This is a genomic window from Vibrio sp. 10N.261.55.C5, from assembly GCF_041470505.1.
Taxonomy (GTDB): domain Bacteria; phylum Pseudomonadota; class Gammaproteobacteria; order Enterobacterales; family Vibrionaceae; genus Vibrio; species Vibrio crassostreae_C.
Genome location: NZ_JBFRMS010000012.1, coordinates 18,342 through 76,012, shown reverse-complemented (window position 1 = coordinate 76,012; position 57,671 = coordinate 18,342). Strand labels below are relative to the sequence as shown.

Below are 57,671 nucleotides of genomic sequence, written 5' to 3'. Positions count from 1 at the left end.
GTTAAGTTTTTAAGCCTCGATTTTCGAGGCTTTTTTGTATCTGGCACATTATGCCAAGTCCGAGCCCAAATCCAAGCCTAAACCTAGGCTCTATAATCTCAATTCCAATTCGATATACGGCTTAACTGATTAGTGTTGTCTCGTGTCAGAGCTTCGAATCAGCAAGCACTAAATTAGGGCGTTAGCTAGGTAGATCAAGAGAGCAAAGCCTTGATTTTTTCCCTAAAATACAGCAATGAATAGAGCTTCATCACGAAATGGCAATCAATTGTTAAGAGTATTTAATTATTAATACTTAGGTATTTATCAATACGCATTGCCTTGGTGAATATCCAAACTCCTTTGAAATCGACACTATTCAATCATCTCCTACGTAGTTCTACTTAATCCTTTGGTCTAATACGTAACTTTGTTAACGCCATGCGTGCGTGCTCTCCCTGATATCTTGTTGCCTCATCACGGTGCACTCTTATGTTGAATCATAAAAAATGCTCATAGAAAGAGTGTTAACCCAACAAAGGACGTGAACATGAGTCTCATTTCTAACTCCCTCACACGAGTTTTTAAAAACGTTGCAGTAACTGCTGCGGCTTGTTTAGCTTTGGTCGCTACTGGTGCTACAGCCGCTGATAAGGTTTACCGTTTAAAACTTGCGGAAACTTGGGGACCAAACTTCCCAGTTTTCGGTGATGCAACCAAAAACATGGCGGCGATGGCTGAGAAGATGTCGAATGGTCGACTGCAAATCAGAATCGATTCAGCAAACAAACACAAAGCACCTCTTGGCGTTTTTGACATGGTTAAGTCTGGTCAATACGACATGGGTCACTCAGGCTCTTACTACTGGAAAGGTAAAGTTCCAAACACTCTTTACTTCACTTCTATGCCTTTCGGTATGACGCCAGCAGAACAATACGCGTGGTTCTATCACGGTGGTGGTATGGAGTTAATGGAGCAGGTTTACTCTCCACATAACTTGATGTCTTTCCCTGGTGGTAACACGGATATCCAGATGGGGGGTTGGTTTCAAAAAGAGATCAACAGCGTTGAAGATCTACAAGGTCTGAAAATGCGAATCCCGGGCTTTGCAGGCGAGATTCTTGCTGAGCTAGGTGCTAAACCGACGAACATTGCCCCAGGTGAACTTTACACGTCTCTAGAGCGTCGCACGATTGATGCACTAGAGTGGGTAGGTCCATCGCTGGATTTACGAATGGGCTTCCACAAAATCGCGCCTTACTACTACACAGGTTGGCACGAGCCGGGTTCAGAGCTTCAATTCCTAGTGAACAAGCGTACATGGAACAAGCTGCCTGAAGACCTACAAGAAATCTTACGTGTTGCAATGCGTACTGCGGCTTACGACATGTACACACAAGCAACGCACGAAAGTGGTAAGAACTGGGTTTCAATGAAGACAGAATACCCAGATGTACAAGTGAAAGATTTCCCACCAGAGGTTATGTCTGCTCTGAAAGAAGCGAACGATCGCCTACTGGCTGCACATGCTGAGAAAGATGAGCTAGCAAAAGAGATTCAAGCTTCACAAGCAAGCTACCTAGAGCAAGTACGTTCATGGACGGATATTTCCCACAGAGCTTACCTAAATAGCCAAGCGAAATAATCGACAGTTGTTGAACTGAATCTAAATGAACCCGAAGCTTTTCTTATTGAATATTTGAGAGTGAATAAGCCGAGGGTTCATTTAAAACATAATAACTAAGCAGGATAAATCCTGTATTACGCTCAAGAACCCTTTCTACGTCGTGCCTATTGCTAGCTATAAACTGAATCGTTTTTAGTTGGGTTAGCTGTACTGCAAGATGTCTTTTCAAATTCCATGGAGTCGGGAATGCGAAGTCTAATTTATATTGAACGCCTGTTTAATCGTATCGGTGACGCACTGGGATGGCTTTCCAGTATGTTGTTTATTTTACTTATCGCCAACGTCGTGTATGACGTTGTCATGAGATATGCCTTCAACGATGTCTCTATCGCCTTCCAAGAGATGGAATGGCACCTTTTCTCCGCCGTTTTCCTACTCGGTGTTCCTTATGCCATCAAGGCTGGTGGCCATGTTCGAGTTGACGTGTTCTATGAGCAACTGAGCTTTAAAGCACAAGCGATTATTGACCTGCTTGGCACGCTTATCTTTCTACTTCCGTTTTGCCTGCTGGTGGCTTGGTTTGGTATCGATGTTGCCAAAGAGAGTTATGAACTGGGTGAAACCTCAGGCGATCCCGGTGGCCTGCCGTATCGCTGGATCATCAAAGCTATGATCCCGCTGTCATTCTTTTTGATGGCACTCAGTGGCGTAGGTTTGATCCTGCATTCACTGAATAAGATTTTTAATCCGCATCTTATCCATGCAAACAATATTCATACAAAAAACAAGTAGAGGCTGAACATGATTGGAATAGTAATGTTTTTCGTAGCCTTGTTTGCGCTTTTACTTGGCTTCCCAGTGGCGTTTACCTTTGGTGGTATCGCGTTAATCTTTGGTGTTTGGGCTGAGGGCATTGAAATGTTTGCCTTCATGCCATATCGAATTCAATCCATTATGGAAAACACGGTTCTGATGGCCGTTCCATTGTTTGTTTTTATGGGGCTCGTTCTACAAAAGACCAAGCTTGCTGAGCAGTTGCTTGAGTCTATGGGGCGACTGTTTGGCGGCGTTCGTGGTGGTATCGCGATTTCAACCGTATTAGTAGGTTCACTACTTGCGGCTTCTACTGGCGTGGTTGGTGCTTCTGTTGTTGCTATGGGACTTATCTCCCTACCTGTAATGCTCAAGTACAATTACGACAAAGGCTTAGCCTGCGGCACTATTTGTGCGTCTGGTACGCTAGGGCAGATCATTCCACCCTCCATCGTATTGATTCTATTGGGTGATGTTCTAGGTGTTCCTGTAGGCGACTTGTTCCAAGCGGCGATTTGGCCAGGCGTGATGCTGGTCGGCGCGTACATCGTTTATATCTTGATATACGCAAAGCTACACCCTGAAGCGGCTCAACCTATTGAACGTGATGACTCCATCAGCCGTAAGCAGGAAGTGTTTAATGCACTGAAAGCGATTCTTCCGCCTCTAGCGTTAATCATTGTTGTACTGGGCTCTATCTTCGCAGGTGTTGCTACGCCAACAGAATCAGCCGCATTAGGTGGCGCGGGTGCGATGATACTTGCACTGCTTTACGGTCAATTTAGTTGGTCGATGGTGTACGAGGCGTCGAAAGAGACGGTGAAAGTAACGGCGATGGTATTTGCTATCTTGTTGGGTGCAACGGCATTCTCAATGGCGTTTACCTACACTGGTGGCGACTATCTGGTTGAAGAGTGGATGCTACAACTGCCAGGTGAAAAATGGGGCTTCCTGATCATTACCATGCTGGTGATTCTGATTCTGGGTTTCTTCATCGACTTCGTAGAGATCTGTTTCATCATCGTGCCGATCATTGCGCCAGTTGCTGAACTGATGGGCATCAACATGACATGGTTCGCTATCCTTATTGCGATGAACCTACAAACTTCCTTCTTAACGCCGCCATTTGGTTTTAGTTTGTTCTATTTAAAAGGCGTAGCACCTAAAGGCGTGACGACTAAGGACATCTACCGAGGTGTGATGCCGTTCATTCTGATTCAAATCCTCGTACTTGGATCACTTCTCGCTTTCCCATCTTTCTATGGAATGTGAGTGAAGCCAAGAATGTGAATGATATGTTTCAACGGCTATCGATAAATTGCTAAAGTAAAACGGCTTATTGATGTTCAGTAAGCCGTTTTTTGTGAGGGAAAGGAATGCCTCTAAAAGCCAAGCTGATTTTGCTGACGTTGCTCCCGTTGCTGCTGGTAACGGCGAGTATTAGTTGGATCTCGCTGCACCAGACTAAGACGTTAGGCGCTAAAGAAGTCGAGATCTTTAGAGACAGCCTAATCAAGTCGCGTGAAAACGCCCTCAAAGACACGGTTGATCTCGCGTTCGACGCCATAGAACACGTCTATAACGATCCAAATATCCAAGAAGCCCAAGCCAAAAAAAAAGTTCGAACCATATTATCTAAACTTAGATATGGCTCTGATGGGTACTTCTTCGCATACGATCGCCACGGGACCAACTTGGTTCATCCAATTCAGCCAGAATTGATAGGCCAAAACCTACTCCAACTGCAAGATGAAGATGGCGATTTTCTGATAGAGGCTCTGTTAAGAGAAGCGCAAACCGGAGGCGGGTTTCACCAGTATTTGTGGCAAAAGCCTTCGACGGGTGAGGTGGTGTCTAAGCTGAGCTACGCCGCTTGGTTAGAGCGTTGGGACTGGATGATTGGCACCGGCTTGTATATTGAAGACGTACACCAAGAAGTGGCTTCGATGCAGGCTGCGATTAACAACAATATTGAAACCACGTTCTTTTCGATTGTGGTGATTTTGAGCGTAACGGTCGCGGTCATCATCGTGCTGACCTTGGCTATTAACATGCATGAACATCGGATTGCTGATAACAACCTAAAGGAACTGGCGCATAAGACGGTGATGTTCCAAGAAGACGAGAAGAAGCATCTAGCGCGTGAGTTGCATGATGGTATTAACCAATTATTAGTGTCGAGTCGTTGCCATTTGGAACTGCTCGGTAATAAGCTACAAAATGAAGACCTTAAAGCACATTTGAATAAGTCGCAGCATTCACTGATGCGAGCGATCGAAGAAGTGAGGCACATCTCGCATCAACTTCGTCCAAGTTCATTGGATGACATAGGCTTAGAAGCGGCATTGTCTTCATTACTGTTAGATTTTCAGGCGCACTCGGGCATAGAAGTCGAGACCATGTTTGCTACTCAACCTGGTAAGTTAAAATCAGAGGCGGCGACGACCCTATATCGAGTCGTGCAAGAGTCGCTGAATAATATAGAAAAACATGCACAAGCGACCAAAGTAACGGTTATCGCTCAGCAAATTGGTAATGTGTTGCAACTACTGATTCAAGATAACGGTGTCGGTTTCAACACCTATAAAGCGATGGAAAAACGAGGGATCGGGCTGCGTAACATGAGAGAGCGAGTGGAGTTCATCGGTGGTGACTTTGAATTGATGAGTGAGATTGGCCTCGGAACGGAAATTACAGTGTTACTGACACTAGAGGGATTAATGAATGAGTGAAGTTATTCGAGTTGTGATTGCTGATGATCACCAAGTGGTACTGGATGGCTTTATGGCGAGATTGGAACTCGAGCCAGATATTAGCGTGATAGGTACGGCCAGCAATGGACTAGAAGCGGTAGAGGTCGTTAAGTCTCTGCGCCCTGATGTGGTGTTGATGGATATCAGCATGCCTATCATGAATGGCATTGATGCCACCCATCTGATTAAAGAAGAAGACCCAGAAGCCAAGGTCCTGATGCTGACCATGCATAACAACCGTGAATACATTATGAAGGTGATGCAGTCGGGTGCTGTCGGTTACATGTTGAAAGAGATTTCGGCTGAAAAAATGGTACAGGCAATCAAAACGGTCAATCAAGGATCGACCTATTTCTGTGAAAAAGTCACGCAGAATTTGTTTACTCAGCCGATTACTCCCACGCCATCTGTCAAGAATCCATTGAGCAGACGTGAAGAGGCTGTGCTGAAATTAGTCGCAAAAGGGGAGAGCAGTAAAGAGGTCGCAAAGGCGCTGAATATCAGCTATCGAACGGTAGAAACCCATAGGCAAAATATTAAGCATAAGCTCGATATTCACTCTACGGCAGAGCTTGCTAAATATGCGGTCAGCTCCGGGCTTGTGGACTGATCTTACGCTAAATAACGTTAAATGTGTAATTTACGCCTCCTTTATGGAGGTTTTTTTAGTATTTTTGCGACAGGTTGATATTCTTCTTTTCGAAATTTAAGCGCCGAATGCAATGTTGCAAACTGTGCGCTGCAAATTAGAGAGGAAGCATGGAGCCTGTAAAAGATAGGTATAGTATTGAAAATACCGATTATACAGTAGGACAAGATAACGTTCAGAAATGGGGTTTTGATGTTCATAACCCAGTATTTGGAATCAGTGCAGGGGCGATCATTATCTTCCTGTTGGCACTTCTAGTCGCAGACCCTGAAACCGCAAAAGCGGCGCTTGATGGAATCAAATGGAAAGTCATTGGTAACTTCGATGGTTTCTTCATGTGGGCAGCAAACATCTTCGTAATTTTCTGTTTTGCCCTCATTGTCTCCCCGTATGGCAAGATACGTATTGGTGGCAATGATGCCAAAGCAGAGCACTCAAACCTATCTTGGATGTCGATGTTATTCGCCGCAGGAATGGGTATTGGCTTAATGTTCTGGGGTGTTGCTGAGCCAGTAGCTTATTTCACTGGCTGGTATGAAACACCACTAGGTGTTGAAGCTTACTCTCCTGAAGCGGCGAAGTTGGCTCTTGGTGCAACCATCTACAACTGGGGTCTGCACGGTTGGGCGATTTACGCGGTTGTTGCTCTAGCGCTTGCCTTCTTCACCTTCAATAAAGGTTTACCTCTATCAATCCGCTCTATTTTCTACCCTATCTTGGGTGATAGAACTTGGGGTTGGTTTGGTCATATTGTTGATATCGTCGCTGTGCTTGCAACGCTATTTGGCCTTGCAACTTCATTGGGCTTAGGTGCTCAACAAGCGACCAGTGGTATTAACCATGTATTTGGTACCGATGGCGGTATTGGCATGCAGCTGATTGTTATCGCTGTGGTTACTTTCTTAGCGACAATGTCCGTGGTTCGTGGCATCAACGGCGGCGTAAAAGTGCTAAGTAACGTGAATATGCTGGTGGCTTTAGGCTTGCTGATCTTTGTTACGATTGCAGGTGGCATGGCGGGTATTAAAGCAATCCCAACCGCGCTAATGGGCTACATTGAAAACTTCATTCCCTTAAGCAATCCTCACGGTCGTGATGACGAAACGTGGATGCAAGGTTGGACGGTATTCTACTGGGCGTGGTGGATGTCTTGGTCACCATTCGTAGGCATGTTCATCGCTCGTATCTCTAAAGGTCGAACGATTCGTGAATTCATCGTTGCTGTATTGTTCATCCCAACGACAGTAATCATCATCTGGATGGCTATTTTCGGTGGCATCGCGATTGATCAAGTGGCGAACAAGGTGGGCGAGATTGGTGTGAATGGTCTGCAAGATATTACACTTTCTCTTTTCCATACTTACGATGCTCTGCCAATGAGCTCTGTGCTTTCAGTGGTATCGATTGGTTTGATTATGGTGTTCTTTATCACCTCTTCTGATTCAGGCTCATTGGTTATCGATAGCATTACCTCTGGCGGTAAAGTGGATGCACCGGTTCCACAACGTGTATTTTGGGCGTTGATGGGCGGCGCGATTGCAGCGGTTCTACTATGGGTTGGTGGTACGGAATCTATTCAAGCACTGCAAGCTGGAACGGTATCGATGGCGCTACCATTTGCCTTCATATTATTGCTTATGTGCCTAAGCTTATTGCTAGGTTTACGAACTGAAAATCAATTGGTTAAGCACCAAAATGCTTTGAGTTAAAAGTATTTTTGATAAAAAGGTCGACAGGGTCGACCTTTTTTTCGTCATAAACTTGAGTAATTACGTGAATGTTGTTTGAAATTCCATCGAACCGATTCTAGTTTACTGAAAACAACAAGTTAACCTGCTAAACTTCAGACATCCAAGTATTTGAATTATTGTGACAACAGCTTGTACTACTTGGATCGTAGGTTCGAGTTTGTAATTAAGTCGCAGGTAAGTAAGGAATACGAGGTCAATAGACCCTAATAGAATTCCGTAGAGAGGGATGATGACTAAAGGTATAGATAAATACAGTATCGACAGTACGGATTACACTGTCGGTCAAGATAACGTCCAAAAATGGGGTTTTGATGTTCATAACCCAGTATTTGGTATTAGTGCGGGACTTATCGCTTTGTTCCTGATCGGTGTTCTTATTACAGATACCGCTTCAGCAAAGGCTGCGCTAGATGGCGTTAAAGGCCAGATTATCAATTCGTTTGATTGGCTTTTCATCTGGTCGGGTAATATTTTCGTAATTTTCTGCTTAGGTTTGATTGTTTCTCCGTACGGCAAAATCCGCCTTGGTGGTGTTGATGCGACGGCAGATTACTCATTCTTCTCTTGGCTATCGATGCTGTTTGCCGCAGGTATGGGTATCGGCTTGATGTTCTGGAGTGTGGCAGAGCCAGCGGCTTACTTCACGGGTTGGTTTGAAACTCCGTTAGGTGTTGAACCAAACACACCAGAAGCTGCAAAACTGGCATTGGGCGCAACCATGTATCACTGGGGTCTACACCCTTGGGCGATTTATGGCGTAGTAGCACTGTCACTTGCGTTTTTCTCTTACAACAAGGGATTGCCTCTTTCTATCCGTTCTATCTTTTACCCAATTTTAGGTGATAGAGCTTGGGGCTGGGCAGGTCACATTGTTGATATTCTTGCTGTACTTGCAACGCTATTTGGTCTGGCGACATCGTTAGGTCTTGGTGCACAACAAGCGGCAAGTGGTATTCAGCATGTATTCGGCATTGAAGCGGGCTTAGGTCTGCAAGTTATTGTGATTACAGCGGTGACTTTATTGGCGGTAGTATCAGTACTTCGTGGTATTGATGGTGGCGTTAAAGTTATCAGTAACATCAACATGTTGGTGGCTTTCCTACTGCTTATCTTAGTGGCTCTAATCGGCTACGCGGTGACTTTAGGTTCTATCCCAACGACATTGGTGGCATACATTGAAAACATCATTCCGTTGAGTAACCCTCACGGTCGTGAAGATGAAACGTGGATGCACGGTTGGACTGTATTCTACTGGGCTTGGTGGATCTCATGGTCTCCATTCGTAGGTATGTTTATCGCACGTGTTTCTAAAGGTCGTACCGTTCGTGAGTTCATCACAGCAGTACTGATTGTACCGACGACAGTGACTATCATTTGGATGTCAGTATTCGGTGGCATGGCGATTGACCAAATCGTGAATAACGTTGGTATTCTTGGTCAAGACGGCCTAACAGATGTATCACTAGCAATGTTCCAAATGTTTGATGCACTGCCGTTCGGGACTCTGCTTTCAATCATTGCGGTTGTATTGGTTCTAGTATTCTTCATTACATCGTCTGACTCAGGCTCTCTAGTAATCGACAGCATCACCGCGGGTGGTAAAGTTGATACGCCTGTGCCTCAACGTGTGTTCTGGGCGTTCCTTGAAGGTGCGATTGCTGTGGCTCTATTGTGGGTTGGTGGTACTGAAGCAGTACAAGCTCTACAAGCGGGTGCAATCTCGACGGCATTACCATTTACCATCATTCTATTACTGATGTGTGTGAGCTTGCTAATGGGTATGCGTACAGAAAAACGCTAGGCTTTTTAAGCTGAAATCTACTGCAATTTATACGCAGTAGAACGGTAAATAATATGAAGGCAGAAGAGGAAACTCTTCTGCCTTTTTTGTTTCCTCTTTACCGTGTTTTCTTGTCTCTTTTAAGCATGTGAAGTGCGATAAAAATGTTAATAACCGTAGAGACAACACCGCCTTAAATTTGGCGATAAGCCAAGGATTTGACATTACTTAAGCTTATGGTTTGCTTAAAATTATATTCCAATATTAAATTGTGAAATCGCTCGAATTTAATACTAATATTGGGTAGTATGCGCGAGATTTCCCACCACTCGTGAAACTTTGACATGAAACTAACACTAAAGCAGAAGTTGATAGGCGCTAGCCTATCTGCTGTTGTCGTTATGGCTACAGCGTTGACTTGGCTGTCAGCAAACCAATTATTTGAACAGACTCGTAATGGCGTATACCTACGAGCTGAAAGCGTATCTGAAGCAGCATCTGAAGGTATTAAAAACTGGATTGATATCCGTACTGATATCGCATCAGCATTTAATGACTTTTCACGAGAGGATGATGTTGTTCCTTTCCTTAGACAAGCTCGTGTAGCGGGTGGCTTTGACGATATCTTTTTAGGTACTCCAGAAGGTGGAATGTACCGTTCACATCCTGAACGTAATCGTGCAGATTACGATCCTCGTCAACGTCCTTGGTACCAAGAAGCAAACGCTGCAGGTAAGCAAATCATTACTACGGCTTACCAAGATGCAATCACCAAAGCACTTCTAGTAACGATCGCAGAACCTGTTCGCCACAATGGCCAACTTGTTGGTGTTGTTGGTGCAGACGTACTGATCGACCAGTTGGTTAACGATGTAATCAGCCTTGATGTTGGTGACAACGCTTACGCAATGCTAATTGATGCCTCTGACGGCACATTCCTAGCACACCCAGATTCAGCACTAAGCTTGAAGCCGGTAAGCCAGCTTTCAAACGATATCTCTATGCCTATCATCGAAAACGCAGTGCGTACGGGTAGCATCGAGATCATCAAAGAGCGCGGCGCAGACAAGCTGCTTTACTTCACGAAGGTGCCTAACACTAACTGGATCTTCGCGGTTCAGATGGACAAAGCAACAGAAGAAGCGAACCACTCAACGCTACTTACTCAGCTGATCATCACTGCTGTCGTTATTACGCTCATCGTAATCGTACTCGTGTCTTGGTTAGTAAGCTTCCTATTCCGCGACCTAAACCGCGTTTCAGCAGCACTTGAAGAAATTGCTTCAGGTGAGGGCGATCTTACTCAACGCCTTGAGCCTAAGAGCGACGACGAAATTGGTCAGCTTGCAGCAAACTTCAACCGCTTTGTGGGTAACATGCACACCATGGTGATCAAGCTAAGCGAAGTATCTGCTGCGCTAGGCAACCAAGCACGTCAAACGGCTTCTCAAGCTGAAGAACGTAGTGCTCGTATCCAAATGCAACAAGACGAGATCAACATGGTAGCAACAGCCGTTAACGAAATGGCTGCAGCAACACAAGAGATCGCAGGTAACGCAGACCACACTGCACAGAATTCATCTGAAGCGGTTGGCGCGTGTGAGCACGGTACTGGTCAAGTAACACAGACTCAAAGCTCTATCCAAAACCTTGCTCAAGAAGTTCAAATCGCAACTAACGTGATTCTCGAGCTTGAAGAGCACGGCAACAGCATCAACGCTATCTTGTCTAACATTCAAGGTATTGCAGAACAAACGAACCTACTTGCACTTAACGCCGCTATTGAAGCAGCACGTGCCGGTGAGCAAGGTCGTGGTTTCGCAGTAGTAGCGGATGAAGTTCGAGTTCTGAGCCAACGTACACACGGTTCAACGCAAGAAATTCAACAAACGATTGAGTTGCTGCAAGGTACAACAGGCAAAGCGGTTAACATCATGAACGATAGCCGTACACTTGCTGAAACCAGTGTTGATGACGCGAACTCAGCGGCTGCAAGCCTAACGCAAATCCATGCTGCTGTTGAACGCATCAGTGACATGGCAACACAGATTGCTTCTGCTGCAGAAGAGCAAGCGTCAGTAACGTCTGAGATTACTCGTAACACTGAAGGAATCCGTGACGTATCTAACGAGCTAGCAGACGAAGCACACCAAGCTGCAGAGCAAGCTGCGCAGCTTTCTGAACTGTCTCACGAGCTAGAAAGCGAAATCAGCCGCTTCAAGCTGTAATCGAAGCCAATATAACAAAGCCCTGACTTAGGTTGGGGCTTTGATGTATCTGTACCATCTAGACTAACGAGTTATTTAAACTCAAACTTGCCCTTCATGATTGCCCAGTGGCCCGGGAATGAACATAGGAAAGAGTAGTCGCCACCGGCTGTCATTTTCTCTGTGCTGAAAGTGATTGAGGTTGACTCGCCACCACCGATAACACGAGTGAAGGCGTAAATGCGGCTGTCGTCAGGTTTTACGTAGTTATTGTCGATACCTGCCGACATACCATCGATGCCTACTGCTTGTAGCGACGCAGTGTCTGTTATAACGACGTTGTGACCCATTGATTGGGCTGGCATAGAACCAGTATGGTTTAGCGTCAGCTTCGCTTCTTTACAGCTCGCTGGAACGCTTAATGTGTCAGTTGAAAATTTCATTTGATCACTAGCATCAATCGATACTTCACATTCCGAGCTCGCTTGAGCGGTAAAGCTAGCACCTACAAGCGCTATCGTTGTTGCGATTAATCGTAAAGACATACACTGTTCTCCATTATTTTAGGGGGAGGTTATTCCATGAGATTGATCAATACGTATTATCCTAGAAAGATGATCATAGTAATGTGCTACGACTTGAATTATGCGCAACTCGTTACTTATAAATGGTAAGTTTTTGTAGGAAAGGGCAAAACTAATCAGCGCATGAACAACCGTTTAGGGGGGAATGGTTGCTCGATACTAGAATTACAGACAACAAAAAGCCCGAGTATGAACTCGGGCTTTGAATGGTTTTCTTTATAACTTATGAAGGAGCTAGATTGCCTGACGAAGTTGGAAGTAACGTCCTTCTTCGTTTAACAGCTTCTCGTGAGAGCCGTTTTCAACAATCTCGCCTTGTTCAATCAGAACGATAGAATCCATCGACTCTAGACCAATCAAACGGTGTGTAATGAAGATAACCGTCTTGCCTTCGAAGTGTTTCTCGAACAGCGTCATGATGCTTTGCTCTGTTTGCTTATCTAAGCCTTCTGTTGGCTCATCGAGAAGCAGGATAGGGGCATCATGAAGGATTGCACGTGCAATACCAATACGGCGCTTCTCACCACCAGACAGTTGACGACCACCGTCACCCAACCAGCTATCAAGCGCGTTATTCTCCAGCAGCTTTTCTAGACCAACATCTTTTAGGATATTCGCTAAGTGATCATCGGTCGCTTCTGGTCTTGCAATCAACAAGTTGTCACGCAAAGTACCATTTAGAATGTCGACACGTTGGCTTACCACACTGATTGATTCACGAAGCTGTGATTCATTCCACTGCGTCAGTTCAATGCCCGCGATTGAGATGTAACCCTTCTTAGGATCCCAGTAGCGAGTCAGAAGCTGAATCAGAGTCGATTTACCAGAACCCGTTTGACCCACAATCGCAACCTTGTGCGTGGCAGGGATCGTTAGGTCGACAGCGTTCAGAACACTGCGCTCAGAGTCAGGGTAGTTGAACGTCACGTTTGAGAACGTAATATCCAGTGGCTTGTTGATGTCGAGCTTCTCTTCAGCGAACTGAACTTCAGGCTCCGACAAAATAACTTCGTTCAAGCGACGAGCTGAAGACAAAGTTTGACCTAAATGCTGGAATGCACCTACAATTGGCATTAATAGCTCGAAGCTTGCCATGGTTGCGAATGCCATTAGCGCGATGAACGGGTCTGGTGCATTACCACCCACGCCGTCAGCCGCAAGCCAAAGCATAAGAACCAGCGTCAAACCGTTGAACAGCATTAGCGCTGCTGAAGCCATACCGGTTAGGTTAGCGTTCACAAACTGATTCGCCATCAGCTTGCGTTGCGTTTCTAGAATTGCATTGCGGTAACGCTCTTCAGCACCGAACAGAGTTAGCTCGCTGTAGCCTTCAATCCAATCTAGCGTTGTCACACGAAGATCCGCTTTGTTCTGTGTCAGCTCACCACCGTTACGTTTACCCAATTTGTAGAACAAGATTGGCCAAACCAACAGCATGATCAGAAGGATAGAACCTAAGATTAAACCTAGTGAGCTATCGAACCACATTAAGAACAGAGTCAGGAAGAAAATCCCGAACACACCCACCGTCACAGGGCTTACTAAGCGCAAGTACACGTGATCCATCGCGTCGACATCAGCAACCAAGCGGTTCAGAAGATCAGCATCACGAAGGTTTGAAATACGACCTGGGATCAGCGGAGCCAGCTTCTTGAAGAAGAAGATACGCAGATCAGTTAACAATTTGAATGTTGCATTGTGGCTGACAACACGTTCACCCCAACGACCCGCAGTACGGCTCATTGCCAAACCACGTACACCACCACCCGGTAGCATGTAGTTGAAGGTTTCACGTGCAATCGTAAGGCCAGCAACCGCAGAAGCTGAAATGAACCAGCCTGATAGCGTTAACAAGCCAATAGAAGCCGACAGAGTAGCAAAAGCCAATAGCATGCCTAGCGATAGGCCAAACCAATGCTTTTTATAGAGTTTCAGGTAAGGCAGTAAATCACGCATCTAAATTACCCTTATTATCTTGTTGAGCTAAGTTCGCGTTCAGCATCTCTTCAAACAAACCACCCGCAGTCGAAAGCTGAGAGTAATGACCTTGTTCAACCAGACCACCATCGCGCATAACCAGAATGTTATCGACCGATTGAAGCGGGGCAAGTTGATGCGTCACAAGTAGGGCAGTGCGGCTTTCGATATTGCTATTGATGCCTTTCATTACCAACTGTTCGCTACGAGTATCTAAGCTGGCAGTGGGTTCATCGAGCAACCAGAACTGACCGTCTTGAATCATTGCGCGAGCTAGAGCCAAACGCTGAGATTGACCCACAGACAGACCGCCAGAGCGATCAGAAATCATGTAATCCAAGCCGTGCTCATTTACGAATTCGTTAGCAAAAGACTGCTCAAGTGCATTCTCGACAACTTGGTCAGTGATATCGTGCTTACCTAGAGTAACGTTGTCACGAATTGTGCCGTGCAGTAGCAACGGGTTTTGACCAACCCAACTAATCGTTTTACGCCAAGAGGCTAAGTCTAGGTCACGCAGTTCAATGCCATTGATTTTCAAGCTTCCTTCATAAGGCATGAAACCAAGAATGGCGTTGATCAAACTTGTTTTACCCGCACCACTTGGACCAACTAACGCAGTCGATTGGCGAGTATTCAGTGCAAACGAGATAGGGCCAACCAGTTGAACACCTTCAGGGCTTAACACTTTGAGATCTTGAGCTTCAATATTGATGCCTTGAGCCGGATCAAGCTGAGTGTCGCCTGATTTAACCTTAGTGATGTCGGTTTCTAGGAACTCGACAATACTTTCAGCTGCGCCAACCGCTTGTTGCTTCGCGTGGTAGAAAGTACCTAAATCACGCAGAGGTTGGTAAAACTCTGGCGCCAAGATAAGGATAAACAAACCTGCGAATAGCGTAATGCCAACGCCGTAGTGGCCGAAGTTAAGCTCGCCGATGTAAGTGAAACCAAAGTAAACCGCCGTCATCGCAATCGAGATAGACGTGAAGAACTCAAGTACTGCAGACGACAAGAAAGCGATCTTCAATACATCCATGGTGCGCGTTCTGAACACCTCAGATGCACCTTTCAATACTTCTGTTTCAGCGTTTGTGCGGTCAAATAGACGGATGGTTGTCATTGACTGCAAACGGTCGTAAAAGTGACCAGAAAGACGTTGCAGTGCTTTGAAGTTTTTACGGTTTGCATCGGCTGCTTTCATGCCAACCAATGCCATGAACATCGGCACCAGTGGCGCAGTCAGCAAGAAGATAAGGCCAGCTGCCCAGTTTACAGGGAATACCACGACCAAAATAATGAATGGAATCATTACCGACAAAGACATCTGAGGTAAGTAACGAGAGAAGAAGTCCTGCATGTCTTCTACTTGTTCTAGCAACAGGGTTGCCCACGTACCGGCAGGTTTGCCTTTGATATAAGCAGGGCCTAACTCACGTAACTTATCAAGGATGAGTTGCCTGATGTAAACACGGATCTGTTCACCACAGCGATAACCTGCGATCTCACGTCCCCATGTACAGCCAGCACGGCCAACGACCGATAATGCCAAGCCTGCGAAATGACCAACCAGTTCAGATTTATCGACATTCTCGATGATCAGCTGGTGAAGAATAGAGGCGAGAAGAGCTGCTTGAGCAATTAAAAACACGCTTGAAAGTACGCCAAGGCTAATCGCAATCATAAGCCAGCGTTTCGCTAACTTACTCTGTTGCTTAAGCCACTTATTCAAGCTGCGTTGTTTTTTCTTATCCATTATGAAGGCTTAATGATAATTATTATTTGTTGAGGGCGGCTAGTATACAAAAGAAAGCCCAGTGGATATACCACTGGGCTTTAGGGATTTACAACAAAATGTGATGACGCCCTGCATCTACTGAGGCGAGAGCACCGATAATCAAATCTGCAATCTCAGATTTACTTATCGTTAAGGCCATCTAGGAAGCGTTCAGCATCCAGTGCAGCCATACAACCTGTACCAGCAGAAGTGATTGCTTGGCGGTAGTTGTGGTCCATTACGTCACCTGCAGCGAATACGCCAGGGATGCTTGTCTGTGTCGCGTTACCTTCAAGGCCAGACTGAACGATGATGTAGTCATCTTTCATATCCACTTGGCCTTTGAAGATTTCAGTGTTTGGTTGGTGACCGATAGCAATGAATGCGCCCATTACTTCGATATCTTCTGTTTTATCAGACTGAGTATCTTTAATACGAACGCCAGTCACGCCCATGTCGTCGCCTATAACTTCGTCTAGCGTGCGATCAGTGTGAAGAACAATGTTGCCGTTCTCTACTTTGTCCATTAAACGTTTCACTAGGATCTTTTCAGCACGGAACGTGTCACGGCGGTGAACTAGATGAACTTCAGACGCGATGTTAGACAGGTAAAGTGCTTCTTCAACCGCCGTGTTACCACCACCAACAACCGCTACTTTCTGGTTGCGGTAGAAGAAACCATCACACGTTGCACAAGCAGAAACGCCGCGGCCTTTGAATGCTTCTTCAGAATCTAAACCTAGGTACTTAGCTGATGCACCTGTTGAGATGATCAACGCATCACACGTGTACTCGCCAGAATCGCCTTTAAGACGGAAAGGGCGGTTTGAAAGGTCGACTTCGTTAATGTGGTCGAACAGGATTTCTGTTTCAAAGCGCTCTGCGTGCTCTTTCATGCGATCCATTAGAGCTGGACCCGTTAAACCTTCAGCATCACCCGGCCAGTTTTCCACTTCTGTTGTGGTTGTAAGCTGACCACCTTGCTGCATACCAGTAACCAGAACTGGGTTTAGGTTTGCACGAGCAGCGTAAACTGCAGCTGTATAGCCAGCAGGGCCAGAACCAAGAATCAATAAATTACAGTGCTTTACGTCGCTCATGAGGACTCCGAAATTGAAATTGTTTTTATTTATAATCGCTTAGGATTGTATGGAAAATATGGAGGCAATAAAAGTGTAAACAAGGGCTGAAGTGTAATTAATCATTATACGTTAGAACATAACCGAACTAAATGATGGTCTTGTAATCCTGTGTCTTAGATCAATAGCGATAAGTCAAGGAAAGTGCTCTTGCAAACAGCTATGCATATTGCTCACTTTTAGGGCCTTCTTGATCATGGTGTTTCTATAGCAGTATTTACTTTTTTGCGTATACATTGATGAGTAGAAAAACAAGAGAACCTGAATCCTATGTTTTATTTTAAAAAGTTTGCGTTAAAAGACGCTGCAAGAATTCATCAAAATTAGCGTGCAGATAAGCGACCACAAGACGCACTTTTAGTATGAACGGCATGATTACAAACAGGTGTAATGTTGGTTAATACTTGAACTATTGAGTGTTTCTTAGTTGTTATTTTTTTGTATGTGTTATTATTGATATTTATATATTGCGCGGAATCATTTGAACTCTATGCAGATTCTAATCCTTTTTATCAATGTGTTTATTGTGTGCCTGAATTCGGTTTTTGCTTCTCCGCTGCAGGTCAGCGGGGAACAATCTGTGTTAGCTAATGAAGCTGTAAGATGGTATGAAATGCCTTTGTTATCTGATCCAGTCGATTTTCCCATATTAAAAAAACACATTGAATCCTCTCCAAGGATTGAAACGATATTTGGTGGTGAAGGGGCGTTTGGGTTGAGAGTTGATTTGGCCAACTCCGATATCAAGTCGTCACAACAAATAGTTACACTCCATGCAAACTATTTGGATCAAGGTTGGGGTTACTGGCAATCAACAAATGGTCAAGTAAGGCGAATACTTGATTTTGGCCAATTAAGTAACAAGAGTATCTTGCATCTGCATAGGCAAAGCTTCCCGTTAATATTGAATGCGGAGGAATCTGGAACACTTTGGCTCTACTTGGAAGCAAAGAAATTTCCAAAGGCAGTTAACTTCACTCTTCAACCTGAATATCCATTTTATATTCACGTTTTCCGCAACAATACGCTCACATTAGCTTCTATTACTGTCATGCTAACGTTGGGAGTTTTCGCTCTTTTTTGTTACTTTCAAACTAAACATCCAGTCACACTGGCTTGTGCTGGTTATGTTGGGCTACATGGCCTGGGATGGTTCGCCGCTTCAGGCGCTTGGGGGTACTTATTACCAAGCCAAAGCTGGAACCCAGTTTATTTTGGAATGGTATTGTTTCCGTTTGCGGTTGCTTTTTCTTGCTATTACACAAGATTATTGTTTGGATTTCCGCAGCATTTTATTCGTATTAATCTTACCTTTCAGGCCTTTAGTTGGCTGTGTGTCATTATCGGGTTTATTAATGTCTTTGCCCCGTTTTCGTTGACTTTTGTTATGTCCCATTTAATTGCGGCAATCTGGGTGCCGACAATGATAGTGACTGGCGTATTGATGGTTTATCAACGAAACTTTGTCGCTAAATATTATTTGATCGGTGGTCTTTGTTATGGCACGGCTTTGGTATATTACATTTTTGCGCATTTTGCACCATTGCCGACTCAGAGATCGACAGAAGTCATCGTTGTTGTTGCATTAGCAATAGATTGTACCTGCATTTTATTGTCACTGACTGAATGGTTGCGGATTCAACAACATCAACATCAGAAAACCTATATCCAGTCGAGGGTGGATAGTTTAACGGGGCTTGGAAACCGGCTGGATTTTAATGATGCGAGTAAACAATTAGTACATCATTCCTATTGTATCGTCTTCATCGATTGTGATGGCCTTAAATCGATTAATGATACTTATGGTCATGATGAAGGGGATCGCTTTTTAGAATACACCAGCCGCATGATGCGAGAAAAATTTACAGACCTTGGAATGGTTTATCGAGCTGGTGGCGACGAATTTATCTGGTTGTTGAAAGTGGATAAAGAGAAACAAGTTGAGGCTCTCTATTCTCAGATTGAGCTTAGAGTGACTCAGGTGGAAGAGCAAATTCGCAGTGCTGATTGGCCTCAGTCTGGCCTCAGTTTTGGAAGCGCATCTAGTTTTGAATGTGTCAATTTTTCTGAGTGTTTGAGCTTAGCTGACCAGCGAATGTACCAGCAGAAGCGCTCGAAGAACGGTTTTAAAAATCAGTCCAGTGAAATTGAGTGTTAGCTAAATTCCCTATTTTCTAAGTGAATCGTTTTAAGTCTAGTTAACTTATTTTCGTTTTGACTTTTGGTGTAAATGTCACCAAAGGTGGCTCTTTTAGCAACCAATCTTTCAAGCTTGCTTACCCTCTCATCTGTTTTGTGTAGAACATTCCCAATCTTTATAGTCGCCTATTTTTAACGAATTCTAAGTTAGGACATAAAGGCAGACCATCATATTCCAAATAAACGCATCATTTATAATTGTAGGTTTTATTAGAAAGCACTCTATTTGAGGGCGGCCGAGTTCCCCCCGAACTCGACCTGTTCCAGACGCGCAAGCAAAGGCGTGTGGATTCTGGCGTACTCATAAATTAACCAATTTCAGTTTGTTGTGTAAATAATCAATAGCTTGGCAATTGATAGGTAGGTCGTATTTCGTTGTGTAAAATCATAGAAATGAATGATGGCGAGTGTGATGCCTGAACTCAGGCAAGAAGGCTGGCGTATTAAAGGGTAAGGGCTTATACAATATGAAACCTGGCATGCTAGTTAATAATATCGTTAAATTTAAATTTTCAGGGATTTATAACTAGCTAGTGGAGTGTGCTAGTTTTAAGAGTTGGTCATCTTTTATTCTGGTGTTATACACTGCTTTTTATTTCTCTATTGGGTTTATAGTCTGAATTATTAAATTTGACGGGATAAATGATTGTTTAATGTTGATTTGGCAATATCTTCAAGTATCCTTTATGTAAATAAAACGTTAAATATCGAAAGTTAATTAACAATCATTAAGGAGTCGATGATGTTACATGCTCACGAAAATACCCTACATATTACCCACCTCAGTAACCACGCGGTTAAGGAATTGTCACCTTCATTCTCTAAGCTACCAAGCACAGAGCATGCGGATGGCCAGTTCCGATTGAGAAGGTACTCAGTGGTTGAATTCAGTAATGGACAAGTCGTTGAGCTAGACAAACATAACTTTGTTCAGTCTGAAGACATTAATCACTTTCAAGGTGACGTTGTTCGTCAGTTCGAGCCGATTGAAGCGAATATTCTAAGCAGCGAAGGCATGCAAGAGATGTGTGAACTGTTTATTGAAACCAATGGGCTTGAAGACGGGCAAGAAATCGAAATCCACCAAATCCGTATCGCTGCCATTTTTGAAGAAACGCAGGTTGCACCAGAAGGTGTTCACCAAGATGGCTTCGACCACATCGCTTTAATCGGCGTTAACCGACACAACATTGTGGGCGGCGAAATCATGCTGTACCAAGATTCACATGAAGCGCCATTCTTTAGAAAAGTGCTTGAAGACGGTGAAGTAGCAATGCTGGCCGACAGCAAGCTTTGGCACAACGCACAGCCGATTCGTACCATAGACCACGATGAGATGGGCTACATGGATGTGTTTGTTCTAACGGCTAAGGATGCGCGCAATGTCCTTCACTCTTAATGATGTGCGCCAACAGTTTAGCGCGTTAGGCCAATATCATAATGGCAAGCCGGTCACTTTCTTTGATGGGCCGGGTGGCTCTCAGGTTCCTGAAAATGTTTTAGCATCCATGACGGAATACCTTGGGCACTTTAATTCAAACCTAGGCGGTCATTACTTTTCTAGCCAAAAGACCACAAGCTTAATGCAGCAAGCGCGAGAAGCGGCGCAAGCACTGCTTAATGCGGAGTCTTCTGCCCACGTTGTGTTCGGCGCGAACATGACATCGCTGACCTTCCAACTTAGCCGCGCGATCAGCCGAGATTGGAAAGAGGACGATGAAGTTATCGTCACGGCTTTAGATCATTATTCGAATGTATCGAGCTGGCAGCAAGCGGCAGACGATAAAGGCGCGATTGTTCGCCAAGTCCGTGTCGACGAATCAGATTGCAGTTTGGATATGGCGCATTTTGAGTCACTGTTGAACGAGAAAACCAAGCTTGTCGCGGTGACATTTGCTTCGAACACGACGGGCTCGATTGTTGATATGGCGAAAGTTATCGAGCTTGCACATCAGCATGGCGCGCAGGTTTATGTCGATGCCGTTCATTACGCACCGCATCACTTGATCGATGTTCAGCAATTGAATTGTGATTTCTTAGCGTGCTCAGCGTATAAGTTCTTCGGCCCGCATGTGGGCATTGCTTATGTTGCACCTCAATGGCTACACACGTTAAAGCCTTACAAGGTTGAGCCTGCAACCAATATTGGCCCAGGTCGATTTGAAACAGGAACGCAAAGCTTCGAAGGCCTTGCCGGTGTGATTGCGGCGGTGGATTACTTAGCGCAATTCGGTGAGCCAACCGACTCATTGCGTTCTCGTTTAGAGCAAAGCTATGCGCTTTATAATAAGCATGAAAGCCAACTCAGTGAGTATTTCCTTAAACGCTTGGCCGATCTTGAAGGGACAAAGCTTTACGGAAAAACCGAATTTGATTCGAACCTAAGAACCCCAACGTTTGCGATTACCTTTGATAAACACTCTCCAGAGTTCATCGCTAAGAAGCTGGGCGAGCATAATATCTGTGTGTGGAATGGTCACTTCTACGCATTAGGGCTGGTGAAGCAGTTGGGTATTGAAGAGCAGGGCGTGGTGCGTATTGGTTGTATGCATTACAACTCGATTGAAGAGATCGACTTGTTGTTCAATGTGCTTGAAGGGATCTTGCGAAGCCATTAGTAGAAGTAATTAGCAAGAAGTCACGAGCACTTAATAGCGACAGAATTAGAAAAGAGCATACTTCTCTCATGAATAGTGAGTAGGAAATATGCTCTTTTTCGTTTCAGCGCGCTTATTTAGTTATCGCCTGTGACCTAATCAATACAGCGATTCGACTAAGAAAGCTGCTCAACAATTGCTACACCCACTGCGTGTGCGCTAGTTGGGTTCTGGCCTGTAATGACTCGCTCATCAACAATCACAAGCTCTTGCCAAGGTTGAACCTTGTTGAAACGCGCTGCGCTGCGAGCAAGAGACTCTTCCAATAGGAATGGAATGTCGTTGATGGTGCCAAAGTCGATCTCTTCTTCACGTGTAAAGCCAGTCACCGATTTAGAGCTCAGTAACTTCTCGCCGTTGCTCAGAACAATCGGAAGCAGCGCCGCAGGGCCGTGACATACTGACGCAATCACACCACCATCTTCGTAATGCTTAGCCGCAATAGCAGCGAATTGCTCGTTGGTTGCCAGGTCTGAAAGCAAACCGAAACCACCTGGGTAGAAGATAGCATCGTAGCTTTCTGCATTAATTTGGTTTACAGGAATCGTATTGTTGATGCGGTTTTGGAAGTCATCATCAGCCAAGATCTCAGCGTTTACTGAATCCCCTTCAATATCGGTTCCGTACAATGGGCCTTTACCACCCTTGATAGAAGCGATGTCGTACTCAAAACCCGCAGCAATGATCTCTTTGAGAGCATGAGTCAGTTCAGGCGCATAAGTACCATTCGCTTGATCTGTATCGCCTAGTGTTGCGTGGTTAGTTACAGGTATTAGTATTTTTTTCATGATTCGTCCCTTTGAGCTGCTGTTTTTTTTATTTAGGTGCTGACGCTTTTCGTTAAGCACTGAAGCTTTTCGTTAGGCGCTAGGTATCGCGTTGTTACTTAGCTATCGCCGCCTTGTTGTATCTAATACTAGTTCCAAACTGATTAGGTGATAATATACGAAACAGGCAAAACATTGTTGCTATATAGCAAAGATAGAATGCGAGTAGATTAAGTATGGATAGCTTTGAAGGGATTAATGAATTTGTTGCGGTCGCCGAATGCCACGGCTTTTCAGCAGCCGCTAAACAGCTAGGTTGCAGTACCAGCCATGTGAGTCGGCAGGTTTCAAGGTTGGAAGAGAGAGTGGGAGTGGCCCTGCTTGCGCGTTCAACACGGATGGTTAGCCTGACTGAATCGGGCCACACCTATTACCAACAGTGCAAAGACTTGGTGATTGGGCTACAACAGGCCAATGAACAAGTCACGTCTCAGCAGACTCAGCTTAGCGGTACTTTACGTGTGAGTGCGGCAGGCGCGTTTGCAGAAAATCATGTCGCAGCGGCGATGATGGAGTTTGCTAAAGGTCATCCTGAGCTCACCATAGAAATGAATTTCAATACCAAGATGGTTAACTTCATCGAAGATGGCATCGATTTCGCGATTCGTTATGGTCGATTGGACGATTCAGGATTGGTGGCAAGAAAGCTCGTCGATCGCCCGATGGCGGCAGCAGCCAGTAAAGACTACATAGAACAATTTGGTACGCCCACTCATCCAGAGCAGTTAAAAATGCACAGCTGCATTATCGCCAACAGTGATCAGTGGCTATTTGAGAAAGAGGGCAAACCGCTAAATGCAGTGCGAGTGCACGGGCGATGGCGCAGTAACAATTCGAGCGCAGTACTGAAAGCATGTGAAGAGGGGCTTGGTGTTGTCTACCTTCCTAAAAGCAGTTTCAATGGCGGCCTGACTAATGGAAAGCTTGTCCCGGTGCTTGAAGAGTATTGGGGAGCAGGAACCAGCAGTTGGGTCGTATATCAAAATCGTCGTTTTTTACCCCAGAGAGCACGGTTGGCGATCGACTTCTTAGTCGCTTACTTTTCGGATTGGAATGAATAATTGACTAGCTTTCAAGCGAACAACCAACACGATAGAAGTGAATAATGAACGGGTTTGAAAAGAGTTGTGATTAGCGCTAGCTACCTACTTTAAGGTCGAAAACAGAAAAGCTAATGCTTAAATAGATATACGTTATCTTTTTTTGTTTTTTGACGCGCGTAATAGGAATGAGAGACTTGTCTACTTTTGATAACTGGTGTTAGCGATTGAATTGTAGAGAAGTCCTCAACAGTACGATATACTAGATACCATATTAATGTCCCTAACGCGTGATAGATTCTGTGGAAGCGTTGGCAGGATATGTTGTTATGCTCCAGTTTATGAAGTATAGCTAGAGTGCGGAGTTGGCAATGTCTTCAATAAATTTCGAATCCACGTACGGTGTAATAACTATTCAAGATATGAATGTAGTTAGTGTTGACGCTAACTATGCTCGCATCTATGGATACCAATCGCCCGAAGAACTACTTTCTAATATCGATAGCTTTCTAGATTTAATCTCAGAAGATTATCATGTTCTCGCCTATCAAAATTACCTTGAAACGGTCAGTGGTCAACGCGACCCGCAGGTTCACACCTATACCAATGTTGATCGTAATGGCAGAGAGTTCACCGTGTTTTCTATCGACCATGTGACGGAGTGGCAGGGAAGACCTGCACTGCAAGTCACGGTGATCGATCTTTCCCCTGCGATTCAGCTGCAAAATGCGGTGCGTGAGCAAGATAAGATGTATCACGACATGATCATGCAATCTGGGCAGGGAATCTTGGTTCACCGAGATTTCAAGCCGCTGATGGTTAATCAATCTTGGGTCAACATGCAAGGCGCGGCTTCCATCGAGCAAGTTCTAGAGCTGGACTCGATTCTTGAATTGGTGCCAAAACAGAATGCCGATGGCATCAACAAGCACTATCAGGCGATCGTGTCGGGTGAGTTGTCTGGCACGAGTACCGTGGTTGAAAATATCGGCTTTGACGGCGTTCATCGGTTCTTCAATATTTACGACAATGCGATTACTTGGAAAGGTCAGCCAGCCGTTCAGGTTGTACTCGAAGATGTGACTCAAAAGGTGATGTTGGAAAAGCAATTGGTTCATCAAGCGAATTACGATGAAATGACTGACTTACTCAATCGCAGAGCGATTTATGAGTGGTTAAGGGAACATATTGCCTCTGATACTCATGTCGTCAGTATGCTGCTTGATATCGATGACTTCAAATCGATCAATGATACTTACGGCCATATGGTCGGTGATGAGGTCATTTGTGCTTTGGCTAATATTACCAAGCGCAGTGCCGAGAAAGCCGGCGGAGTCGCAGGCCGTTGGGGTGGCGAAGAGTTCATTATATTTATCCCAAACACGTCTCTTGAAACAGCACACGAAGTGTCAGAAGAGATTCGCCAACAGTTCAATCAAGTTGAATTCAGAATCGATGAACAGTTACGATTTAATTCGAGTGTCAGTATCGGAATCAGTGATAGCCAAGCCTGTGAAGACGGTGTCACGATTGATGCACTCGTGAATTTAACCGATCAATCTCTCTATCGCGCGAAAGCCAACGGCAAGAATTGTGTAGACGGAGATGTGGTTGCGCTCTAACGCCTAAAATCGTCATCGAAAGCGAATAGGATCGACAACGAAAAATGCCCTCAAGTCATCACTTGAGGGCATTTTAGTTTTTGGCTATTCACTAAGCGCTTCTAACTATAAGAAACGCCTCTAACTATAAGAAACGTTTAAGTTCTACAAGTTATGCCGACACTTCCACTTCGTAAGAACCAAATTTACGGATGTTAATCACACCAGTATCTAGGATTAGGTATTGGCCTTTAATGCCTTGAAGTACGCCTGTCACTTCAGGGTTCTTATCAAAGTTATGCGACACAATCTTCACTGGGTGCTGTTCAACTGGGTAGCTCAATGAAGTGATGTTTTCGCTCAGAATCTCGATAGCATCATCACCAAACTTCGCTCTGATCTCTTGGATTTTATCCTCAACCAACGTCAACAGTTCTTTGGCTTTTTCTACCAATTCCATATCGTCGCCGTCGCCTTTAAGCAGCGTGCGCCAGTTGGTTTTGTCAGCAATGTGCTTTGCTAACTCAACTTCGATCAGGCCAGAAATCTGACGTGTTTTTACCTTCAAGATAGGCAAACCTTGAGTCGCGCCTTGGTCAATCCAACGGGTAGGGATTTGAGTGTGACGAGTGATACCTACTTTTAGGCTTGATGTGTTCGATAGGTAAACGAAGTGATCAACCATGCAGTTCTCTTCACCCCATTGAGGCTCGCGACACGTGCCTTCATCGTAGTGACAAGTCTCTGGCTTCATGATGCACATGTCGCAGCTTGCTAGCTTTTTCATGCACACAAAACAGTGGCCTTGAGAGTAGCTCTTCTTAGTTTTCTTACCACATGAGCAGCAAAAAATATTGCCGGTGTGAGTGAGGTTGATGGTTTTACCAATCAGAGGGTTTAGCTCTACAAACTCTTCGCCTACAGGCAAACGGTAGGTAACCGCGCCATCAAGGGAAGCACTCATCTTTTTGAGTGTTCCTTTTGCTAATAAAGACATGACATTACTCGTTGTATTTTGATTATTATTTCGTCGACTCGATTGCGCTGTGAGCAGGCAGTACGGTTAACGATGATTATGCGATGAGTATAACAAATAGAGCCTGTTTTTATACGCAATATTACTTGATTCTCGCCGTGAATAATCAACAGCAAATACATGCATTAAAATATAGTATGACATTTTGTTCGGGCGTGATATAACGTTTTTTAGTGATTTATTGGTATTAAGATCACTAATTTATCTAACTTGTTTTTTATCGTGAAATCCCAACTATAGGGATATTAAGCAGGAAGCTTAGACGTGAAGTGGATCCATAAGATTGTTATCTTTCTAGTTATCGCAACGCTTGCCATTGTGCAGTATTACCGTGTGAGCGGAAATCGTGTGATAACGGCAATTACCCCTGATAAATATGAATTTATCGCGACCAGTGATCAAGTTGATAGGGGAGTCAGTACGTCCCAGTTATCCTATGAAAATGGACAGTACACTCTCGATTGTGAACTTAAAGAATCTGAGTATCCGTGGCCTTACTGTGGGCTGTCGATTCGTATCAACCCTGACATCACCTCGGGCCTTGACCTTTCTCAGTACCACACCTTTAGAGTGAACATTGATTACCATGCGGAGGCTGACTCTAGTGGCCGTTTGAGAACCTATCTACGTAACTACAACCCTGCTTATTCAGTTCCTGATGACGAGTACACGCACAAGTACAATGGGATGGAGTTTTCTCCAGGAATCGATGGTGGTGTGATTGAAATCCCGATCAAAAATCTGCAAGTGATGACATGGTGGCTGGCTGACAACGACATTGCGTTAGAGCATTCGGCCCCTGAATTTTCGAATGTGAATATGGTTGAGTTTGCTACTGCGTCTGGAGCGAAACTCGGTCACCACAGAATCGTCATCCGCAGTATTGAGTTCGAAGGTTCGTATATCACCGCAGAAAGCTTGTTCATGATCCTACTGTTTGTGTGGGTGGGGACGGGCACCGTATTCTTGCTGTCAGAGTTAAACCGTTCAAGAAAACGCATGGTGATCGCAGAGAAAAGACATCACCACTTAAAGAACGTCAATCGCGCACTGAGAGAACAGAATTTTGAATTTTCAGAGATGGCCCATCGTGATGAGTTAACCGGAATACTAAACCGCCACGCGATTCGTGATTGGTTGAAAATGCAGTCACAACATGTGAAGCAAGGACATGGCAAGCTGGGTATGTTGTATCTCGATATCGACTACTTCAAGAGTGTAAATGACAAGTACGGACATCAAATGGGTGACCATATTTTACGCGAGTTCAGCATGGTGGTGGGCAGTTCGATCAGCGCTACCGACAAGTTGGTGAGGTGGGGTGGTGAAGAGTTCATTGTTTTTTGCCCTGAGACCGAAGCCGGAGAGGCGCAGATAAAAGCTGAACGCATTCGATTATTGGTTAGCCAGCACCTATGGGTTCATGGCGATCCGCTGACATGCAGTATCGGTGTTGCCGAGATGAAGCAAGAGCGAGTGACTGAGACCATTGCTCGCGCTGATGAGGCTTTATATCAAGCAAAGCATTCAGGTCGAAACCAGGTGATCTTGAGTCACTAATCTGAAAATTGTTTTGATTATTTTATAAGCCACACGTGCATAGGTGACGTGTGGCGTTTTTATGGTTCTTCTCCCAAAAGCCAAAAACAAAAAAGGTGGCGCGGGGCCACCAAAAGGGAAAAGCGTTTCTTGTTTTTATGCGCCCGTTCTGTTGACTGATAGTTTCAAACTGAGCGGGCATTTTTGTACTGGTTGAACTGGGGGAAGTTCAACCAGTTTAGGGGAGCATTCCTGTAAGCATGCGCTTATAGGACGTTAGTGTTTACCAGAAGATCCAAGCGAACAGAGTCAGAACTAGGATACAAACTAGGTTCAACACCATACCGATTCGCATCATCTCTTTCTGCTTGATGTGACCCGAGCCAAACACGATTGCGTTAGGTGGTGTCGCTACTGGTAGCATGAAGGCACAAGATGCTGCAACCGCAATCAGTGCAGACAAGATAACCGGAGACATACCAAGTGCTTCAGCGATGGTTGCGAATACTGGCACCAGAAGTGCTGCACTCGCTGTGTTACTCGCAAATTCCGTTAGGAATACCACGAACGCTACCACGGCTAGAATCGTAAGCAGTACGCCAGCTGTTTCTAAAAATCCGCTTAGTGAGTGTGCTAGGAATACGCTGGTTCCTGTCGCTTTCAGAATGTTACTTAAACAGATACCGCCACCGAACAGGATAAGAACACCCCAGTCCGTTGTCTTCTCGACGTCTTTCCATTCCACCGCTCTAGAAGCGCCAAGCAGTACAATTGCGCCAATCGCTACCAAGCTATCAAATTTAGAGAATCCGCCAATCATTGCGTTGATTGGTTTACCGAATATCCAAAGCGTTACGGTTAGAAGGAAGATAGACAGTGTGATTTTCTTGCTGTTTGTCCATTCAACTGGGGCATGGTCTAGCTCGAATTTGTGGTCAAGCTTCGGCTTAGTCATCACGTAAAGAATAATCATCGCGATTGGCAGTAAGATCATTGAGATTGGTAGGCCAAGTGCCATCCACTCTGTGAAGCTCAAGCCAACTTCTGCCGCCGCAATTGCGTTTGGTGGGCTACCAACCAAGGTTGCGATACCACCGATTGAAGCACAGTAAGCAATACCCAGTAGTACGAACACGTAGGTGTTGCGGTCTTCACTTTGGTCAACCTTGTTCATGATGCCAAGAACAAGGGGAAGCATCATTGCAGTCGTTGCTGTGTTCGAAATCCACATCGACAAGCCTGCACTCACACCGAATAGCATGAACACCGCCACCGACATTCTGCCTTTTGCTATCAGCAGCACTTTGTCAGCTATCGCTTTATCTAGCTCTTGCTTGTTCAGTGCAGCTGCTAATGCGAAGCCACCCATGAATAAGAAGATGATCGGGTTTGAAAAGTTAGCCAGCGCTGCGGGCGTATTGAACACACCAAACAAGACAGCCAAGAGTGGAACGAGCAGAGCGGTGATGCTGACATGAATAGCTTCGGTTAACCATAGAACCGCAACGAACACGAGAATACTCAAACCAGTATTGACTTGTGATTCGAAAGGAAGGGTGTTGAGCAAGAGTGCGAATAGCGTGAAATTACCAATTAATATCATGCTGTTGCGGGTGAACAACCAGTGTTTCAGTGTAGTAACAAGTGCCGTCATAAGACGCTCCTTTTGTTATCCTCGTTTTATTGGTGCACGACTTCATTGAGTCGTGCTTATTATTTTCGAGGTATATAGCTTGATGTAGGGTCAGACTTTGTTGGGAGAATGTTACTTAAGTTAATAAAGGCGTGTTGGTGTGTTTTTGTGTAACAGTGGGGAAATGTGAGGCAACAAATTCAAAATGTGTAGTTTTCTACACATCTGTCTCTGCTGGGTCTGCAATAGGGTTTGTTGTAGGATCTACAACAGGGTTTACAGAGGGGTCAGTCATAGGGTTTGGAATCGGAAATGATTCCGGTTTTGGACTCGATTGAATGGGCTCTTTAGGTCCAAGGAACTTTGGCGTTGTCCCCATAATATACAGATCAAGGAATGCTTTGGTGCGCGCAAACACTTCACGCAAACGTATTGAGCTTCCCGAGTGATGGGTTGGTCCTGAAACCGCTAAACACTGCGCGTGAATATCGTAAGAATTGGCGATGAATAACGCTCTTTCACAGTGGAATTTTTGAGTGATGATCAGAAAGTTATCGGTATCGAATATCTTTTTGGCGCGAACAATCGAGTCTAAGGTTCTGAAACCCGCGTAATCTAGATTGATGCGTTCCTCGGGGACGCCCGCTTTTAACAAGTCGCGTTTCATCGTCCACGGCTCATTGTAAGAGCGATGAGCGTTATCGCCGCTCAGTAGAAATTGGTCCACTTTTTCACGATCGAACAGCTCAATCGCGGCTTCGATTCGGTGCTTATAATAGTCGTTGAGTGTTCGACCCAAATATTTGCTCGTGCCAAGCACAACGGCGACCTCAAGCTCGGGCACTTCATCTATATCGTAGATGATGCGATCTTCCGCTTGCCATGAAACCCAATAATCGATCGCAATAACCGCAGCGCTGCCTACTAAGAACACGAGTAAAGCGCCAAACAGAAAACCTTGCAGTTTTTTGTAAGCTTTTTTTATGTAGCTACGGATAATGTGAGAATCAAATTTCACTCTCGGTATGGTCCTTTCACTGAGCATTAATTTTTGAGTGCTCGATAATACCAAATAAAAATGAGAAAAATCAGTTAAAAAGACAAGACAGTTTAAAGAAAAAAGCCCCTGCAATTGCAGAGGCTCATATAAGAGTCGTTAACGCTCTTTATTCCAAGCGCAGTACGCTTTATTAGAATGCCGTGCGCTTGTAGCGACGGTAAACTGGCTGCCAGAAGTGCTGGTCAATCGCTTGTTGCAGTGCTTCTTCAGTGATCTCTAGAGCAACGCCCTGTTCAATCGCCTTTTTACCTACCGCAAGAGCAATTTTCTTAGATACCGTGTGGATCTCTTCCAATGGTGGAAGTAGAGCACCTGTGCCATTGATTGCTAGTGGAGAACACGTAGCAAGTGCACGGCTTGATTCCATTAGCATTTCGTCAGTGATGCGTGAAGCATTCACAGCCAATACACCAAGGCCAATACCTGGGAAGATGTAGCTGTTGTTACATTGAGCGATTGGGTAAGTTGTGCCGTTGTGAACGACTGGCTCAAATGGGCTACCTGTCGCAACAAGTGCTTGGCCATCAGTCCAACGAATAATGTCGTTTGGCGTCGCTTCAACACGGCTTGTTGGGTTCGACAGTGGGAACACGATAGGGCGTTCACTGTGTAGGTTCATCTCTTTGATGACTTCTTTGCTGAATAGACCTGGAGCACCAGACACACCAACCAATACGGTTGGTTTCGCGTGGCGAACTACGTCTAGTAGAGAGAAACCAGTGCCATCGCTTTCCCAGTCTTTGGTGTTTTCGTTGGTTTGAACCAGACGCTGTTGGAAATCAAGCAGGTTTTGCATGCCTTCTTGTAGCAGACCCCAACGGTCAACCATGTAAACTTGAGAGCGAGCTTGTGCATCGCTGATACCTTCAGACACCATTTGGGCAATGATAGCTTCAGCAATACCACAACCTGCAGAACCCGCACCTAAGAAGGTGATGCGTTGATCTGAAAGTTTGCTGTTTGCTGCTTTACATGCTGCAAGTAGAGAACCAACCGTTACGGCTGCTGTGCCTTGGATATCATCGTTGAAACAACAGATGCGATCTTTGTAGCGCTCAAGCAGTGGCATTGCGTTCTTTTGTGCGAAATCTTCGAACTGAACTAATGCATCAGGCCAACGGCGTTGAACCGCTTGGATGAACTCTTCAACGAATGCATCGTAGTCAGCACCCGTAATACGAGGATGACGCCAGCCCATGTACATTGGGTCAGCAAGACGTTGAGGGTTGTTAGTACCCACATCGAGCACGATTGGTAGCATGTAAGCTGGGCTGATACCGCCACAAGCTGTATAAAGTGCTAGCTTACCAATTGGAATACCCATACCACCGATGCCTTGGTCTCCCAAACCAAGAATACGCTCACCATCCGTAACCACGATAACTTTAACGTTGTGGTTTGTCGCATTATTCAGTAGGTCATCGATACGATCGCGGTTCGGGTATGAGATAAACAGACCACGGCCACGACGGTAAATATTTGAGAAGTTCTCACATGCTGCGCCAACTGTTGGCGTATAAATGATAGGCATCATTTCAGAGATGTGGTTTTGAACTAAACGATAAAAAAGCGTTTCATTAGTGTCTTGGATGTTACGAAGGTAGATATGCTTATCCATATCACTTTCGAAGTTACAATATTGTTTGTATGCACGTCCTACTTGCTCTTGGATTGTTTCGGTTGTTTCCGGTAACAAACCTTCAAGGTTGAAAGAACTGCGCTCTTCAGCAGAGAATGCGCTGCCTTTGTTTAGAAGAGGTGTACTTAGTAGAGCAGGACCAGCATAAGGGATATATAGAGGGCGTTTATCGTTGTTCATTGGATGCCTAATATGGGAGAAAGGGTAACTAAAAAATGATAACGGTTTAGTTATTCAATTGTAAATAGTTTCTCCGCGATCTGAGCAAACAAAATGATATTCTTACCTCTGTCCCACACTTATCGAATTTCAACACGATAATTCGTTATACTTTGCTCACACTTTTTCGCTACTCGCCATTTTATGTCATTACTTCCCATCGATGCTTATCAAAACGTATTCCACGAACAAATCGCTAATTCTCACCTTGTCGTAGAGGCGGAAACCGGATCAGGTAAATCAACGCGCCTGCCACTTTGGGCCTCTCAACATGGACGAGTGTTAGTGGTGGAGCCAAGACGCATCGCGTGTACATCACTGGCTAAATATCTCGCGCAGCGATCAGGCGAGAAGTTGGGTAGCAAAGTGGGCTATGCGATTAAGCTTGAGTCGGAATACAACGAGCAAACTAACGTTGTTTTTGTGACGCCCGGTATCGCGCTGCGTTGGTTATCAGAAGATGGATTAGCTAGTTTTGATGTGATCGTGGTGGATGAGTTTCACGAGAGGCGCTGGGACATTGATCTGCTGGTGGCGATTCTGAAACAAAAAGCGAGTCATCGTTTGGTGATCACTTCAGCAACCATTGAGGGTGAACGCCTTGCTTATTATTTGGATGCGAATCGAATCAGTTGTGAAGGCCGAACTTATCAAGTTGAGATTGAACACAGAGCGAATGAATCCAGAACTCTGCCTGATATCCGACATCTAGAGCAGCGCATCGCGGAAGAAGTGAATCATCAATTAATTGCGTCTTCCGGCGATATGTTGGTTTTTCTGCCGGGTAAAAAAGAGATCGTGCAATGCGAACAAGCCTTAGCGAAAAATCCAGATATCCAAGTTGTTAAATTGCATGCGTCGGTCAGTGATAAAGAGCGAGATTCAGCGTTATCGGGTCGTAATATCAATACTGAAGGTAATGGTTTGAGAAAGGTCATCCTTGCGACCAACGTTGCAGAAACCTCATTAACCATTCCTGACATTGGCGTGGTGATAGATTCAGGATTAGAGAGACGCACCGTTCAGCGTAATGGCAGAACCACACTGATGCTTAAATCCATATCACGAGCGAGTGCCAAACAGCGAGCTGGCCGCGCGGGTAGGGTAATGGATGGCGTTTGCGTGCGTCTATATGGTGAACATGCGGCGTTAGAGTTAGTCACACCGCCTGAATTGCAGCGTGAAGAGCTGACTGAACCTATGTTGGCCGCAGCATGTTGTGGATCTCCGCTTGAGAGCTTGTCCTTCCTTGACCCTATTCCAGAGAAATCACTCAACAGTGCAACTCAAACCTTGCTGACGATGGAAGCGATTAACGCCGACCATCAAGTTACCGAGCATGGTAAAAAGCTGTATCCGTTGCCGATTGATGCTTTGTATGCCGATATCGTTACTCGAATCAAAACCAAAGCATTAAAAGAGGCGATGGTTGATCTCACTGCGGCGCTGTCCGTTCCTGCTCGCTTGTATCAGTTACCAAACAATGCAGAACATCTTGAAGCGCTCGCGCAACAAGAGAAGGAAGGGTGTGCTTTAAGCCTGTTGATTCAGATTGTGCGCGGTCGAGAATATCCGCATTTAGACATCGACCAACAGGCTCTGAATGAAGCTCAAGGATTGGCGAAGCAAATGCGGGAGGTATTTGAACTTCCTCAGCTAGAAGTCGCGTCACGTTTACAACGCATTGAATTGCTCAAGACCATTGTGAATCTGCATCCTGAACTGGTGTTTGTGCGCCGACTGAAAAGGAAAGAAGCCTTTGCCAATGGTGTTTTAGAAGTGGTGCTCGGTCGTCAGAACCGTTTCCCTGATAATGCACAAGCGATGTTGGTGTTGGATACTCACAGCTTGCCGGGAAGAGGCGTTAAGCAAACACTGACCTTAGCGACGGTCACGACACCCATTCCTCTTGAGCTTCTCATTGATGCTGAACTAGGAGAGTGGGAGCAAGGCGAAACCGTTGTGAATGATGATGGTGTTTTTACCGAGATGGCATTGGTGTACGCAGGCCGCACGATTACAACCAAACTCGTCGCCGCTGAAGGGCAACTATCGTTAAAACCTATCGTCGACCTTGTGTTAAATGGAGAGCAGCTTCCCGGTTTTGCAAAGGCTCGCACTCAAGAAATCAAACACTGGCAGTTGTATGTGAAACTTGGTCTCGATGAACAAACTAAATACACACCAGAAATTGAGAACATTAACTTTGAGCTATGGTTTATAGAGCAGCTTGAAGTACTAGGTGTTACTGATGTCAGCGAATTGGAAATGTTCGATCATGCAGACATACCGTTCGATGGCATTCCAACTTGGCTCTACTCAGAATTTTCGGAAAAATACCCGTTTGCATTGAGCCTTGCCGACTTGCAACTCGATGTTGAATACTTGCCCGCAAGAAAGCTGATTTACGTCCATTATCAGTCGGGTAGCCGAAAGTTGTCGCCAAAACGTTGGGAGCTACCGACATGGTCTGGTTGGCGTATTCAGTTCAAAAAAGCGAGTCGAATAATTGATATCAAATAGATGGATAAGTTTTATCTCTAAAATATTAATCAAATAGATGCATATATGATTTTTCAGTGCTTATTTTGTTACAAGTTTGATTTTTATATTCCTTTTTAACCAATCAAAAGGTCATAAAAGACTATTCTTCTATATCCTATTGCTATAAAGAAAGAGTTGATAGATATTGAGTATATTGTGTTGCCAAAGTGTCGGGGGACATCATGGATAAACAGGAAGAGACGCGTGTAGAGTTCGATTACACAACATTTCTTGGCGCCTCATGCAGTAAAAAATGGACTTTTCTGGAAGCACTCACCACAATTGCGCCAGTGTTCAGTACCGTCTGGCGAGATAGTATTAAAGAGTTGGGCACCCCAGAGGATCGTTTATGGCAGATGGCATTGAAATCAATGTCGACGCGTAAAAGTGATGAGTCGAACATTGTTACCTTACTCAAGCTCGCTAAGCTGGAAGGGATCAATGAGCTCAAAGTGGTGATGCCATATTCACTTGAAGAAGAGCAGATCGAGTATATTGAATCGCGCAGTCATTTAGTGATTGCGGGTAATTCTGGAGAAGAGTTCACGATTAAGCTGTAACTTCAGCTCGCCTATAATCTCTCTCGAGGAATAGTAAAAACGTACACGTAAAAAGGGCCTCAAATATTGAGGCCCTTTTAGTATCTAAAACTTGAGTCTACGAGCTTATTAGCTTTCGAGCTTTTTATTTTGAGATTAAGCGACTAGTCGATTAGACCATAGTCAGCGCGTAGTACATCGATGATCTCTTGCTTCGGATTTTCGCTCAGTACGATCTCCGCACCTGTGATTTTCGCTGCGATATCAAGGTAAGTGCGAGACAGAGACATTAGAGAATCCAGTGGAAGTTCATTGTCACGAGCCAATGCTTCACGTTCTGGCATACGCTCTTTATTCAAAAGAATGTCGGCATCAGGGAAGTTGTTAAGCAAGAACTGACGGAAGCCTTCTTTTGAATTCTCAACGATGTTGCCGTTGTTATATTCCTGAGTATCCCAAATGCGAGATGAATCTGGAGTACCGACTTCGTCCATGTAGATAAGCTTTTCTTTGCCTTGAGCATCGTTGACGTAGCCAAACTCAAATTTGGTATCAACAAAGATTTGGTCTACTTTTGCTAGCGCTTGGCTGATTACGTTGAAGCCTTCTTTAAGAAGTTTTTCGTAATGCGCGATGTCGCTTGCTTGAGTAAAGTTGAATGCTGCGAAGTTATCTTCGATGTTGTTGCGTGTGATGTTCACATCGTCAGCTTCTGGAACGCCAGGAATACCTTTCAGAATCCCTTTTGTTGAAGGCGTGATCAGTAGCTCAGGCAACTTCTTGTCTTTCTCAAGGCCTTCAGGCATCTCGATACCACAGAATTCACGTTCGCCGTTTGCGTATGCACGCCACATTGAACCAGTGATGTATTGACGACAAATCGCTTCGATCATGACTGGGCGAGCTTTTTGTACAATCCATACGAACGGGTGAGGGATATCAAGAATATGACTGTCAGCAAGTCCGTTGTCTTTAAACAATTTGAACCAGTGGTTAGAGATAGCATTCAGAGCCGCTCCCTTACCTGGAACACCTTTAAGATTCCCTTCACCACGCCAGATACAATCAAATGCAGAGATACGGTCACTGATCACCATGATAGCTAGAGGCGCATCTGGTGCTACATCGTAGCCTTTCTCTTTAATTAGTCGTTGGCTATCTTCTTCAGTTAACCAGTAGACCGAACGAACCTTGCCACTGTGGACAGGTTTATCAGTACGGATTGGTAGGTCATCATTTACGGCAAGAACTTGATCAGCAAGGCTCATTTAGACATTCCTATCTTTTATCAAACGTCATACAGAGAAGTGCGGTGTGCACATGATTAGACGGGCATTATACCCAATCTACTATTTGCTTCCAGAGAAAAAGCAAACGATTGCTAAATCTGTTGTTTAAATAAAAACCCCCGCCTAACAATCCGCTAAAAAATGGGCGAATTGTAGGGCAGGGGAAGGCAGTATGTTTGGACTGTGTTTTGGCGAATTGTTTCTTAAGTTAAATTAAGTTTGTTAGCTAAAAGATTAAGCTATGTTTGTGGACCATGTTTTTGAGCCAAAATGTTATTAAGCCAACATGTTATTAAGCAAGGTGGCTTAGTGAATACGCTCTGAATTTGCATCCATAAAGAAGACTTCACATTGAAAGCGTAACCCTAATGTTCTTAGGTACTGTTGGCTGAACTGATCAATCGATGCACTTGCAACAATCGCGCTCGCATTCTTAGAGCGGATTGCTTTCTCGACAGTCTCTACCTCAGTCATTTGATGAGAGGCTTTCATATGAATAACGCGGTCGCAGCAAACATTATGTTGCTTAAGCTGCTTAGCCGATGGTCTTGGTGTTTGAGCCGTAAACAGTAACCACTGATGTTGATTGGACAGCAACGCCATTCTTGCAAACAACGCTTCCTCGTTTGAATTTTTGCTTTTACGAGAAACTGATGTAAATGCGCAGTGAACTAGCGGGCTAGAGTGTTGTGCTTTAACGTGTGCTTGAATCATTTTGCTGTCCTTATATACATGCTGTATGTGTATACAGTAGTTTTAGTTGCTTATAAGATCAAGCGTTTTTTGCGGGATTATTGGACGATTTCGTCTGAGGTTATGGATGGTAAATGATTAAATCATTGAAAGTATTCGATAAATTAAATTTGAATGAATCTGCTGTTTTGTATCATAAGTTGAATAAATGTGAGCTTTATACAGGTGTATACACTGGTTTTTGCAGAAAAGTACTGTATATACCTGTATAGAAGAGAGAACAAAGAAGAAAGAAGATCTAAAACCACAGGCACAAAAAAAGCGCCTTAGGCGCTTTCTTATATTTCACGGTGTTGCTTATCTCAATGTCGCTTGGGAGAGTTTTGCTTTCATTTCCATTTCACCAATATTGAACTGGCGAACATCAATGGTTGCAATATCATTGCACTCGTTACATGCATGATGACACTTACCATCTAGGTAGTCGTGCTTTTTAACTAGGCTTGGCTTTTTGCACCAATCACAAACGCCTTCTATTGTGAACATATTCTCTCCTCACCTGTTTAAGTCAGGTGTATTTTCGACGCAAATTATGACACAAGTAAGACCCATTAGTTAATAGTTTGTTACCCGTTTTTGAGAGGGGGATCGATTGCAACACCAATAAAATCGATATCTTTGAGATCTAGGAAAATGAAGATGTGTGTTTGTTTACGATTTTGTAACATTTTGTAAAATGGTTTTTAGCGCATTGTTCAAACGTTTCATTTCTTCGTCACATCCGTGACCATCTGGATGGTAGATCTTTGATAGCTGTTTGTATCGGATCTTGATGCTTTTCTGGTCGGGGATTGAGCTAGGTGTGTAGCCAAATAGCGCGCAGGCCACCTGCAAATTACTCAGACCGTTGCTGTTTTTCTGCTTCTTCAATTCGTGGAACATAGTGTTCAGCTGGCGTTTTTGCTGCTTAATCGTAAGGTCCTTCGAGCTAAGCTGCGCTTCAAGTGATTGTTGTTGCTGTCGCGAATCACCCGACTTTAGAGCTTGTCTTTTTCTTGAGATAACGAGCGTCGCAATAATGCTGATGATTGAAATCAACACGGCCAACGCAGCACCAATCATATAGTCAGAGCTAGTTAGGTTAGAACTGGAGAGGTTAGAGCGTGATGCTTGGTTAGATTGAACGTGCTTAGATACCCCCTGACTGGTGTCTATTTCAGAGTCGATGCTGTCATCGAGCTGTTCTATTGAAGAGATCTGTTTTGCACGTTGCTGGTTGAATTGTGCTTCCAAAATGCGGTTGTAGCCCTCTTCTGCTTGTGGATTATCTTTTAAGGCTGCTTCATACCATAGCTGCGCTTTATCTAATGGTTGAAAGAGGTCTTGTTCTAGCGAGGATTCGTAGAGTTTTGCTACCTCGATAGGTGCGCGCTGGTTACCTTGCAACGCCGCTTTAATAAACCATTCCAAAGCAAGCTTGTTACTTTGTTCAACACCTGTACCTGCCAAGTACCATTCACCCAGTCTAAATTGCGCGTTTGGGTTGCCGTTTTCTGCTGACTGCGTGTACCAATACAATGCATCACTGGTGCTAACAGGAACGTCGACACCCGATTCATAAGCTTGAGCCAATTGGTATTGAGAAACTGGATCTTGAGGTTGTGATTCTAGTGAAAATTCATCACTGCTTGCTGCGTGCACGAAATGTGTGGTGGACAGTTGAATCGTGGAAAAGATGAGGGCTAGAAATAGTGTTCTAAGAAATGATGATGACAGAATGTTGGATAGGATCAGCAAAAGATAAGTCTCGTAAAAAAGCCCAGAATCGATATGTCAGTATGAATACGCTTTATGGTCGTTGATTATTATTATCACGTTAAATGAGTAACATAACTGATAAACAACTATATAGAGGTTAATTCAATAGATAAAGATGGACTGGGCTTTAATCGTGCTACTTAAGCGGCAAGATTTGAATTTCTACGCGACGGTTACAAGCACGACCTTGAGAGGTGTTATTGTCACATAGAGGGTAGCGCTCACCGTTACCACGAGCAATAGCACGACCTGCAGTAACGTCTTGAGAGATCAAGAATGCACGAACAGATTCAGCTCGACGCTCAGAAAGGATTTGGTTCGTCGATTCGCTGTCAGTGTGACCTTCAATCACTAGGCTAGTGTCTGGGTATTCAACTAGGATGCGAGCAACGCCGCGAAGGGTATTGTGAATGTTTGATTCCAAAGCGTAAGAGCCAGAATCAAAACCGATGCCGTTTTCTAGGCGAAGTAGAAGTTGGTTCTCACCGACACGTTCAACTTGAACGCCTGAATTCATTAGCTCTTCACGAAGGGCAGCTTCTTGTCGGTCAAAGTAGTAACCAATACCACCACCAACAGCGGCGCCACCGGCAGCACCAATAAGTGCACGTTTACCACGGTCTTTAGAGTCACCAGTTGCAGCACCAGCAACGGCACCAGCGAGTGCACCAATTAGAGCGCCTTGAGTTGCAGAGTTAGTCTCAGATTCGCCAGTTGTCGCGTTTTGGCGTTGAGTTGCCTGACAACCCGTTAAAGCGATAGTAAGCGCTAGGGCTAGTGTGATTTTTTTAACGTATTTCTCCATCATGTACTTCTGTCAAACGAATGAATCCGAGTGACAAACATAGTCCTGTAAATCTTATTGATGGTTTTTATCAATACGTCGAAGCAATGTAAAGTGGCTCTATGATTTAGTTATCTTTTTAGCTGCCTGGGTACCGCCAACTGGTCGATTAACAGACAATTTACGACCTTTCTTCAAACCAACTTCATAATCGGCGGTGAGGTTTTTCATCGCTTCTCTCAGTTGCTGCTTGAACGTTTCACGGTCGATATTTTTGAATTCTTTATCAATGTAGTTATTGATCTTGTTGTTTGATTCGTCGTCGGGAGTAATGGTTGGTAGCTTTTCAAGCGCACCTTCAACCCAGCCTGAAACAAACGAGTTCACGCGGCGTGTCACTTCTAAGGACCCTGTGCCAGAGCCAGCAAAGCTATTTCTGAATTGGCCGGTGTGTTCATTCAGTTCACGATAAATGATATCGAAAGCGAACGCTGCGAAGATCGCGCGGTCGGCTTCACCAATGAACTCAACACGCTTGAGGCCTTTATGATTCAGCAATACGGCTTCTACGCCAAATTTGGTGTTGATACCGCGAATAACACGCAGCAGTGTAGAACTGATATTTGCAGGTAACAGGTGACTGGACTGAGTTTTCCCCATCTTGATAAATTCAATATCGTCTTTTTCGAGACCATATTTCAGCATCAAGTTATGCGCCATTTTTATCGCATTGGCAGCTTCATTGACGTTCGCAGAATTTCCAAGCTCAAGACACTTGGCAATTTTCTTTAGGGCTTTTTTCTTATCCATCGACAATTTAATCAGTACCGCAAATTTTTAAAAGTCCAACATTTTACATGTTTTCGCGGGTAACAGAAAGGCAAAACTGGTTTGATGAACAAGGAAGGCGGTGAACATTGAACTGCATGAGCCCAGTTGGCGGTAAAAACAAAAACGCCATCAAGCGTATTGATGGCGTTAGTGACACGTTTTTTCAATATGTCTAGAGCATTCGTAAACTAGATACCCAGTTCATCGAGTAGATCTGCCGCAGAATCATTGCCAGAGCTTTGAGCTGGCTTGTTCGCTTCTTGCATTTTTTTCTGAGTCGCCTCAAGAATGCTATCTGGACATTCGTCTTCTGCGATTTCAAATTCTTCTAATTGAATGAACTCAGTCTTATCCATCGCAAGCTCAAGGTAGAAGATGTTGTTATTAGTGGTAGAGAAGGTCACACGACGAGCTTGTGGACGGTCGAGATTGGTATCAACAGAAAGGTTAACTTGCTTGTTCAGAGCCAGCATTTTCGGTTGGTTTTGTGTGATGTTGGTTTGCAGCTCTTTGCGGATTTTATTGGTGAAATCGCCAACTAATTGGTTCATCAACTCACCCAATACATCACCCACTTCGTCTGAAGTATGAAGCACAGCAAGCTCGTTTTCAGGCATGCCCATATTGCGCATGTAATTGGTGTAGATCTCTAGCGCTGCTTTGGACGTAAAATTAATAACAACGAGACCAGAAAAGCCGCCGTCAAACAGAACGAAGCAACCAAAATCTGGCTTTAGGCTTGTCTTGTTGATCTTTTGAACCATGGCTGAATAGGACACCTGAGAAGCCGTCGCTGAAGTCAGTACGCTTGAGACTGATTGGCATAGTTTAAGAAGGATATCTTCAGTTGTGACTGTTTTGTTTTTTTTCATTGTGATGTGCTCGTGGAGATGTCTTAAACAAAATGTTATTCAGTATATTGTTACTGAATTAAGACGAAAGTGACTATTTCTCCATTCTTGCACTGAGATTCTGATTTGATCACCTTTTTATATGATCTTAATAGTAGTAAAGTGACGAAATTCAAAGAAAATTATTAAAAATCTCAGATAACCCAATGCTGATAGGATCAGCGAAGTAGGGGCAGGAAGCAAATGTTACCAAGACTTCAACTCAATGCTGATGTCGATCCAGTTGTTGTACGCTTTTTAGATGAACTAAAAACAGCGGGCTTTACTGGCGACATTGAATCTCAATATTCTAGCCGTTTGGCTGTGGCGACTGATAATAGTGTCTATCAGCAATTGCCGCAGGCGGTCATCCTTCCTAAAACAACGCAAGACGTTGTGCTTATCGGTAAAGTGGTTTCTAAATCCGCTTACGAACGCGTGACTTTTTCCCCTCGTGGCGGCGGTACCGGAACCAACGGACAATCTTTAACAAAAGGTGTCGTGGTTGACCTGTCGCGATACATGAATAAGGTTCTTGAGATTAACGAGAAAGAGGGCTGGGTAAGAGTTCAGTCTGGTGTCGTTAAAGATCAATTGAACGACGCTGTTCGCCCTTATGGTTACTTTTTCTCTCCAGACCTTTCTACCAGTAACCGAGCAACCTTGGGTGGCATGATCAATACCGATGCTTCGGGCCAAGGGTCATTGAAGTACGGCAAAACGTCTGACCATGTATTGTCGCTGCAAGCGGTGTTCGCAGATGGTTCATGTCTAGAATCTGATTTATCACACGGCTTACCTGTAGAGGGTGAATTCGCTCACCATGCACTTGCGGTGACAGAGGCGGTTTGTCGAGACAAACGCGCTCAAATCTTAGATAAATTCCCTCCGCTGAATCGCTTCTTAACAGGCTATGACCTAAAGAATGCAATCAACGAACAAGATGACAGCTTTGACCTAACTCGCGTTCTATGTGGCGCTGAAGGTTCTTTAGCATTCATCACGGAAGCAAAGTTAAACCTAACCAAGATTCCAAAAGCGCGCACACTGGTTAACGTGAAATACAACACGTTTGATTCTGCGCTGCGTAATGCGCCGTTCATGGTGGAAGCGAAAGCACTGTCTGTTGAAACGGTAGATTCAAGAGTATTGAACCTAGCGAAGCAAGACATCGTTTGGCACACCGTGAGCGATTTGCTGACTGATGTTCCGAACAAAGAGATGCTTGGCATCAACATGGTTGAGTTTGCAGGCCAAGATGAAGCGGAAGTTGAACAGCAAGTTCAAGCGCTGACTGCACGCCTTGAAACCATGGTTGAAAGCGAAGAAGCCGGCGTGATTGGTTTTCAAGTTTGTAGCGATTTGGCGAGCATTGGCCGAATCTACAACATGCGTAAGAAAGCAGTGGGTCTGTTAGGTGCGGCGAAAGGCCGAGCTAAGCCAGTCGCTTTTGCTGAAGATACTTGTGTACCACCAGAAAACCTCGCGGATTTCATCTCTGAATTTAGAGTGTTACTCGATTCAAAAGAGTTGAATTACGGCATGTTTGGTCACGTTGACGCGGGCGTATTACACGTTCGTCCAGCATTGGATCTGTGTGACCCGATGCAAGAAGCATTGATGCATGAAGTCTCTGATGAAGTGGTTAAGCTGGTGGCGAAATACGGCGGTTTAATGTGGGGCGAGCACGGTAAAGGTTTCCGTTCTGAGTATGGCCCAGACTTCTTTGGTGAAGAGCTGTTTACCGAATTAAGACGTATTAAAGCAGCATTCGACCCGCACAACAAGATGAACCCAGGCAAGATCTGTACGCCTTTAGAAAGTGACGCTGAATTGGTGAAAGTCACCGATACCAAGCGTGGTTTCTACGACCGTCAGATCGACGTACAAGTTCGTGACAGCTTCAAGCAAGCAATGGAATGTAACGGTAACGGCTTGTGTTTCAACTACGATACTAGCTCGCCAATGTGTCCTTCAATGAAAGTTACGGCTGACCGACGTCACTCACCCAAAGGCCGCGCGGGCTTGGTAAGAGAGTGGTTGCGTCAACTGACTGAACAAGGCGTTGATATTCTCGACCTTGAGCAAGAAGCGTTGAAAGACAACACACCCGTTAAGACTATGATTGAGCGTGTTCGCAATACGATGAACAAACGCCATGAGTACGATTTCTCGCATGAAGTTCATGAGGCGATGAACGGTTGTTTGGCGTGTAAAGCGTGTGCGAGTCAATGTCCGATCAAAGTCGATGTACCAAGTTTCCGTTCTCGATTCTTGAACATCTACTACTCGCGTTACCAGCGCCCTGCAAAAGATTATCTAGTTGCCAACATTGAAACCATGCTGCCGCTGATGGCGAAAGCGCCAAAAGTAGTCAACGCTGCATTGGGTCAAAAGTGGATCCAAACGGCAACAGCTAAAACGGTCGGTTATGTTGATGCACCATTGATGTCGGTGCCTACGCTCAAAAATCGTCTAGCGAGTAAAGAGCTGCAACTCTTCGATTTACAGTATTTAGAAGGCTTGTCTTCTGAACAGAAGAAACAGCATGTGCTGATCGTTCAAGACCCGTTTACCAGCTTCTATGATGCCGAGGTGATTGAAGACTTCGTCACTCTGGCTCAAAAACTTGGCAAAACTCCGGTACTGCTGCCGTTCAAACCGAATGGTAAAGCGTTGCACATCAAGGGCTTCTTAAATCGTTTTGCACGTGAGGCGAAATCGACTTCGGATTTCTTGTCGATGGTGGCGGATATCGGAATTCCTTTGGTCGGTGTTGATCCTGCACTGGTGCTTTGTTACCGCGATGAATACGTCGAGATCTTAGGTGACAAGCGCGGCGACTTTGATGTACTTACTGTGCATGAATGGTTAATGCCATCGCTAGGTGAGTTCGAAGCACGCTCAGCAAGTGAAGATATGTGGTACTTGTTTGCTCACTGTACTGAGAAAACCAAAATGCCGAACGCTGAAAAAGAGTGGGGTACTATCTTCAAACACTTTGGGGCGGCGTTAACCAGCGTTCCTGTCGGCTGTTGTGGTATGGCGGGAACTTTCGGCCACGAAGTCGATAAGCTACAAATGTCGAAAGACATATATGGTTTAAGCTGGAAGCCTCAAATGCAGGACTTACCAAAAGATCGTTGCTTGGTGACGGGCTATTCTTGCCGCAGCCAAGTGAAGCGTTTTGAAGGTGAGAAGCTTGCTCACCCATTACAGGCGCTAGCAAAAATTCTCTAATACATTTAGCCCAGCAATTGCTGGGCTTTTTTCTAAACTAACAAAGGAATGTTAATAAGGAAAAGTATGAAATTTCTAGAATTAAAAGTACCACCAGTTGCACTGTTCATTATTGTATTCGTAGCATCATACTTCTGCGCTCAACAGTTGAGCCAAGGGACACTGGCATTGCCTCATGGAATGATTGTGTTAGGAATCGGAGTCACATTGAGTGGTGTGATCGGAATATCCGGCATATTGGAATTTCGAAAACAGAAAACCACCGTTAACCCGATCAAAGTCGAAACCGCTTCAGCCGTCGTGGACAGTGGGATCTTTGGTTACACGCGAAACCCAATGTACTTAGGGTTGTTCATCCTGCTATTTTGCTTTGGCTACTTCTTCCAGAATATCTTCAGTGTACTACTTAGTTTTGGCTTCGTAATCTACATGAATTACTTCCAAATCAAACCCGAAGAGCGAGCACTAGAACAATTATTCGGCGCAGAATATGTTGATTACAAACAAAAGGTTAGACGCTGGATTTAGTGATGATTTGAGTGCTGGCTTAGTAATCGAAATAAAAAAGCCCAGCTTGAGATTATCAAGCTGGGCTTTATTGATCTTGTTCTAGAGCTGATTAAGCAGCGGCTGTGAACTGAGCTAGAAACATCTCTTTGCGTTCGTTGAAGCGGTTTACTAGGTCGTCTACAGAAGCTTGGTCGTATGGCTTAAGGCCACTTGCTACCATACGCTTCACGCCTTTACCTACTACTTCGCCGTCTTCTTTGAAATCGAAGTTCAGGGTCACGATGCCACGTTTGCCTTCAACATCAAAAGTCGCGCCAGAGAATTCAACTTCTGGGTGAGACAGGTCTAGGCGAGTAAATTCAACTTCCATGCTCTCGTAAATAACAAGAGGGCGTTGGCAGTTGATCATCATTTGTTGTTCTTCCATAAGAGGAACCATGATGTGTGGGAAGTTCATGCCAGAGAACTTAACGTAGTTTGTTACCACGTGCTCGATGAATGCTTGGTCGTGGCTCTTTTCACCTTCACAAGACATGTGTAGGTACTCTTTGCCTTTCTCGTCAACCAGTGAGCTTTCTTTCTCACATTTGTTGTCAACGCTAAGCGCAATACCGTTACCCACCATACCTGAAAAATCAAAACGCATTTTTTGGCTGATGCCTTCTTTCTGCAGAAGAACTGCAAACAAAAGATCGCCAGGCACGCAGAAGCGCTTGTTGTCTTCATCGTGAATTGGGTTGAAGTCAGCAGCTACTTTTTTAGCAAAGTGGCTAGCTTGTTCACGAGTGAATTGAAATTGATTGTCTTCAGTAGAAAAGTAAGGTGTCAGAAACATAGTATCGCTATTAGTCATCAAATCTGGGGTGGATTATAGCTAACTAACTTCGATCTAATGGTCTATCCAGTTAACTTTGCTTATATATCAGTCGATTAGATAAATACGTTGGATGGTATGTGACGATTTTGAGGGGAATAGGGGCTTGGATTCAATGCAACAAGGGCTAATCAATAGCCCCTGTTTATATGACGTGCTATTTCGCCAAACCTTAGAAGCTACACAGTAGGCCTTCTGGCATTAGATGGTTATGCACTGATAATTTGAGCAGTAGATTTGCTTGCTCGATATCTGGTGAGAAGTAGCGATCTTTGTCGTAGAAGCTGACTTTCTCGCGCAGTATCTGTTTTGCTTCTTCTACTCGAGGAGAAGAGAGATTTGGTGCTCTAAAATCCAAGCCTTGTGCTGCTGCTAAGTATTCAACAGCCAAGATGCCACGGGTGTTTTCTGCCATGTCACGCAGTCGACGACCCGCAAAGGTTGCCATAGATACATGATCTTCTTGGTTTGCCGATGTTGGAAGGCTGTCTACTGAAGCTGGGTGTGCCAGTGTTTTATTCTCGCTTGCCAGAGCAGCAGACGTTACTTGAGCAATCATAAAGCCTGAGTTAACGCCGCCGTTATCGACTAAGAAAGGTGGAAGTTTGCTTAGTGCGCTATCAATCAGCAGTGCCATTCTTCGTTCAGAAAGGCTACCAATTTCTGCAATCGCAAGTGCTAGGTTATCCGCTGCCATTGCCACAGGTTCTGCGTGGAAGTTACCACCTGAAATAATGTCGCCGTCTTCAGCAAATACCAGTGGGTTATCCGATACCGAGTTCGCTTCAACGTTTAACGTTTCTGCTGAATTACGAATTTGCTGTAAACAGGCACCCATCACTTGAGGCTGACAGCGCAACGAGTAAGGGTCTTGAACCTTTTCACAGCAAGTGTGTGATTCACCAATCTCACTCTTTTGATCAAGCATATGGCGATAAGCAAGCGCGGCATCCATTTGACCACGATGACCACGAACGCGATGAATTCGAGGGTCAAACGGACGACGACTACCCAGTGCAGCTTCAACAGACATTGCACCACATACGGTTGCAGACGCAAACAAGTCTTCCGCTGCGAACAGACCTTCTAATGCAAAGGCAGTCGATGCTTGTGTGCCGTTTAACAGCGCTAAGCCTTCTTTCGGCGCAAGTGTGATTGGTTCAAGACCTGCGATCCGCATTGCTTCTAAGCCAGTGATGATCTTGCCGTTGTGGCGTGCTTGGCCTTCACCTAGCAGAACGGTACTCATGTGGGCGAGGGGAGCAAGATCTCCAGATGCGCCTACTGATCCTTTTTGTGGAACACACGGGTAAACCTGCGCGTTCACAAGATCGATAAGAGCGTTAATCACTTTGAGGCGGATACCAGAGTAACCGCGAGACAAGCTGTTAATCTTCAATACCATCATCAAGCGTACGGTTTCATCAGACATGAACTTGCCAATGCCCGCAGCGTGAGAAAGTACGATACTTTTCTGTAGAACTTCGAGATCTTCAGGCGCAATCTTGGTGTTTGCTAATAAGCCAAAACCCGTGTTGATGCCATACACAGTGCGGTCTTCAGCAATCACTTGTTCGACAACTTGCATGCTCGCTTCGATATCCGGGATTGCTGCAGGATCGAGTGATAAGTTCACAGGGCTACGGCTGATTTTTCGAAGTTCAGATAGGCCAAGAAGTCCTGGCTTAAGTAATAAGTTCAACATGTTCTCTCCAGACATTAAAGGCGACGAAGTTCTTCGTTTAGCATAGGTAAATCAAGCTTCTGCTCTTTGGCACATTGCTTGGCAATATCGTAACCTGCATCAGCATGACGCATAACGCCGGTTGCTGGGTCATTGTGAAGTACGCGAGCAATACGCTGTGATGCATCTTCACTGCCGTCACAACAAATCACCATGCCTGAGTGTTGCGAGAAGCCCATACCAACGCCACCACCGTGGTGCAAAGAAACCCAAGTTGCGCCGCCCGCTGTGTTCAGAAGGGCATTCAATAGAGGCCAATCTGATACGGCATCTGATCCATCCATCATGCCTTCTGTTTCGCGGTTCGGGCTTGCTACTGAACCTGAATCTAGGTGGTCACGACCGATAACAACTGGTGCTTTCAGTTCGCCATTTTTCACCATTTCATTGAATGCTTGGCCTAAGCGTTCACGATCTTTCAAGCCAACCCAACAAATACGCGCAGGCAGGCCTTGGAACTGAATGCGTTCACGCGCCATATCTAGCCAGTTATGTAGATGTGGGTTGTCTGGAATCAGTTCTTTTACTTTTTGGTCTGTTTTGTAGATGTCTTCTGGGTCACCAGATAGTGCCGTCCAACGGAAAGGACCAATACCTTCGCAGAATAAAGGTCGAATATAAGCCGGAACGAAACCCGGGAAATCAAACGCGTTTTCTACGCCTTCTTCCAGTGCCATTTGGCGAATGTTATTACCGTAATCCACGGTCGCTGCGCCGCGGTATTGCAGGTCTAGCATCGCTTGTACTTGAATCGCCATTGATTGCTTAGCGGCTTTCACCACTTTTGCTTCATCAATGGTGCGCTCTTGTGCGGCTTTCTCCATCGTCCAACCTTGCGGCAAGTAGCCGTTAAGAGGATCGTGGGCAGAGGTTTGGTCAGTCACCACATCAGGTGTGATATTGCGTTCAACTAACTCTGGGAAGACGTCTGCGGCGTTACCTAATAAGCCAACAGAGATTGGCGTGTCTGACTCTTTAATGATTGCCATCGCTTCATCTAAGCTGGTGGCTTTTTTGTCTACATAGCCAGTACGCAAGCGGTAGTCGATTCGTGATTCATCACACTCCACTGCGATCATTGAGAAGCCAGCCATCGTTGCAGCAAGAGGTTGAGCGCCGCCCATTCCACCAAGACCGCCCGTTAGAACCCACTTGCCGTTTGCTTCACCTTGGAAGTGCTTCTTCGCGATAGCGACAAAGGTTTCGTAAGTACCTTGAACGATGCCTTGTGAACCAATGTAGATCCAGCTGCCCGCGGTCATTTGGCCGTACATCATCAAGCCTTCTTTATCGAGCTCGTTGAAGTGTTCCCAGTTCGCCCAGTGTGGAACAAGGTTCGAGTTAGCGATCAGTACGCGAGGTGCGTTTTTATGAGTCGGGAACACGCCCACAGGTTTACCGGATTGAACAAGTAACGTTTGGTCGTCCTCTAAACGCTCTAATACTTCAACAATTTTGTCATAACATTTCCAATCACGTGCCGCGCGACCAATACCGCCATACACAACTAGTGCATGTGGGTGTTCTGCCACATCAGGGTCTAGGTTGTTCATCAGCATACGCAGTGGTGCTTCTGTTAACCAAGATTTAGCGCGCAAAGTGGTGCCGTGAGGTGCGCGAATTTCGCGAGTCGTGTCGAGACGAGGGTCACTGTTGTGGTGTTCCGTCATTTTGGAATTCCTTCTGTTTCACGTTATATCGTTGTAGTTGTAGTTGTAGTTGTAGTTGTAGTTATCGGTATAGCTGGATTAGTCGCTGGCCATTGCACTGGCAATATCCCAACATAAACGAGCCGCTAATCGAGCCGTTTGGCCATCGACGTCGTAGTCTGGGTTGTATTCCGCTATGTCCGCGATAATGAGTTTTTCACTGTGTTGGAAAATCTGTTCTAGAAAAGGAGCAAGCGCTTCATAGCTCACGCCTCTTGCCGCTGGTGCACTTACGCCCGGCGCAGTAGCTGCGGGGAAAACATCGAGATCAATGGTGAGATAGAGATAATCACACTCAACGATGAATTTTTGTAACTTGATCAGTTGAGCGACTTGATTCACTTGGGTCATGTTGCGGTCGTGTTCATACCACACGCCCAGTTGGTCAGCTTTGTTAAACAGCGCTTTGGTATTGCTGGCGGCACTCACACCAAGACAAGCGTAATGAAACGGCCATTGATGTGCGTGGCAGTAATCACTGATCTGGTTAAAAGGCGTGCCGGAGCTCGGTTTAACATCGGTGATGTCGCTTTCAAATTCACGAAGATCAAAGTGAGCATCAAAATTAACGATGCCGATCTTAGGATTGTGTTCTGATTGAATTTTATTTAGGTGCTCAGCGAGACCTTGGAACGTTGCCCAAGCCACCTCGTGACCACCGCCAAGGGTAATCACTTTGTTGGTTGCTAAGGCATTGGCAATCACAGAAGCACACTGTTTTTGGCTGACTTCTAATTGACCATCATTGCACTCGATATCACCAAGATCGGCGATGTGTGCGTCACTGTGCCAAGCCATATTCGCCAACGCTTGGCGTATCAAGTTAGGTGCTTGTTTCGCGCCCACGCGTCCTTTATTTCTTGCAACACCGGCATCGCTGGCAAAGCCTACCAAGGCGATATCACCGTCAGTCAGCTTGTCACTTAACTCACTACTTTGCACTTGCTTGGTAATGTGATGAACGCGAGTACCGAGTGGGCCATCTTCAAGATCATTACGTCCGGTCCACACAAAGTTATGCACGGTTGTTGCGTTCTCTTGGATAGCGTTGGATTTAGATTGAGTCATGACACACCTCGCCATTAACAATGCGTTTATGCAGGTGAGGAACACCGACTTGATAGCTTAGATCTGCAGGGTGGTCGATGTTCCAGATAGCCAAATCTGCGGCATAACCGATTTCGACTTTGCCTTTGGTTTGTGACTCACCAATGGCAGCCGCCGCGTTACAAGTTACACCGCGTAGCGCTTCTTCAGGCGTCGTACCAAACAGGGTGCAGCTCATGTTCATCATCAGGGTTAAGTCTGCAAAGGGAGATGTGCCGGGGTTTAGGTCGGTCGCGATCGCCATTGGGATTTTGTGTTCACGAAGTAAAGCAATAGGTGGCTGTTGAGTCTCTTTCAAGAAGTAGAAAGCCCCGGGTAATAAGGTGGCGACTGTGCCTGATTCTGCCAGTGCTTTTACTCCGGTTTCATCAAGGTATTCAACATGGTCGACAGAGAGTGCACCGTATTTAGCTGCGAGCGCACTGCCGCCCATATTTGAAAGTTGTTCAGTGTGACCTTTAATCGCTAGCCCATGTGCTTTGGCAGCTGCAAATACACGTTCGGTTTGTTCTAAGTTGAAGCCGATAGATTCGCAAAACACGTCAACGGCATCGGCGAGCCCTTGCCCCGCAGCTTTAGGAATGATCTCTTGGCAAACCAGATCTATGTAACGATCTGGTTGTTCTTTATATTCAGGTGGCACAGCATGCGCAGCAAGGAGAGTGGTCGTGATCTTAATTCGGCGATGATTTTCTAACGCTTTGGCTGCACGCAGCATCTTGAGCTCATCTTCAAGTGTTAAACCATAGCCAGATTTTACTTCGATGCTGGTTACGCCACTTCTTAGCAGGCCATCGAGTCTAGGTAGTGCCATTTCAACCAGTTCAGACTCTTGTGCTACGCGTGTTGCAGTGACTGTCGCAAGAATGCCGCCGCCTTGTTTGGCGATGTCGGTGTAAGAGATACCATTCAAACGCTGTTCAAATTCGTTGGCGCGATTGCCTGCAAATACGAGGTGAGTGTGGCAATCAATCAGACCTGGGGTAACGAGCTTGTTTTTGCAATCATAGGTGATGTAATCCGCAGAGTTATCAGTGCTCGGTTGTTCTACCTCATAAGCATGAGCCTCATGGTTTGAACAAGAGATAGACACGATCTTACCGTCTTCGATAACGATATCTTGAGGGGAAGAGGGCTGATAACCGTCGGCTCCCGAACTCATGGAGACCACTCGTGCGTTTTTGAGGATCAAATTCATAATCACCTAGATCTTTGCTAAATATTAAATGTATATACAAATAAATAGGCTAAACGCTGACCCGAATCAAGTTGATGTTGCAAAAATGTGATCGGCGATCAGGATGATGTTCTTTAATCTAGAAGTATCTTGGAGCTTAATTTGTACTTAGAGCCAGGATGGTAGAGCAATGCAAAGCTGATGAGGCGTTCTTTGCTCCATGTTCTTCTATTCAAAAGAAGGCAAGGTTCTGATTCAGATAGCTTTAGTGACGTTCTGATTTGAGAATCTGGAATAATGGCTTCAACCGTGTGCTCGATAGCACTTAACGGGCAGCTTTTTGAAAGGTATTCGTTGGGCGTAGAGGTTGAAAAGTCTTGCTCTAGGTATTTTGGAGCGGCTTGAGAGTTCACCCAGCGCGCTTCCAATTGAATCGGTGCGTTGTCCGCAAAGTGTATGATTTCACTATAGAACACTTCTGCGTTAATCATCACACCTAACCGTGTAGCCGTGCTTTCATCAGCCTTGATACTATCGTGCTTGATAACTTGGCTAGTATACGTTTGGCCTCGGTCTTTGATCTCTTGCGCTATGTTGTTGATATCAAGCAACGGAGATTGCGCTTTTTCGTCGGGTTCACAAACAAAAGTCCCCAGTCTTGGTTTCCTGATGAGCTTGCCTTCAGACACAAGATCTCGAATGGCTTTATTGACCGTCATTCGACTCACATTGAACTGCTCGGTAAGTTCGAGTTCTGTGGTGATTTGGTAACCCACCGGCCAATGACCACTGCTGATCTTGTCATCTATGAACTGTTTTATCTGAAGGTAGAGCGGTGCTTTCGACATAATGAAACCTTATTTGACTATACAAATAGAATAACGGAATTTTTCACGATTTCAACATTTCCTCGGGCAATGTGACCTTATTCAACATAGATGGGGCAAATTGCTTGATTCTGTGAGGCAAGTGTCGCAAATTGTCACGCAATAACTATTCGTAAATCAGATAATTAGAAAGGGAAATAATATGTTTAAGAAATTAAAGGCCTCGTTGGGCATCGGTGCAGCAAAGGTTGATACTGTCTTAGATAATATTGAAGTTTTCCAAGGTGGAGAGTTGTCTGGCAATGTTCACATTGTTGGTGGTGACGTTGAGCAACAAATCGACCTGATCAACTTGGTTCTCAACACAGAAGTAAAAGTAGAAACGGAAGATAGCACCAGCTACGAAACCTTTTCACTGGGTCGTATTCAAGCCGTAGAGCCTTTCGTTATCCAACCGGACGAAACCAAACTGGTTCCATTCCGTCTTAAGTTAAATGATGAAACGCCAGTCACCGCGTTGAACGCACAAATGAACCAATGCCATGTGTGGGTTGAAACCAACCTAGATATAGGCTTCGCGATTGACCCTAAAGACCGTGACTTTATCTCCGTACACCCATTGCCAACAGTGGCTAAAATCATCCGAGGCGTGGAAGCATCAGGTATGGCAATGGTGAAAGCAGACGTAGAGAAGGGCTTCTTAAAAGGCAACAGCTTTGCTTCTCGTTCGGGCTGTTACCAAGAGATTGAGTTTCGCAGCGGCGGCTTCATGAATAATAAAGAGATCGAGCTGTCATTCATCGTTGAAGGTTCAATGGTTCACTGCCTAGCAGAAATCGACCGCTCAATGAGCTTCCGCGGCGACCAATACATCTCATTCAGCTTACCTGCTAATGCGGCCGACTCAGACATTCGCAACGCTGTATCAAGAATCATGAGTGCGTAGTTCCCTCTCTGTTAGCAGTCGCTCTGTCTATTAATTAATAGAGACAATACAACTTTTCAAGCCGAACTTAACCATTCGGCTTTTTTGTTTGTAAATAAAGACAAAGAACCAATCATTGAACGTTAGCTTAGGGTGTTAGAAGGTCCTATATAGAAGAGACATTTAAGTTATGTAGTTTTTGTGGCGCTGTGGGACTAACATTGTCATTTCATATAATTTCGTTACAATGTTCGGCTACTCACAGATGTGGCATCTGTATTTGCTTCTATGTGGGTATATTTATTATGCATATATCCCCAATCAGCGTACTCGTTGATTGAAAGACATATATTAAACATTTTCATGTGTTGCTTGGTGTGCAACACCACTGTAAAGGACAAATAATGCCAATTATTACTCTTCCTGACGGTAGTCAGCGTCAATTTGACAACCCTGTATCAACTCTAGATGTTGCCCTATCAATCGGTCCTGGTCTTGCGAAAGCTACCATTGCTGGTCGTGTAGACGGCGAGCGTGTTGATGCTTGTGATCTTATCGAAAACGATGCAAGCCTAGAAATCATCACAGCTAAAGATGAAGTTGATGGCCTTGAAATCGTTCGTCACTCTTGTGCTCACCTTTTAGGCCACGCGGTTAAGCAGCTTTTTCCAGAAGCGAAAATGGCGATCGGTCCTACTATCGATAACGGTTTCTACTACGATATCGATCTTGAGCACTCTCTAACGCAAGACGATCTAGAAAAGATCGAAAAGCGCATGAAAGAGCTAGCGAAGACCAAATACCAGGTTGTTAAGAAGAAAGTTAGCTGGCAGGAAGCGCGCGACGCATTCGAAGCTCGCGGCGAGACTTACAAGATTGAAATCTTGGACGAGAACGTTTCTAAAGACGATCGTCCAGGCCTGTACCATCACGAAGAATACATCGATATGTGTCGTGGTCCACACGTGCCTAACATGAGCTTCTGCCAGCACTTCACTCTACTTAACGTAGCGGGTGCATACTGGCGTGGTAACAGTGACAACAAGATGCTTCAACGTATCTACGGCACTGCATTCCACGACAAGAAGGCACTTAAAGCTCACCTTGTGCGCCTAGAAGAAGCGGCTAAACGTGACCACCGTAAAATCGGTAAAGCGCTTGACCTATTCCACATGCAGCAAGAAGCACCAGGCATGGTGTTCTGGCACCACAACGGTTGGACTATCTTCCGTGAGCTAGAAGTATTTATTCGTCAAAAACTGACTGAGTACGATTACCAAGAAGTTAAAGGCCCATTAATGATGGACCGTGTTCTTTGGGAACGCTCTGGTCACTGGGATAAGTACGCTGAAGCGATGTTCACTACTTCTTCAGAGAACCGTGAATACGCTATCAAGCCAATGAACTGTCCTGGTCACGTTCAAATCTTCAACCAAGGTTTGAAATCTTACCGTGATCTACCGCTACGTATGGCTGAGTTCGGCTCATGTCACCGTAACGAGCCGTCTGGCGCACTTCACGGCATTATGCGTGTTCGTGGCTTCACTCAAGATGATGCTCACGTATTCTGTACTGAAGACCAAGTTCAACAAGAAGTTAAAGCTTGTATTGAAATGGTTTACGATACTTACACAACTTTCGGCTTCGAAAGCATCGTTGTTAAGCTATCTACTCGTCCAGAACAGCGTGTAGGTTCAGACGAAATGTGGGACCGTGCAGAGGCTGACCTTAAGCAAGCGCTAGAGGCAATGGACATTGCATACGAGATTCAAGAAGGCGAGGGTGCGTTCTACGGACCTAAGATTGAATTTACTTTGCATGATTGTTTGGACCGCGCTTGGCAATGTGGTACAGTGCAGCTCGATTTTGCATTACCAGAACGTTTAGGTGCTACTTACGTAGGTGAAGATAACGAGCGTCACACGCCAGTTATGATCCACCGCGCGATTTTAGGTTCACTAGAACGCTTCATTGGTATTCTTATTGAAGAATACGCTGGCTTCTTCCCAACGTGGTTGGCGCCAGAACAAGCAGTTGTAATGGGCATTACAGACAAACAGTCTGAATATGTACAAGAAATTACGAAAAAACTGCAAAAAAGTGGATTTAGAGTCAAAGCAGACTTGAGAAATGAGAAGATTGGCTTTAAAATCCGCGAACATACTTTGAAACGTGTACCGTTCATGCTTGTGTGTGGTGACCAAGAAATGGAAGCCGGCGAAATTGCAGTACGTACACGTAAAGGTAAGGACCTTGGCAAATTTAAAGTGGATGACTTTATTTCATACATCCAAGCCGAGGTTTCAAGCCGTAAGCTCAATCTGGAGGAATAGCTATTAAAGGCGGAAGACGTGGCCAACAACCGGCCAAACAAAACCAGCACCGTTTAAACGGTGACATTCGTGGCGTTCGTGAAGTGCGTCTAACTGGCGCAGACGGCGAAGCTGTTGGTGTAGTATCAATCGCTGAAGCGATGGAAGCTGCAAATGAAGCTGGTATGGATCTTGTAGAGATCAGCCCTAACGCCGAGCCGCCAGTTTGTCGTGTGATGGACTACGGTAAGTTCCTCTTCGAGAAGAGCAAAGCTGCGAAAGAGCAGAAGAAGAAGCAAAAGCAGGTTCAGATCAAGGAAATTAAATTCCGACCTGGAACTGATATTGGAGACTATCAGGTAAAACTACGCAACCTGACTGGTTTCCTAGAAGACGGCAACAAAGTGAAGGTAACAATTCGCTTCCGTGGCCGCGAAATGGCTCACCAAGAAATCGGTGTTGACGTTCTTAATCGTTTGAAAGCGGATACTGAAGAATTTGCAGTAGTCGAATCTTTCCCAACGAGAATTGAAGGTCGCCAGATGATCATGGTGTTGGCCCCTAAAAAGAAGTAATTAACGGCTTTGCAAGTAATTGAACCCTGCAGCCTCAGGTTGCGGGGTTTTATTCGCCCTAATTACTATGTTATTAACAACTCAACAATGCGGAGTTATTCATCATGCCTAAGATGAAAACCAACAAAGGTGCTGCTAAGCGTTTCCAGAAAACTGCTGGTGGTATTAAGTTTAAGCACGCTGGTAAACGTCACATCCTGACTAAGCGTACTACTAAGAACAAGCGTCAGCTACGTCCGAACTCGATCCTTCCTAAATGTGAAGTTGCTCAAGTTCTACGTATGATGCCATACGCTTAATTCTTTTTAGTTTATAAATTCGTTTAGTTTAGGAGAAGCATAATGCCTCGCGTAAAACGTGGTGTACAAGCTCGTGCACGTCATAAGAAAGTTCTAAAACAAGCTAAAGGTTACTACGGAGCACGTTCACGTGTTTACCGCGTAGCTTTCCAAGCAGTTACCAAAGCTGGTCAATACGCTTACCGTGACCGTCGCAACAAGAAACGTCAATTCCGTCAACTTTGGATTGCACGTATCAACGCGGCATCTCGTCAAAATGGTCTATCTTACAGCCGTTTCATCAATGGCCTAAAGAAAGCATCTATCGAGATCGACCGTAAGATTCTTGCTGACATCGCAGTATTCGACAAAGCAGCATTTGCTGTTCTAGTTGAAAAAGCGAAAGCATCTCTATAATTTAGAGTTAGCTTAAAGGTTTAAGAAAAGGAGAACTTCGGTTCTCCTTTTTTATTGCCTGTAATTTGGCTTTGCCATACTCTCTCGCATCTCGCATCTCGC

44 protein-coding genes and 2 pseudogenes are annotated in these 57,671 nt (G+C 44.9%); 23 read left to right on the top strand and 23 right to left on the bottom strand.

The features are described from left to right. Positions 1 to 529: 529 nt before the first annotated feature. The 8 genes from AB4263_RS04995 to AB4263_RS04960 all read left to right on the top strand — a co-directional run bounded on the left by AB4263_RS04995 (position 530) and on the right by AB4263_RS04960 (position 11,580). Entirely contained in the window at positions 530 to 1,624 is a 1,095-nt protein-coding gene (locus AB4263_RS04995; protein ID WP_017060957.1) for a TRAP transporter substrate-binding protein, read from the top strand. Positions 1,625 to 1,852: 228 nt separating this feature from the next. Continuing rightward, positions 1,853 to 2,398 carry a TRAP transporter small permease subunit gene (locus AB4263_RS04990; RefSeq protein WP_017060958.1) on the top strand — a complete coding sequence of 182 codons (546 nt, stop codon included), beginning with the start codon at positions 1,853 to 1,855 and terminating at the stop codon, positions 2,396 to 2,398. Between the two features lie 9 nt (positions 2,399 to 2,407). Continuing rightward, positions 2,408 to 3,691, top strand: a complete 1,284-nt coding sequence (locus tag AB4263_RS04985) for a TRAP transporter large permease subunit (protein WP_029235146.1) — start codon at positions 2,408 to 2,410, stop codon at positions 3,689 to 3,691. A gap of 104 nt (positions 3,692 to 3,795) precedes the next feature. Next, positions 3,796 to 5,151: a cache domain-containing protein gene (locus AB4263_RS04980; protein ID WP_017070256.1), complete on the top strand. Its 1,356-nt coding sequence runs from the start codon at positions 3,796 to 3,798 to the stop codon at positions 5,149 to 5,151. Then, a complete protein-coding gene (locus tag AB4263_RS04975) occupies positions 5,144 to 5,782 on the top strand; it encodes a response regulator transcription factor (RefSeq protein WP_017060961.1) in 639 nt (212 codons plus the stop codon). The genes AB4263_RS04980 and AB4263_RS04975 overlap by 8 nt, the downstream gene beginning before the upstream one ends. Before the next feature lie 149 nt (positions 5,783 to 5,931). After that, a complete protein-coding gene (locus AB4263_RS04970; RefSeq protein ID WP_371721078.1) occupies positions 5,932 to 7,530 on the top strand; it encodes a BCCT family transporter in 1,599 nt (532 codons plus the stop codon). Between the two features lie 271 nt (positions 7,531 to 7,801). Continuing rightward, positions 7,802 to 9,373 (top strand): BCCT family transporter, encoded by a 1,572-nt coding sequence (locus AB4263_RS04965; protein ID WP_372097765.1) that lies wholly within the window; start codon positions 7,802 to 7,804, stop codon positions 9,371 to 9,373. Between the two features lie 323 nt (positions 9,374 to 9,696). Next, positions 9,697 to 11,580, top strand: a complete 1,884-nt coding sequence (locus AB4263_RS04960; protein WP_017070254.1) for a methyl-accepting chemotaxis protein — start codon at positions 9,697 to 9,699, stop codon at positions 11,578 to 11,580. A gap of 71 nt (positions 11,581 to 11,651) precedes the next feature. Here the strand turns inward: AB4263_RS04960 and azu are convergent, their stop codons facing one another. From azu to trxB, 4 genes are all read right to left on the bottom strand, one after another. Then, positions 11,652 to 12,104: an azurin gene (gene azu, locus AB4263_RS04955; protein WP_372097763.1), complete on the bottom strand. Its 453-nt coding sequence runs from the start codon at positions 12,102 to 12,104 to the stop codon at positions 11,652 to 11,654. A 273-nt stretch (positions 12,105 to 12,377) separates the two neighbouring features. Next, entirely contained in the window at positions 12,378 to 14,099 is a 1,722-nt protein-coding gene (gene cydC / locus AB4263_RS04950) for a heme ABC transporter ATP-binding protein/permease CydC (RefSeq protein WP_372097761.1), read from the bottom strand. Continuing rightward, positions 14,092 to 15,876, bottom strand: coding sequence for a heme ABC transporter permease/ATP-binding protein CydD (cydD, locus tag AB4263_RS04945; RefSeq protein WP_017063579.1), 1,785 nt, complete (start codon positions 15,874 to 15,876; stop codon positions 14,092 to 14,094). Before cydD ends, cydC begins: the two co-directional genes overlap by 8 nt. A 161-nt stretch (positions 15,877 to 16,037) precedes the next feature. Further along, positions 16,038 to 16,997: a thioredoxin-disulfide reductase gene (gene trxB, locus AB4263_RS04940; RefSeq protein ID WP_372097759.1), complete on the bottom strand. Its 960-nt coding sequence runs from the start codon at positions 16,995 to 16,997 to the stop codon at positions 16,038 to 16,040. A gap of 529 nt (positions 16,998 to 17,526) precedes the next feature. On the opposite strand from trxB, the gene AB4263_RS04935 reads away from it, so the two are divergent. From AB4263_RS04935 to AB4263_RS04925, 3 genes are all read left to right on the top strand, one after another. Further along, entirely contained in the window at positions 17,527 to 19,194 is a 1,668-nt protein-coding gene (locus AB4263_RS04935; RefSeq protein ID WP_017066195.1) for a diguanylate cyclase, read from the top strand. Positions 19,195 to 19,977: 783 nt separating this feature from the next. Then, entirely contained in the window at positions 19,978 to 20,634 is a 657-nt protein-coding gene (locus AB4263_RS04930; protein ID WP_048669265.1) for a 2OG-Fe dioxygenase family protein, read from the top strand. Then, positions 20,618 to 21,853 (top strand): cysteine desulfurase-like protein, encoded by a 1,236-nt coding sequence (locus tag AB4263_RS04925; RefSeq protein WP_372097757.1) that lies wholly within the window; start codon positions 20,618 to 20,620, stop codon positions 21,851 to 21,853. The genes AB4263_RS04930 and AB4263_RS04925 overlap by 17 nt, the downstream gene beginning before the upstream one ends. A 155-nt stretch (positions 21,854 to 22,008) precedes the next feature. Here AB4263_RS04925 and AB4263_RS04920 read toward each other — a convergent pair whose 3' ends face one another. After that, positions 22,009 to 22,680, bottom strand: coding sequence for a type 1 glutamine amidotransferase domain-containing protein (locus tag AB4263_RS04920; protein ID WP_102398220.1), 672 nt, complete (start codon positions 22,678 to 22,680; stop codon positions 22,009 to 22,011). Between the two features lie 215 nt (positions 22,681 to 22,895). Here AB4263_RS04920 and AB4263_RS04915 point away from each other — a divergent pair, with 215 nt between their 5' ends. Together AB4263_RS04915 and AB4263_RS04910 are read left to right on the top strand one after the other, a co-directional pair. Next, positions 22,896 to 23,780: a LysR family transcriptional regulator gene (locus AB4263_RS04915; RefSeq protein WP_372097755.1), complete on the top strand. Its 885-nt coding sequence runs from the start codon at positions 22,896 to 22,898 to the stop codon at positions 23,778 to 23,780. A 350-nt stretch (positions 23,781 to 24,130) separates the two neighbouring features. Then, a complete protein-coding gene (locus tag AB4263_RS04910) occupies positions 24,131 to 25,381 on the top strand; it encodes a diguanylate cyclase (RefSeq protein WP_372097753.1) in 1,251 nt (416 codons plus the stop codon). A gap of 151 nt (positions 25,382 to 25,532) precedes the next feature. Here the strand turns inward: AB4263_RS04910 and AB4263_RS04905 are convergent, their stop codons facing one another. Next, the gene (locus tag AB4263_RS04905) at positions 25,533 to 26,357 is read right to left on the bottom strand and encodes a DUF2797 domain-containing protein (RefSeq protein WP_372097751.1); all 825 of its coding nucleotides are present in this window, start codon (positions 26,355 to 26,357) and stop codon (positions 25,533 to 25,535) included. A gap of 303 nt (positions 26,358 to 26,660) precedes the next feature. Here AB4263_RS04905 and AB4263_RS04900 point away from each other — a divergent pair, with 303 nt between their 5' ends. Further along, entirely contained in the window at positions 26,661 to 27,956 is a 1,296-nt protein-coding gene (locus AB4263_RS04900; protein WP_065585186.1) for a GGDEF domain-containing protein, read from the top strand. 262 nt (positions 27,957 to 28,218) lie between these two features. Here AB4263_RS04900 and AB4263_RS04895 read toward each other — a convergent pair whose 3' ends face one another. The 3 genes from AB4263_RS04895 to AB4263_RS04885 form a co-directional block, all read right to left on the bottom strand. Then, positions 28,219 to 29,589 (bottom strand): DASS family sodium-coupled anion symporter, encoded by a 1,371-nt coding sequence (locus AB4263_RS04895; protein WP_017059762.1) that lies wholly within the window; start codon positions 29,587 to 29,589, stop codon positions 28,219 to 28,221. Positions 29,590 to 29,785: 196 nt separating this feature from the next. After that, a complete protein-coding gene (locus AB4263_RS04890) occupies positions 29,786 to 30,586 on the bottom strand; it encodes a vancomycin high temperature exclusion protein (RefSeq protein ID WP_372097749.1) in 801 nt (266 codons plus the stop codon). 172 nt (positions 30,587 to 30,758) lie between these two features. Next, on the bottom strand, positions 30,759 to 32,447 hold the full coding sequence (locus AB4263_RS04885; protein WP_017059764.1) for an NAD-dependent malic enzyme: 1,689 nt from the start codon (positions 32,445 to 32,447) through the stop codon (positions 30,759 to 30,761). 183 nt (positions 32,448 to 32,630) lie between these two features. Here AB4263_RS04885 and AB4263_RS04880 point away from each other — a divergent pair, with 183 nt between their 5' ends. Together AB4263_RS04880 and AB4263_RS04875 are read left to right on the top strand one after the other, a co-directional pair. Next, positions 32,631 to 35,009: a helicase-related protein gene (locus AB4263_RS04880; RefSeq protein WP_372097747.1), complete on the top strand. Its 2,379-nt coding sequence runs from the start codon at positions 32,631 to 32,633 to the stop codon at positions 35,007 to 35,009. A 203-nt stretch (positions 35,010 to 35,212) separates the two neighbouring features. Further along, on the top strand, positions 35,213 to 35,590 hold the full coding sequence (locus AB4263_RS04875; protein ID WP_017059766.1) for a hypothetical protein: 378 nt from the start codon (positions 35,213 to 35,215) through the stop codon (positions 35,588 to 35,590). 143 nt (positions 35,591 to 35,733) lie between these two features. Here the strand turns inward: AB4263_RS04875 and AB4263_RS04870 are convergent, their stop codons facing one another. From AB4263_RS04870 to AB4263_RS04835, 8 genes and pseudogenes are all read right to left on the bottom strand, one after another. Beyond that, a complete protein-coding gene (locus tag AB4263_RS04870) occupies positions 35,734 to 36,837 on the bottom strand; it encodes a phosphoribosylaminoimidazolesuccinocarboxamide synthase (RefSeq protein ID WP_372097745.1) in 1,104 nt (367 codons plus the stop codon). Between the two features lie 327 nt (positions 36,838 to 37,164). After that, positions 37,165 to 37,572 (bottom strand): SulA-like leucine-rich domain-containing protein, encoded by a 408-nt coding sequence (locus tag AB4263_RS04865; protein ID WP_017055178.1) that lies wholly within the window; start codon positions 37,570 to 37,572, stop codon positions 37,165 to 37,167. A gap of 336 nt (positions 37,573 to 37,908) precedes the next feature. Beyond that, on the bottom strand, positions 37,909 to 38,097 hold the full coding sequence (locus AB4263_RS04860; RefSeq protein WP_372097743.1) for a hypothetical protein: 189 nt from the start codon (positions 38,095 to 38,097) through the stop codon (positions 37,909 to 37,911). Between the two features lie 165 nt (positions 38,098 to 38,262). After that, positions 38,263 to 38,700 (bottom strand): annotated as a pseudogene (locus AB4263_RS04855) (hypothetical protein); the annotation flags it as partial. Positions 38,701 to 38,780: 80 nt separating this feature from the next. Beyond that, positions 38,781 to 39,348 (bottom strand): annotated as a pseudogene (locus AB4263_RS04850) (tetratricopeptide repeat protein); the annotation flags it as partial. 157 nt (positions 39,349 to 39,505) lie between these two features. Beyond that, on the bottom strand, positions 39,506 to 40,174 hold the full coding sequence (locus AB4263_RS04845; RefSeq protein ID WP_372097891.1) for an OmpA family protein: 669 nt from the start codon (positions 40,172 to 40,174) through the stop codon (positions 39,506 to 39,508). A gap of 99 nt (positions 40,175 to 40,273) precedes the next feature. Beyond that, entirely contained in the window at positions 40,274 to 40,963 is a 690-nt protein-coding gene (locus tag AB4263_RS04840; RefSeq protein WP_017059769.1) for a DUF2786 domain-containing protein, read from the bottom strand. A 209-nt stretch (positions 40,964 to 41,172) separates the two neighbouring features. Continuing rightward, complete coding sequence (locus AB4263_RS04835) at positions 41,173 to 41,856, bottom strand: DUF3334 family protein (RefSeq protein WP_372097741.1); 684 nt, start codon at positions 41,854 to 41,856, stop codon at positions 41,173 to 41,175. A gap of 222 nt (positions 41,857 to 42,078) precedes the next feature. Between AB4263_RS04835 and AB4263_RS04830 the strand changes: the two genes are divergently transcribed. Together AB4263_RS04830 and AB4263_RS04825 are read left to right on the top strand one after the other, a co-directional pair. Next, positions 42,079 to 45,114: an FAD-binding and (Fe-S)-binding domain-containing protein gene (locus tag AB4263_RS04830; protein ID WP_017066184.1), complete on the top strand. Its 3,036-nt coding sequence runs from the start codon at positions 42,079 to 42,081 to the stop codon at positions 45,112 to 45,114. Between the two features lie 66 nt (positions 45,115 to 45,180). Then, positions 45,181 to 45,642 (top strand): isoprenylcysteine carboxylmethyltransferase family protein, encoded by a 462-nt coding sequence (locus AB4263_RS04825; RefSeq protein WP_017059772.1) that lies wholly within the window; start codon positions 45,181 to 45,183, stop codon positions 45,640 to 45,642. A 91-nt stretch (positions 45,643 to 45,733) separates the two neighbouring features. Here AB4263_RS04825 and AB4263_RS04820 read toward each other — a convergent pair whose 3' ends face one another. The 6 genes from AB4263_RS04820 to hutC all read right to left on the bottom strand — a co-directional run bounded on the left by AB4263_RS04820 (position 45,734) and on the right by hutC (position 53,083). Continuing rightward, positions 45,734 to 46,459 carry a DUF3581 domain-containing protein gene (locus tag AB4263_RS04820; RefSeq protein ID WP_016792117.1) on the bottom strand — a complete coding sequence of 242 codons (726 nt, stop codon included), beginning with the start codon at positions 46,457 to 46,459 and terminating at the stop codon, positions 45,734 to 45,736. Between the two features lie 211 nt (positions 46,460 to 46,670). Then, a complete protein-coding gene (hutH, locus tag AB4263_RS04815) occupies positions 46,671 to 48,203 on the bottom strand; it encodes a histidine ammonia-lyase (RefSeq protein WP_372097739.1) in 1,533 nt (510 codons plus the stop codon). A 14-nt stretch (positions 48,204 to 48,217) separates the two neighbouring features. Continuing rightward, a complete protein-coding gene (gene hutU, locus AB4263_RS04810) occupies positions 48,218 to 49,912 on the bottom strand; it encodes a urocanate hydratase (RefSeq protein ID WP_372097737.1) in 1,695 nt (564 codons plus the stop codon). Between the two features lie 78 nt (positions 49,913 to 49,990). Next, entirely contained in the window at positions 49,991 to 51,019 is a 1,029-nt protein-coding gene (gene hutG, locus AB4263_RS04805) for a formimidoylglutamase (protein WP_372097735.1), read from the bottom strand. After that, a complete protein-coding gene (gene hutI, locus AB4263_RS04800) occupies positions 51,006 to 52,256 on the bottom strand; it encodes an imidazolonepropionase (RefSeq protein ID WP_372097733.1) in 1,251 nt (416 codons plus the stop codon). Before hutI ends, hutG begins: the two co-directional genes overlap by 14 nt. 113 nt (positions 52,257 to 52,369) lie before the next feature. Further along, positions 52,370 to 53,083, bottom strand: coding sequence for a histidine utilization repressor (hutC, locus tag AB4263_RS04795; protein ID WP_017059778.1), 714 nt, complete (start codon positions 53,081 to 53,083; stop codon positions 52,370 to 52,372). A 181-nt stretch (positions 53,084 to 53,264) separates the two neighbouring features. On the opposite strand from hutC, the gene AB4263_RS04790 reads away from it, so the two are divergent. The 5 genes from AB4263_RS04790 to rplT all read left to right on the top strand — a co-directional run bounded on the left by AB4263_RS04790 (position 53,265) and on the right by rplT (position 57,569). Continuing rightward, entirely contained in the window at positions 53,265 to 54,008 is a 744-nt protein-coding gene (locus tag AB4263_RS04790; protein WP_017059779.1) for a sporulation protein, read from the top strand. A gap of 383 nt (positions 54,009 to 54,391) precedes the next feature. Continuing rightward, on the top strand, positions 54,392 to 56,320 hold the full coding sequence (gene thrS, locus AB4263_RS04785) for a threonine--tRNA ligase (RefSeq protein WP_017059786.1): 1,929 nt from the start codon (positions 54,392 to 54,394) through the stop codon (positions 56,318 to 56,320). 2 nt (positions 56,321 to 56,322) lie between these two features. Further along, a complete protein-coding gene (infC, locus tag AB4263_RS04780) occupies positions 56,323 to 56,874 on the top strand; it encodes a translation initiation factor IF-3 (protein WP_076654893.1) in 552 nt (183 codons plus the stop codon). A gap of 104 nt (positions 56,875 to 56,978) precedes the next feature. Further along, a complete protein-coding gene (gene rpmI / locus AB4263_RS04775; protein ID WP_004738430.1) occupies positions 56,979 to 57,173 on the top strand; it encodes a 50S ribosomal protein L35 in 195 nt (64 codons plus the stop codon). A gap of 42 nt (positions 57,174 to 57,215) precedes the next feature. Beyond that, a complete protein-coding gene (gene rplT, locus AB4263_RS04770) occupies positions 57,216 to 57,569 on the top strand; it encodes a 50S ribosomal protein L20 (protein WP_004733517.1) in 354 nt (117 codons plus the stop codon). Positions 57,570 to 57,671: the final 102 nt, after the last annotated feature.

What these genes read in the sequence shown, in the direction of transcription:
- AB4263_RS04995 (WP_017060957.1), top strand. Translation starts at nt 530, where the DNA reads ATGAGTCTCATTTCTAACTCCCTCACACGAGTTTTTAAAAACGTTGCA.
- AB4263_RS04990 (WP_017060958.1), top strand. Translation starts at nt 1,853, where the DNA reads ATGCGAAGTCTAATTTATATTGAACGCCTGTTTAATCGTATCGGTGAC.
- AB4263_RS04985 (WP_029235146.1), top strand. Translation starts at nt 2,408, where the DNA reads ATGATTGGAATAGTAATGTTTTTCGTAGCCTTGTTTGCGCTTTTACTT.
- AB4263_RS04980 (WP_017070256.1), top strand. Translation starts at nt 3,796, where the DNA reads ATGCCTCTAAAAGCCAAGCTGATTTTGCTGACGTTGCTCCCGTTGCTG.
- AB4263_RS04975 (WP_017060961.1), top strand. Translation starts at nt 5,144, where the DNA reads ATGAGTGAAGTTATTCGAGTTGTGATTGCTGATGATCACCAAGTGGTA.
- AB4263_RS04970 (WP_371721078.1), top strand. Translation starts at nt 5,932, where the DNA reads ATGGAGCCTGTAAAAGATAGGTATAGTATTGAAAATACCGATTATACA.
- AB4263_RS04965 (WP_372097765.1), top strand. Translation starts at nt 7,802, where the DNA reads ATGACTAAAGGTATAGATAAATACAGTATCGACAGTACGGATTACACT.
- AB4263_RS04960 (WP_017070254.1), top strand. Translation starts at nt 9,697, where the DNA reads ATGAAACTAACACTAAAGCAGAAGTTGATAGGCGCTAGCCTATCTGCT.
- azu (WP_372097763.1), bottom strand. Translation starts at nt 12,104, where the DNA reads ATGTCTTTACGATTAATCGCAACAACGATAGCGCTTGTAGGTGCTAGC.
- cydC (WP_372097761.1), bottom strand. Translation starts at nt 14,099, where the DNA reads ATGCGTGATTTACTGCCTTACCTGAAACTCTATAAAAAGCATTGGTTT.
- cydD (WP_017063579.1), bottom strand. Translation starts at nt 15,876, where the DNA reads ATGGATAAGAAAAAACAACGCAGCTTGAATAAGTGGCTTAAGCAACAG.
- trxB (WP_372097759.1), bottom strand. Translation starts at nt 16,997, where the DNA reads ATGAGCGACGTAAAGCACTGTAATTTATTGATTCTTGGTTCTGGCCCT.
- AB4263_RS04935 (WP_017066195.1), top strand. Translation starts at nt 17,527, where the DNA reads ATGCAGATTCTAATCCTTTTTATCAATGTGTTTATTGTGTGCCTGAAT.
- AB4263_RS04930 (WP_048669265.1), top strand. Translation starts at nt 19,978, where the DNA reads ATGTTACATGCTCACGAAAATACCCTACATATTACCCACCTCAGTAAC.
- AB4263_RS04925 (WP_372097757.1), top strand. Translation starts at nt 20,618, where the DNA reads ATGTCCTTCACTCTTAATGATGTGCGCCAACAGTTTAGCGCGTTAGGC.
- AB4263_RS04920 (WP_102398220.1), bottom strand. Translation starts at nt 22,680, where the DNA reads ATGAAAAAAATACTAATACCTGTAACTAACCACGCAACACTAGGCGAT.
- AB4263_RS04915 (WP_372097755.1), top strand. Translation starts at nt 22,896, where the DNA reads ATGGATAGCTTTGAAGGGATTAATGAATTTGTTGCGGTCGCCGAATGC.
- AB4263_RS04910 (WP_372097753.1), top strand. Translation starts at nt 24,131, where the DNA reads ATGTCTTCAATAAATTTCGAATCCACGTACGGTGTAATAACTATTCAA.
- AB4263_RS04905 (WP_372097751.1), bottom strand. Translation starts at nt 26,357, where the DNA reads ATGTCTTTATTAGCAAAAGGAACACTCAAAAAGATGAGTGCTTCCCTT.
- AB4263_RS04895 (WP_017059762.1), bottom strand. Translation starts at nt 29,589, where the DNA reads ATGACGGCACTTGTTACTACACTGAAACACTGGTTGTTCACCCGCAAC.
- AB4263_RS04885 (WP_017059764.1), bottom strand. Translation starts at nt 32,447, where the DNA reads ATGAACAACGATAAACGCCCTCTATATATCCCTTATGCTGGTCCTGCT.
- AB4263_RS04880 (WP_372097747.1), top strand. Translation starts at nt 32,631, where the DNA reads ATGTCATTACTTCCCATCGATGCTTATCAAAACGTATTCCACGAACAA.
- AB4263_RS04875 (WP_017059766.1), top strand. Translation starts at nt 35,213, where the DNA reads ATGGATAAACAGGAAGAGACGCGTGTAGAGTTCGATTACACAACATTT.
- AB4263_RS04870 (WP_372097745.1), bottom strand. Translation starts at nt 36,837, where the DNA reads ATGAGCCTTGCTGATCAAGTTCTTGCCGTAAATGATGACCTACCAATC.
- AB4263_RS04865 (WP_017055178.1), bottom strand. Translation starts at nt 37,572, where the DNA reads ATGATTCAAGCACACGTTAAAGCACAACACTCTAGCCCGCTAGTTCAC.
- AB4263_RS04860 (WP_372097743.1), bottom strand. Translation starts at nt 38,097, where the DNA reads ATGTTCACAATAGAAGGCGTTTGTGATTGGTGCAAAAAGCCAAGCCTA.
- AB4263_RS04845 (WP_372097891.1), bottom strand. Translation starts at nt 40,174, where the DNA reads ATGGAGAAATACGTTAAAAAAATCACACTAGCCCTAGCGCTTACTATC.
- AB4263_RS04840 (WP_017059769.1), bottom strand. Translation starts at nt 40,963, where the DNA reads ATGGATAAGAAAAAAGCCCTAAAGAAAATTGCCAAGTGTCTTGAGCTT.
- AB4263_RS04835 (WP_372097741.1), bottom strand. Translation starts at nt 41,856, where the DNA reads ATGAAAAAAAACAAAACAGTCACAACTGAAGATATCCTTCTTAAACTA.
- AB4263_RS04830 (WP_017066184.1), top strand. Translation starts at nt 42,079, where the DNA reads ATGTTACCAAGACTTCAACTCAATGCTGATGTCGATCCAGTTGTTGTA.
- AB4263_RS04825 (WP_017059772.1), top strand. Translation starts at nt 45,181, where the DNA reads ATGAAATTTCTAGAATTAAAAGTACCACCAGTTGCACTGTTCATTATT.
- AB4263_RS04820 (WP_016792117.1), bottom strand. Translation starts at nt 46,459, where the DNA reads ATGTTTCTGACACCTTACTTTTCTACTGAAGACAATCAATTTCAATTC.
- hutH (WP_372097739.1), bottom strand. Translation starts at nt 48,203, where the DNA reads ATGTTGAACTTATTACTTAAGCCAGGACTTCTTGGCCTATCTGAACTT.
- hutU (WP_372097737.1), bottom strand. Translation starts at nt 49,912, where the DNA reads ATGACGGAACACCACAACAGTGACCCTCGTCTCGACACGACTCGCGAA.
- hutG (WP_372097735.1), bottom strand. Translation starts at nt 51,019, where the DNA reads ATGACTCAATCTAAATCCAACGCTATCCAAGAGAACGCAACAACCGTG.
- hutI (WP_372097733.1), bottom strand. Translation starts at nt 52,256, where the DNA reads ATGAATTTGATCCTCAAAAACGCACGAGTGGTCTCCATGAGTTCGGGA.
- hutC (WP_017059778.1), bottom strand. Translation starts at nt 53,083, where the DNA reads ATGTCGAAAGCACCGCTCTACCTTCAGATAAAACAGTTCATAGATGAC.
- AB4263_RS04790 (WP_017059779.1), top strand. Translation starts at nt 53,265, where the DNA reads ATGTTTAAGAAATTAAAGGCCTCGTTGGGCATCGGTGCAGCAAAGGTT.
- thrS (WP_017059786.1), top strand. Translation starts at nt 54,392, where the DNA reads ATGCCAATTATTACTCTTCCTGACGGTAGTCAGCGTCAATTTGACAAC.
- rpmI (WP_004738430.1), top strand. Translation starts at nt 56,979, where the DNA reads ATGCCTAAGATGAAAACCAACAAAGGTGCTGCTAAGCGTTTCCAGAAA.
- rplT (WP_004733517.1), top strand. Translation starts at nt 57,216, where the DNA reads ATGCCTCGCGTAAAACGTGGTGTACAAGCTCGTGCACGTCATAAGAAA.